Raw genomic sequence first — 57671 nt, 5'->3', positions numbered from 1 at the left:
TCTTAAAATCTTCAACTGTGCGATCATCTGAAGTCAAAATAATGTAGTCTCCTGCATAATCTGCCAGCACCTCTTCGGAAATTTCAGCCCACTGCTTTTCCATCATTTCATCTGCTACTTTAGCAGGTGGTTTGCGACCAAGTGCCTGATAGACTGGTTGTCCACCACGTCCAAAATTATCACCATATGCATAATACGTTTTGCCTGCATCCTCTATAATAGAGAAGCTTGCATCCTCTGGAATAATCGCATCTACCTGTGCTTTGGCATCGGCAATCCTTTGATCATATTGCGCCAGCCAATCCTTAGCTTCTTGCTCTTTGCCAAGCAACTCACCGAAATATGTAAGTTCTTCGTGTGCATCCTTCAATTCACCATAGGGAATGACAACTGTGGGGGCAATTTTACTTAAAGCATCATAATTTTCCCCATTGCCAGTAATAATCAAGTCAGGTTTGAGCGCTATCATCTTCTCAATCGACGGTTTCCCATAATCACCGATTTCTTCTACATCCTTTAATGCATCCTTTAAATAATAGTTTTCAAGTGCCAACCCAGGAGCTCCCACAGGTTTCACATCTAATACAAGCAAACTTGCAATATACTCCTCTGCTACAATACGCTGAGGACTAGTCGGAATAACAACCTCACCATTTGTCGTCTGAACCGTTTTTGTCTCTGCTTCTTTTGTATCTTGCTCTGCAGTCGGACTAGAATTTTTCTCCTTTTCTCCACAAGCCATTAACAGAAGCAATATTAAAAGAAATAGTGGCGCTATGAATTTTCTATTTTGTTTCAGCAATTTTTTCCCTCCACACATACCAATTGATAATCATTCACATCAATTGTAGAAGAATGTAAAATAACTGTCTATGTATGAAAGTGATTTGTTCCCCTGTATATTTATGATGTTAATACTTCCATTAATTTTTGTAATTGAGTAGCTGTAGATAATGGGTCATATCCATAAAATAATTCATACTGATTCAAAAAATACACCTGTTTCTTTTGCACCGCTGTAAGTGACTGCCATTTTTCTGAATGTAATACCCTCAAGAGATGCTCTTTTCCAAAATCTTTTAGAGGAAGAGCAGTGACGAATATATAATCCGCTGAAAAATAAGCAATATCTTCAATATCTACTGATAAGTAACCTGTTTGTTCAATATTTCGTGTGACAATCGCAGCTGGTCGACTAAAGCCCAAATCATCGTACAGTATATGACTCCCTCTTCCATGACTACTATTTAAACAATATGCTTGATGACTACCTATTTCCCAAACAATAGCAGTCCCCCTTGCTCCAAGTTGTTGGTCAAGAATATCGTTACACTGAGCTATCTGTTCATCATATTGCTGGAGCCAGCTCTTACATACTTCTTGTCTATCAACGATATGGGCAATCAACCTAAATTGCTCTCGCCAGCTTAATTCTCTACATGGTAGCTCGAATATAGGAGCTACTGACAGTAATAATGGTTTTTCATCACCCCCACTGTAGTTAATAATGATATCTGGACATGCTGCTGTAATCGCCTGATAATTTGAAGCAATATCATACTCATAGCCTTTCAGTTTCTGCGTACTAGGGACAGGCTTGATACCCTCTAGAAAAGGAGAGTATACACCCAACACTGGCGTAATACCAAGAGCTAGTAAGCATGCTGTATGATTGGTATTGAGTGCAAGGACACGCTTCGATTTCTGATAATAGACTGTTGGTGTTACACCTACTTTTTCTTTAAATTTCTGACTTAAATAAGTTCCCTCATTGTAGCCAACTTCCTCGGCAAGCTCATCTAATTTAGGCATTGTAAACAATAGCCTTTTCTGTGATTCTCGTATTCTTAATAATGTTAAATATTCACTATATGTATAGCCTGTGTGCTTATGAAACGTACGAGAAAAATGTTCTGGACTTACTTGTGCTTTTTCAGCCATCTGCTCTCTTGTTAATTCTTCACGAAAATGTAGATTAATATAATGAAGTACTTTATCAATCCATAGTCCTTCTTTTTTTTGATTATTATCACCTAAATGGCTGTATAACACTTCTAGCATTTCACCAAATATTTTTTGTAAACGAAACGTATTATTGCTCTCAGTGTTCGCTTCTTTTTCTACTTCTTTAGCTAAATTCACCAGTCGATAGGAGCATTGCTCAATTACGATAGAATCTTGCAATAAACGATCAGTTTTGTAACCATATACACAATATTGAATGACGATTCCTCTGCTTTCGCATGTTTCAAGAAGATGAAAATCGTCAGTATTATCTATAAGCATAACAGAATTTGAACTAAGCCTAACGTGCCTACCTTGAAGCGTACACTCTATATATCCCTCATATACTATGACCATAAATGGGTAGGTGAATTGTGCTATGTCACTTAACATTTCATTTAATTTCACTATTTGTATAGGTTGATAAAAAAGATGGGACAGTAACTGATTGTCTTTGTACATTTAAACTCTATCTCCTAAACATCAAATTGATATTGATTATCATTTTCATTATAATGGAATAGAATGAGAGAAATCAATTGAATTAGGAGGCTTACAGCTTTGAAAAACTTTATAAAAAAGAATGCCTTTTTAACTGGCATTTTAATGATTTCCATCCTTTTGGCTGCATGCGGAACTTAATCCTCTTCCACAGCAGAGAAGTCAAAGGTTGCAAACTCCAATCAAGTCTTAACAGATTCAATAGCACATGAAGTGACCATTCCTAAAAATCCCTAACGCATCATAGAGAAGATCACCTTGTAGCATTAGGTCTAAAGCCCGTTGCACAATGGTCCGTAAAGGGTGGGACTTCTATCCAAGACTATCTTCAGGATTCATTAAAGGATATTCCAACAATTGAATTCGATACAACCACCTCCATATCTGTCCGAGGCATAAAACGGTGAATTGCCCCTTCCTTCAAGGAATAAGATAGACAAGCCCCACTAAGAAATAAATACCTGCTATGATATATAACTGCTTGTTACGCCATGTTGTTATTATTTTTTCATCTATGGTTTCCTTCTGTTTAGAACCTGGTTGCTTTTTGTACAAAACGCTAACAAAACGACGATTAGTAAGTACTCCAGAAATCCCTACTGTTAGTAAATAACCTAAAAACAGTATTGTTCCTAGGTAACCAGATTGGGCGGTTGTGAAATACATTCCCTCCTGCATAAACGGCAATATAACTCCATATGCCATGCGACCAAATCCCGTAGTTGTAACAATTAATAGCATTCCTGCTATGACAAACACCCAATAATTTTTCATTTTTTAACCCCCTTTCATTACACGAATCTTAGTCCAATGAAAGGTCCATTTTCCACCAATGGAAGGATACTTATATGGTAAAACGGATTTTATTTTAAGGTTAAAGTTAGATTTTTGGATAAACCTTAATGGCCCTTTTTCATTTTATCCATTGTTCTAGACCACTGACTAATTTATGCTAGCCTATATCGATAATGATTATCATTTACGGAGGAAGAGACATGAAAAAATTAAAGCGACATATGCTCATTTATAGCTTATTATTACTGGTTAGTATCATACTGGCTGCTTGTGGTTCTACCAATGGAGAAACGAAGAAGGAAGAGACAACAACATCAGCATCAACAACTCGCTTTTATAAGGATTATTTAGGTCATGAGGTTGAAATTCCTGTAGATCCTGAGAGAGTGGTTTATCATGGAGAAGGATACGGTGATTTACTTGCATTGAATATCAAAACAGTTGGTGCTGGCTTCTCTTGGATTACAAATTATGCTTGGGAAGATCGCGTAAAAGATGTGGAGGACGTTGGTTTTCCTATTAATGTGGAAAAAACATTGTCATTAAAGCCTGACCTTATTATTATTGGTACTTCTGATGATAAGACATATTCACAGCTTTCTAAAATCGCTCCAACTATCGTGTTTGATACTTTTGCGCCATTAAACCAACGTTTAACCGAGCTGGGCGATATACTAAATAAAAAAGAAGAAGCGACTCAATGGATGGATGCTTATACAGAAAAAGCGGATAAAATGTGGGAGTCGCTTGTAGCTGATGACATCATTAAACCAGATGAAACGGCATCGGTTTTAACATATTATCCAGGAGACCGATTATTTGTCATGGCACGTGCTGGACTTTCTCAAGTTTTATACGATTCAAATTTGCTTAAGCCTGGTGACAAAATACAAAAAATTCTTGATGATGGAACAGGCTTTGCTGAAATCTCCACAGAACTTCTTCCTGAATATGCTGGTGATCGAATATTCATCCTCACACCAGTCGATGATGAAGCAAAACAATCGACAAAAGAAATGATGGAAAGTCCAATTTGGAAGAACCTACCGGCTGTGAAGAACGGTCATGTCTACACGATTGATATTGAAAAAAGTGATAGCGATGCCTCAACAAGAGAATGGCTGTTATCACAACTACCTACTATGTTAAAAAAATAGCTAACAAGAGACATTTCATCTTTGTTGAAATGTCTCTTTACTTTTTATACAATACATTTAATTGATAATCATTTTCATTTATTAAGGAAGTGGACCGATGGAAGACAACAAATCAGCTTCTATTAACAAGGATTTACTATTTCATTTAGACAATATTGACTGTATTTCGCAGAGCTATCCGTTTATCTCGACTTCTCATCATACGATGATACTTTTTACAGATGGCTGTGGGACGTTGATGATTGATGATATACCTTATTTGGTGACGAAGGGAAAAATTTTTCTGGTACAGCCCCGTTCTATGATTGATTTATCGGATATAAATAATGGTTACTGTTTCTATAAAATTACTTTTTCAGCCTTTCAGCTAAAGCATAAGCACCTTTCCCCACATCTAGGATCTATTTTTTCTGTTGAAGTGGAATATACAATTTATCCTTATACACGCTTAATTCGTCTTACCGAAGATCTGGATAATTTAAATCCTAAATTGGATTTTCTTAAACAACAAGGACTGTTGTATGAACTATTAAATTTATTATTTGAATATCAGCTTCAAAAGAACTACCAGTTGTCAATGACAAAGGTAGTTGAAGAAACCATTGACTATATACATAACTATTTTCAACTTCCTTTAACGGTGAAAAAGCTAGCGGAACTCGCTCGTATAGCTCAATGGCAATATAGTGCGATCTTCCAAACCTTAACTGGGAAGAAACCGCTAGATTATATTACAGATTTACGTCTTACAAATGCCAAAGAATTATTGCTACAAACAAATGAGCCATTAAAAGATATTGCGCAGCAAGTGGGATTTGATGATGAATATTATTTTAATCGCCGCTTCCGACAGGTAATTGGAATTCCTCCAAAACAGTTTGCACGACAATATAAACAAAAAACTGTTGTAAAAGATTGGACAGGACATGAGGTAGCAATCCCTCGTTCACCACATCGTGTTATTTATCATGGAGAAACGTTTGGGGATATGTTGATTTTTGATGTGCAGCCAATAGGCGGAGACAAAACCTCTATTAGTAAATCCTTCTATAAAAACCATGTTCCTTATATTCAAGATGTTGCCTTTCCAATCAATCTTGAAAAATCTTCGCAGCTGAACCCTGATTTAATTATCTTTACAAATAATGACGAGCAGCAATATCAAGCACTATCTTCTATTGCACCAACGGTAACCCTAAATTCCTGGGATTCATTGGAGGAACGCGTCCTTTTATTAGGGCAGTGGCTTAGCCAACAACAGCGTGCAGTAGATTGGCTAGAATATTTTAAAATCCAAGAAAATACTATGTGGCAGCAGCTACAAACAGTGATAGAGCCTGGCGAAACAGCATCTGTTTTGACTTTTGATCATGGCAAACGCCTTTTTATTATGGGCTGTACAGGTCTATCCCCTGCCCTTTTCCATCCAGATGGATTTCAGCCGCACCCTCAAGTCAAAAAACTACTTCAAGCAGGCGAGGGGTATAAAGAAATACCAATAGATCACTTACCTCAGTATGCTGGTGACCGCATCTTTATGTTGTTATCTGATAAACCCGAATCGCAAATGGCTACGATGGAATTGATCAATAGCGATATTTGGAAAGGACTCACTGCTGTACAAACTAACCATGCTTATTTAGTGGATGGAACAAAGTGGAATTACGGAGATGCCTTTACAAGAGAGAAGTTACTCGGTGCATTACCAAAGCTATTGGTTACAGCCAAGTAATTCTCATACTTATAATAAGGGGGGACATTAAGATATGAAAACGGAAAGTATAACAGATACGACAACTCAAATATCATTAAAGGATATTCGAGATTATATTGCTAAAAACCATCATCAACCTCTCACGATTAAGCATCTAGCACTCATTTCGGGTCTGAGTTCCAGCTACTTTGGAGAGGCATTTAAAAAGGCATTCGGTCAAAGTGCCACAGATTATTTAACGGCGCTACGTATCGGACATGCCAAGCAATTACTGCGTGATACCGATTTATTACTTCGTGAGATTGCTAGGAAAGTAGGCTACAGTGACGAATTTTATTTTAGCCGAAAATTTAAAAAGGAAGTTGGGATTTCACCTTCTGCTTATAGTAAGATGGCTCGCCAGCGTATTTCTACTTTTTCGGTCTCCGCTACTGGAAATTTATTAGCGCTTGGTATCATACCAGTTGCAGCTCCGCTGAATGCTAAATGGAGTCCTTATTATTACCATCATTATCAAGAGAAAATTCCCGTGCATGTTAATATATTTGATACAGAATCAGAGGACAACTTCAAAAATTTAGCCTCTGTTAAGCCAGATATTCATATTTTCCAAGAGGAACCCTCCCTCTCCATGCTTGATTGGCTTCAAACAATTGGCATCCAAAATGTCTTTATACAAACGAAGGATTGGCGAACACAGCTGAGAGAAATAGCTGTAGCTGTTAAAAAGCAAAGCGTAGGTGAGCGCTTCATTCAAACATATGAACAAAAGGTATTACAGGCGAGATTAGAAATTAATCAAGTTGCTGGAAATGATACGTTTGCCGTTCTTCGTTTATGCGGTGATCAATTATTTATGTATTGTAATAAAGGGATTCAGGATGTACTGTTTACAGATTTACAGCTTCGTTCTGTCGATGCTCGCCAACAAACATATAATGAGCATATTACATTTGATCAGCTAGTAAATATAGACCCTGACCGCTTGCTATTAATCATTTGTCCAGATTCACCAACCCGAAATTATTGGCTTACTCTACAATACCTTGATCGTTGGAAAGAGCTCCGTGCTGTAAAAAATGGACATGTCTATGTTTTACCTTCGAATCCTTGGTTCGAATACTCAGCTATTGCTATAAGCCGAATGCTAGATGAAATGTTACTTATGCTAACCGGAAAAAATCCAAATCCTTTTCCTGTCCCCGTCCATGGTAACGTATCAGACAGTGATTTATAATTCCATTTGAGAATGATTATCATTGGAAGGAGACTTTGATGAACAATGAAACAAAATTGTCGTAATCAATGTCATACAATTATAAAATCTGCCTATTTATTAGCGATGTTTTTGCTAACTATCGGCATACTTTCCGCCTGCAATACCCAATCAAGCAATAAAGAGGAACAGGTAGAAACGCAGGCATCCTCAGAAAGTACAAAGGAGCAAAGTGTTTACCCGCTAACACTAAAAGATGAGGTTGGGAATGAAGTAACACTACCGGCTAAGCCTACTAAAATTTTTGCACCTGTCATGGAGGATTCATTACTAGCTCTTGGTATCAAGCCTACTATGCAATGGTCTAACGGTGTTAAGCCACAGCTTTATTTACAAGATCAGCTACAGGGTATACCAGAAATTAGCTTTGCAAGCGGTCCCCCATCAGCCGAAGCCATTATGGCAGATAAACCAGACTTAATTATTTTGCATAATTCATTTTATGTGGAAAATGGCACCTATGAAAAATATGCAAAAATCGCACCAACCTATGTTTTTAATAATGCTGTAAGTAATTTAGAAGGCTCTATTAAAGTTTTAGGGCAACTACTTGATGAAACAGACAAGGCTGAGCAAGCTTTACAGGATTATCAAGAAAAAGTAGATGTAGCAAAAACAAAGCTATCCTCTATAACAAAAGGTAAAAAAATTGCTTTAATTCGCTTTAATGCAAAAGGTATGTTTTTCATGACTGATGAGTATTTTAGTGGATATGTCCTGACACATGAATTAGGATTTGAACAAAGCAGCTACGTGAAAAATGGTGCCTTCGAAGTATCATTGGAGATTCTACCTGAACTGGATGCCGATTATATTTTCCTAATCAATGATGGTAATCTTGGGGATGAATTTTTAAATGAGTTGAAGAACAGTAAAATTTGGCAAAGTACGGCAGCCTTCAAAAACGATCAAGTATTTGAGACATCCGAGGATTACTGGCTAAATGGCGGTATTCATGCTCAAGGAAAAGTGATAGAAGATGTATTGGAGTTTTTAGCGCCATGACAACAATGACAAAGAAACCTTATACATTAGAAAACTACTTAGAAGTTACTATGACATCTCGTCAACAGCTAGATTATCGCATTTTAACTGCAAGCCCAACAGATGAACCATCAGCAGATGGTTATACTGTCATCTACGCCTTAGATGGGGACGCCCTTTTTCCAACACTTGCAGAGGCAGTGAAATTACAAACCCGTAAACCAAAAGGCTATGATCCTATTCTTGTTATTGGCATCGGTTATCCCTCAAAGGAACCTTTTGATATGGAGCGACGCTGTCTCGATTTTACACTACCTGTTAGCAAAGAACATCTGCCACCACGTCCAGATGGAACGCCTTGGCCTCCAAACGGCAAAGCCAATGAGTTCTTAAATTTTATTGAACATGAGCTCATACCTGCTATAGCAAAGGAATGGCCTATCAATAAAAAGAAGCAAGCGATTGTTGGTCATTCCTTAGGCGGCCTTTTCACACTATATGCTTTATGTGCAAGACCTCACTTATTCAGTCATATTGTAGCTAGCAGTCCCTCTATTTGGTGGGCTGACAATGCGGTACTACAAGTAATAGACAGATTTTTTGAAGATTGGAACGGTCAGCATGCTATTAATCTCTTACTCACAATCGGTGCTAACGAGTTGCCTGATATGTTAGAGGGAGCTGATCTAGCGGCTGAACGAATGAAGCGTTTAAGCGACCAAAACATTTATACTAATTATGTGAAGTTTGACGAGGAGGACCATGTGAGCGTCCTACCTTGTATGCTTGCCCGCCTTCCTCGGTTTTTGGATACGTAGTAGAAAAGCCCAAGTGGTAATCATTCCACTTGGGCATTTTTATAACATTTACTTCTCTTTCTTCAAATGATCCTTAAGCATGCTAGCGATTTCCTCAACTTTTTATTCTATAGCAATGGATCATAAGGACAGAAACTCTCTGGGTTTAAGTTTAATACGCTATTATTTTTAACTGCTTCAATTGTCAATAGTAACGTGCATTTATATAAAAAATTATGTGGAGCCAGTCATTTAAAAATGAAAGTTAGTTCTAAGATCATTTAACCAAGAATAATACTTTTATAAACTAAATGGCTTATTAATTTTGCGAATTCTTTATTTTCTTTTTACGGATAACCTTAAATAAAATGGTTACGATGATTATGATCATTATAAAACTTAAATACGGGATCCACCATTTAATAGTTTCAACTATTCCCTCCGATAATCCAAAACCCATTAGAAATTCAGTCATATTATCTACTCCTTTTATTTAAGTCTATTGTCTAAAATTACCTGTTTTGCACTCTGATAAGTTGCAATGAAATATATTACATATAGCAACAAAATAATACCAAAGCTTAAAAACATATTCTGTTTGATAGAAACTTCAAAAAATGGTTCTAATTTTTCTAATACAACCTTAGTAGTAAAGATTGATATGAAACTAGCTAAAATTAAAGGTGAAATAAAATAAAATCCAATTTGTCTAAATAACAACCTATTAATCATTTTTTTATTTGCACCAATTTTCGATAATGTCAGGTATCTTTCTTTGTTATCCTGGGTTTCTGTTAATTGCTGTAATGCTAGTACCGATAACGTGACAATCATTAAAATTATTCCTAAGTAACTGCTAGTAAAAGCTATTACTCCAAATATGCCAAAGTAAGTGTCTTGTATCACACTCTTAGTTACATAATAAATCTCTCCTTCAAGAGATTTTTCAATCCATTTATTATTCATTATTTTATAGACCGTCCCCTCAATTTCTTGAGAGAGAAAAACACCATTCAATAAGAAACTATCAGGATTCATATAATTTTTCATATTGTCTGGAACAACCACTGTTCCTACATCATTTGCCCTTGTTGAATTTGTTAAGTAAGTAATGTTACCAAATATTTTTTTGTTTGCAGGAGTGAGCTCCTTATCACCAATTCTTATTTTCCCTTCATTATTTAAGAAATATTGAATATGTTTATTAAAAGGTTCATAGTTTGCATTAATAATGAATTTATTTTCTCCTAACTGAATTCCCTCTTCTCCAGATAGTTCCAATATTTTATTGTAATCTGTTTCAGTTATTAAAGTAACTTTTGACATAAGTATCTCTTGTTCTAAATCAGATAGTTTTACTTGTTGCTCTTTAAACAATTCTCCATAAGTTAAATCGGCATTAAACAACATTATCTCTACATAACTTTTAAGATTTTCTTTAAGTGGAATGCCATCTTGTTTTGCTGTTTCTAAAAGATTTTTGTTATCCTCATATGGTTTTACAATTGTTAAGTCAAATGGGGTTGCCGTGGTAACTTGTTTATTCATAGAACTTGTAACACTAAATCCTGTACCTAGAACAACTAGTGAAGCTATCAGTAATGCACTTAAGATACTTATTACTAGAAAATTGATTTGCATTTTACTTCCGAATTGTCGAAACAAAAATGAATTTAGTTCTTTAAAATACAGCTTTTTGTTTCTTTTAGCCAAGAACACCATCACACTGGAAATGGTATAATAAAACAAAATAATACCAACACCAAGAAGCGAGACTATCACAGTTAAATAATTCTTATCAAGTCCTAATTTCATTAACAATAGTATTCCAGTAGTTATTAAAGTAATTGCTACTAAAAAAAGGCTACTTGTCGCCCATTTGTTATAGACCTTTAACTCTTGATTTTTACGATTCGCAGTTAATAAATCGATAAGTTTAATGTTCATAATATTACGAGTATTAAAAAGTGCTACTATAATATAAATAATTGAAAAACTTATAATAGTTTCTTTTATAGCTTCTTTTGATAACAACAATTTATATCCTACTGCATCACCTACAAACATTTTTAAAGCTAATATCGAAATAACTTGTGACATTAAAAATCCTAGCCCAAGGCCTATAATTAAAGCAAATAACCCTACCAAAAAGGTCTCACCTACAAAAATAAAGGATATCCGCCATTTACTCATCCCTAATGTCATATAAATACCCATTTCTTTTTTTCTTCGCTTCATTATGAATTGATTGGCATATATGATGAGAAAAGCAAAAACAATTGCAATAAACCTTGTTAAAAGTCCAATATACGTAACTAATGCATCCCCAAAAATCTCCATAGAATAATTTAAATCATTTAAAGCTGGTTGTGATGATACTGAATTAAATGCATAAAATAGGCTGACACCTAAAACAAGAGTTAGAAAATAAATAGCATAATCTTTAATACTTCTGCCTACATTTTTATATATCAATTTAAAACTCATCATTGATATTTCCTCCTAGTAGTGCAACAACCTCCATTATTCGATTAAAGAAAGTTTTACGATCATCTTTTCCTCGTATTAGTTCATTAAAAATTTCTCCATCCTTTAGAAAAATAATCCTTCTGCAATAACTAGCATTATAAGGATCATGAGTAACCATCAAAGTTGTGGCATCTTGTTGCTGATTTAATATTTCTAAATTTTTCAGCAACATTTTAGCAGATTTACTATCAAGAGCCCCTGTTGGCTCATCGGCTAATAATAATGTAGGCCTTGTAACAATGGCTCTCGCTGCCGCAATTCTTTGCTGTTGTCCTCCTGACATTTGATATGGGTATTTGTACAATACTTCCTTTATATCCAAAGCGGCTGCAACTCTATCGACTTCATGTTCAATTTCATTCACCGGATAATTAATTATAGATAATGCCAAAGAAACATTTTCAAAAGCAGTTAGTGTATCTAGTAAATTATATTCTTGAAATATAAAACCTAACTTCTCACTTCTAAATTTTGATAATTTATGGCCCTTTAATTTTGTGACATTTTCGCCATCTATAAATACATGACCAGCCGTAGCAGTATCAATGGTTGAAATACAATTAAGTAAAGTCGATTTACCACTTCCACTTGGTCCCATAATTGCTATAAAATCGCCTTTTTGCACTTCAAATGAAATGTTTTTTAATGCATGGGTTACATTACCCTTATTACCATACACCTTTTCAATATTTTCAACTTTTAATATTGTATTCACTTCCCAATTTCACTCCTTTTATGGATGACTTATCCTTTTGCTACCATAATATTACCATTCAATGAATTAACAAAAAATCGATTATTGTATCATAATATTACCGTTTTGTAAGTTTACTTACTATGCACTATAATATTATAAAAAGGTATAAATTATGGAAATAAAACCATTCATTGGTTAAATTGAAGGGAGATTAAAAATGAAAATATTCATTATCGAAGATGATCCAATTATCAGAAAGGAACTTTTTGATTTTCTAGAGAGATATGGGTATGAATGCATAAGTGGCGACGATTTCACAAAAATTGTAGAAGATGCTCTACAAAGCATGCCGCATTTAATTATTTTAGATCTTAACCTTCCTTTTCAAGACGGTTTTCAAGTGTGTCGTGAAATTCGGAAATTGTCTTCTGTGCCCATTATTATAGTAACTAGCCGTGACACTTCCTTTGACGAACTATTAAGTCTTCAAATAGGAGCTGATGACTTTATTACAAAACCATATGATTTACAAATCCTTTTAGCTCATATTCAATCCGTTTTAAAGAGAACTTACGAAATTTCCAAAAGTGCTATGCTTTCTTATAAAGATTTAACACTGGAAATATTAAAGAGCAAAGCTATTTATAATAATATAGAAATAGAACTTACAAAGAATGAATTATGTATTCTTAGATTATTGATGATGAATAAAGGAAACGTGGTTTCTAGAGATGAAATAATGAATGAGCTATGGCAAAACGGAGATTTTGTTGATGAAAATACCTTAAATGTTAATATATCGAGGTTAAGGCGCAAATTGGAATCGATCGGTTTAAAAAAATATTTATTAACGAAGAGAGGACAGGGTTATCAGTTATGAGTTTAATTGAATTTTTTAAGGAAAAACAGTTAGCAATACTTTTTCATTTACTATCATTGCTAATTATCTCTAGTGTCCTCTACTTGTATAATGAAAATGGAAGTTTAGTAATAGTAATAGATTTAATTCTTCTATTTTTCTTTTTCACACCGATTATAGTTAAATACTATCAATTAAGTAAATATTATAATGAAATAAAAAATATTTCACAACAAATCAAAGAAAAAACATATATCGCAGATATTGTAGAGGAACCCCCTTTTTTTTCAGGGAAATTCTTCTACAACATCTTAAATGAAGCAACAAAATACATGAATGATTGTATGTTCTCTTTGAAAAACGCTCAACGTGATTATACAGACTACATTGAACTTTGGGTACATGAAATAAAAACACCAATCACTGCACTAAAGTTAATTTTAAGTAACCATAAGACACCTGAAAACATCCTTATTCAAGAAGAACTATTAAAAATAGAAGGTTATGTTGAACAAGCTCTATACTATGCAAGAAGTAGTACTTTAACTCAAGATTATAGAATAGAAACATTTACACTTGATAAAGCTGTAAATTTAGCTATTAAATCATTATCTCTAAGTATTATTCGTGCCAATGGTAGTATATATAAGGATAACCTTGATTTGAAAGTCACATCTGATTCAAAATGGATTATTTTTATTTTAAAGCAATTAATAGATAATGCTATCAAATATCATCATAATCCACTTCAATTATCCTTTATTGCTAAAAAAGTAGAAAACGGTACTTTATTGTTAATATCAGACAATGGTATAGGTATAGCTTCATCTGATATTGAGAGAATTTTTAAACGTGGGTTCACGGGAACCAATGGTAGAAACTATGTTAAATCTACTGGTATGGGTTTATACCTTTGTGAAACCTTGTGCAAAAAATTAGGGTTACGCATAAGTGTGGATTCTCAAGAAGATACTGGCACTACATTTAAAATATATTTCCCTGATAAACTACGATTATTCCAAGAATCTAAACAAAATATATAGAGTTTATTTATTTCAAATCTCTTTTTTTGATAATATAGAGACCTATTATATAAATTACTACTGAAAAGAAGCTTAAGTAAATAATATCATTAATATTGTAGTATAGAGTAGAAAAACCATCAGAAGCAATGTAAAATGGTGTATTCTCCATAATCGTCTTCATCCAACTTTCATCTCTTTCTACAATTTGTATACCAATGTTATATAAAAAAATATATAGAACATATCCAGCTATTAATGAGTAAACGCGATTAAACGTAATAGAAATTGTAAATATACCTACTGATAAGATAGAAGCGAAATAAACTATATATACAATCCAAACTGAGAATAGCGTACTTAGGATCTCCATACTAGAGAAATGTTTACCTATGATAAGTTGAACAGTTAATCCAACTAATATATTAAATATGCCATATAAAGAAGTATAAAATAAAAATGAAACACTTTTAATATGAATTATTTGACTTCTACTGAACATACTACTAAATACCATTTTCGAAGTTCCAAAACTAAACTCGGATCCCATCATATTACTGCCTAAGTAAATAAAGTAAATTTGTATAATAAATAAGGAAATACCAATATTTCCGCTTAACTCTACGCTTTTACTTAAGTTCAGCTGATAATAAAGAACATTATCAATAATTGTAGCAATAAATAATATTATTAAAAAAACGCATGTTGATGTATCAAATATTTTCTTTATTTCCATTCGGCTTATAGAAAACATACCAGTCATATTATCAATCTCCTAAATTTCTCTTTTATTAATAATTATTAAAGATATTAAAAATAATACTAAGCCTGTTAATGCTAAACAAATATTATTTGATATTGATAAATTATTATATTGCATTCCCTTATAAACCAAAGCCAGTGGATTCTCTTTAATCCAAAGAGCTAATTTTGTTGTAGAGTCTAATTTTATTAGAATAATACCTCTAATCATACTCTCAAATGAAAACATAGAAATAATGGAAACTATTGTTGCAATTTGACTGAACGTAATAAACCCAATGATGAAAGATAAACTTGAAACAAAAAAGGAAATAAGGAAATAATTTGTTAGATTAGTAAAAATATCGTGTGAAAGATTATTCAGAGTAAATTTATTATGTTCCAATACCCACAATAAATTGGCTAGTAATCGGTGAATAGTTCCAACAATACATCCAATTAAAATCAATGAAAGTAATTTTGATAGGACTATATTTATACGTGATAAAGATCCTGTGAATATAATTCTAGAAGTTTTTAATGAAAACTCTCTGGACATAATAAAAGAAGGCATAATGAGAATAATATAGTACGAAATATCACCAAAGTAATTGTAATATGTATCCAAATCCGAAGAGGATGGGTACATGGGCCTTTTTAGATAAATTGTAATAGTGTATAAAACTGCAATAAATAAACTTGACCAAATGCCGTATCTTTTGAATAATTGTTTAACCTCTAATATTGATATTCTTAAAGTGCTATTCAATCTTATTTCCTCCCATTAACTCAAAAAATCTCTTTTCTAAATCTTTGCGAAGTGGATAAATAGCATTTATACTAATTTTATTTTTAACTAAATCTACTATAAGAGAATCAGAATCTTTATAAAGATATTGGAATTTCACTTTATCTTGATCTATTTCTATAAAAGGTATGTTTTGTATATCATTTAAATAGTTTTTTACCATTTCTATTTTTTTAGTTTCTATGATAAATTCATGTAGCTCTCTATCAGTCTGTTTTTCTGTTTTTAAATCAATATAATCTACTACTGTTCCCTTCTTCAAAAACAAAACTTTATCACAAACAGCTTCAATTTCTGATAAAATATGGCTGGATACAAGAATTGATATCCCTCTTTCTTTTGAAATTTTCCCCAATATTTCTCTTATTTCAGCAACTCCTTCTGGATCTAATCCATTTGTGGGTTCATCTAAAATCAATAGTTTAGGATTATTAACTAATGCCTGTGCAATTCCTAACCTCTGTTTCATTCCTAAAGAATATCTTTTTACCTTCTTATGAACAAAACCTTCAATCCCCAATAAATGGATTACAGATGAAACATTATCTCTATCATATCCCCCTGAAATCTCTGCAAAATAAATAAGGTTATCCATTCCACTCATATGGGGATAAAAACTAGGGTATTCAATCAGTCCTCCAATACGTTTTATATGTTGTAAAGGCTGCTTTTCAATATCAAACCGAACCTCCCCCTCAAACTTCGTTATTAATCCCATAATTATTCGCATAAGGGTTGTTTTCCCTGCACCATTTGGTCCAACTAAACCTATTACTTCACCTTTTGGAACTGAGAAAGAAACATTATTAATTACTTTATTATTTCGATAACTCTTTGTGATATTCGACAATGTTAAAATATTACTCATTTCTTTTCCCTCCTTGTAATGCATCTTATCAATTACACGCAACAATTTTACTGAACTCTCATAAAAATGGTTTATAATTATATTTTATTAAAATAAGTATTTATTGTAAAATAATAACATTTATAAGAGATTGCTCTTCATTAAAAAAGATATAGCAAATTGTAATTTAGTAGTCTTTCTCGATTTTAAATTCCTAGCTAAGAAGAGGTTGGGACAAAAATGTTTCAGCCAACAAAAATACCGAACTACCCACTGAAACGCTTACGAAGTGTTTCCAAATAGTTCGGTTTTTCTAGTTATCATGTTTTGTTAATTTAGAGATTATACGGCTTTATGAAGGTCCCAGTTAGTTATGTCCCAGCCTCTTTGTTGTAACTTTACTGCTTGCAGGAAAAACTAAAGTCTAATCTTGCCTTTCCTTCACAGTAGGTAAGGAGTTCCACAATTTCGTGTAAATTGGTATATAACTATATTGCAACTGAAAGAGATTACATCATGAGTTTTGTTATTTCTTGATGTGTAGGATAGGCACGGTAGCAGAAAGATCCCACAGGTAAATATGGACATCAACATTCATAATGCCCTAACTTCTCCTATCTACCTTCTTTACTACTATTATTATAATTAAAAATTATTCTCAAATAAAAGCCAAACTACGATAGATTGTAGTTTGGCTTATGAATTATTCATGTTATTTATTTTTTTATATTACTAAAGGCTTCTACTATTAAATTAAGGTGCTTCTTTAATGAAACAGGGTCATTAAAGTAGGAGGTAGTACTACCTAAAGTAGTAACCTTATTATTTTACACTGCAGGCAACTCATTACATAATGTACTTTCTTTAGGGAAATCAAGCGCCGTATCTTCTATAAAGAATAAAATCTCCTGCACAGTCTGGCAATCGTTCAAAAAAATGAAACTCCCCATTCTTTTAAATCCAGGGCCTCTTTTTGAACCAAGGCTGGCACATTTAATTGGAATTCCCTATAAATAATTCCTCCACCTCTAGAATAATGATCACCATATATGTATACCTCTTTGTCAGTACTGCCAATTAATTGATAATCATTATCATCCGAATCGTAAATATACTCTGAGCGAGTGTCTGTATCTCTTACATGCGGATTCAGAACAGGTAATGATACAAACAGTTGAAGAATATATTTACTTTTCGCTTCCTAAAACAATTCAGCCATCTGCCATCGATAAATATCGACGCCAGATGGCTGCTTAGTTCTTTTAAAAGCTGTTTTAGTTGACAAGGGTAAGTCTACCCTACTCGGTTTATGGTGTATTAAGGACAGGATTTCGATATCCAACCTTTGCATAGAATTTATGGAAATTACCATATTTATCTTCTAAGACAATGGTTACATAGTCACCTGTAAAGAATTTAGCAGGGTGTGTAAATTCTACATTAATACGTGCCACATTGGTTGCAACTGTCCCTTTTCCTTTTGCCAATGAACTATTTGAACCGTCATTAACTGTCTGAACTACTTGCGCCGCTGTTCGATTCTGTATAACAGATTCTGGTGTTATTGCTGTATCAGATAGATAGTAGTATTTCAATAATTCTCCGTTCTCATAAAGTTGTTTCACTTCTCCTACTAAGTCAAATGTCGCCTGAACTTTTTTATGGTCATTAGTTGTATTCAAATCACTAAGCTGTATTTCCATAAACATTGCATCTAGTGTACGATAAAGATATTGAGCAGTATTTACAAACTTATGTCCCTCATAGCCTTGAATAACAAAGTCCCTTACATCCGTAGTATCATCCTTCATTGTCACCGTAATTGTTTGATTTCCAGTATTCGGTGCTAGCGGCTGAATAATTAATTGACTGTCCATTGTTGTATTCGCGCCTACTGTATAACGTACAGGCTCATATTGGCTCGTTACATCCACATCATTGCCATTTGCATCTTTTCTAGTAATTGTAAGAATATCTGCTAAATCTAGATCGACAGTATCTCCTGTAGATACCAATTTAGACTTACCATCTACCTCACGTATAATTGTTTCGCTAAATGTAATCGTAAAGGTATTATCACTATTACGATAAATTAGTCCCGGATAATCCTTGTTATCCATCGGTGACTTCATACCGATTCTTGGTGGCGTCCCATCTGAATAGAAATCTTGTTTCATTAAGCCTGATGCAGTTTTGTTATGGTCATTATAGTCATTATTTGCCCGATAAATCGTAAAGTTACCATATGTGTCCTCTGCCCCAATGTAAACAACATATTCTGAATGAGGCTTTAATGTTACACCTCTTGCTTCTACTATTCCAGAAAGACCACTTCCTATTTTTTCAACAGATGGGCTACGTTTTAATTCAGTTGCTAAACGTTGTTCATTCGCTGGCACACTTAAGTTTGCATCAGGATTGTCAATCCACTTACCATCCTCATCTTGAATTTTCTTTTCAACAAACCAGTAATGTACCTTTGCTGTTTCATTTGTTTCAAAGCTAATTGTTGCTTTTGTATCTTTATTTTCCATCGGCTTAATTTCCAAGCCTCGGATAAGTGGTGCTTTCACATCGTTAAATACTTCTCTTGGACCTGCAATTCGAGAAATTTCACCACCGCGATCTCTTAATACCATATAAACAGAATAATTATTAAATGGATTTAAGGCATTTTGTGCTACAGATACAGGAAATTTTTGTGTAGCTGTTTCTAAATCGGCTGTACCTGTACCACTTATCACATAAATGTTATTTCCATTAATTTGAAATTTGTTCGATCTATCTGCACTACTAAACTCATTAATAAAATCACGCTCTGTAATTTCATGATCTGTTAAATATTGCTGCAATGTTTTTGTTTCACCATTATCTACTACTACATTTGGTAAAATCATGTAATAGTATGTTCCAGCTTTATTTGGTCTGAATTCAACTTCCGCTCGTCTAAATCCATCCAATTCATCAGCCCTATTAATAACATTTTCAATTGTTATAACAGGCACTACTGTATCTGTATGTTTATATTCTGCATAGTTACGAACAGGGTCACCTGGCTTCACTGTGCCCGTATTTTCAAACGCATTATCCGCTAAATCTTTAACACCTGGTAATACTGTTACACGCAACGTATCACCATTAACAAACCCCGTATCAGATGGTATTGTTAATAAAACTTTTTTATCTCCTGCTTTATACTCTACAGCTGATGGTTTGATTCCTTTTTCTCCAGTTACGTTAACAATAACTGTACCCGTTAATAAATAATTGTTAATATCGTTAGCACTTTCTGGATCTAAAGCTTCACTAACAGTAAGTTCAAACTGATTATTACTTTTCCTTACTAATTTTCCTTGTTCTACATATGGATGAACACTATCAAGCGCACCAGTTTTAAAATCTTTTACCGCAGGAGGGTCTATTGAGAAGTTACCCGAATTATCTTTCATCACAACGTAAAGCTGATATTCTGTTTCTGCATCTAATCCCGTTAGAATGTCTTTTATGCCAAGTTCACCAGCTTTTGCTTCGCCTTTTCCTGTTGGGTTAGCAACGATGTCAGCCGTTGTTGGATCAGTTGCTGTTGTTTTCTTACGTACATAGTAGTAATAATCTCCTGGTTCACTGGCTGTAAAAGTAAATTCAGCACGTGTTCCTCCATGTAATGGCGTAACTTGTAGGGATTTCACTACTGGTGGTGATGCATCTTTCATTTGGAACTCTTGAGAAACTATATCTGAAGCATTTTTCGAGCCATCTACAACCATGATGTAGATAACATATTCTTTTTTCTCACCTAAATTGGAAACCTTAATTGAGTTGGTTCCTTTAATGGCTGCCGCAGTTCCATGTGCTACGTTCTTATTTGAGAGACGGTTGACCATTTCACTTTTATTTGGTGTCTCTGCGCCCTTTTCACGCACAATATAATAGTACGTACCGACTTCATCTGAAGTGAAATCTGCTTGAATTTCGCTACCATTTAGGACTTTGACATTTGTAATACTAATGATTGGTTTTGTTTTATCATCAGGATTTTGATTCTCGTTTTCCTCTTTATCAATTGGTTTGCCATCTGGATCTGTAATTTTGCCTATATTATCTTTATCATCGAGGAAATCGTCGAAGATATTATTCGGTGATCCGTCCTTAGGTAAGATAACCTTTTCAATATACGTATAATCTCCAATATCAATTTTGCCATATGAATTATCAACAAATAATGTGCCAATTCGTCCATCAATATATAGCTCTAGATCTGTGTAGCTATTGTAATTGATCCAATCGATATTTCCTGAACCATAAATTGTAAGCTTTGTTTCTGTATTTAAATTTAACGTACCAATATCGCCTTGAATTTCAAACTCACGCACATTTCCAATGATGTCTACACGTGGTAGTTTTGTATTTGTTTCAATTTTTGTACCTGTTTGAGATACTACTAGTCGAGCAACACTGCTGTTATAAAATTCTAGGTATTTCTCAACATTTTTCATTTCCTCTTTTTCTTTAGACCAGTTAACAAATGGCTTATCATTTTCAGTATTTGGTTTTGTCCAATTTTGAAGATCGTTCGAATTGTTATTTGACGAATCATCGCCTTTATTATTATCTGGGTTTGACCAATTGATAAATGAAATATTGTTACTTGCCACACGACCAAGAGCTAATGGTTGATTATAAGTAGCCCCTAAATGCAATGGTGGGCGAACGGTTTCGTTGACAAACATTGTCCCTGTCAGCGTCATATTCGAGAATTCGATATAATTACCATTTACTACAATCGTTGCGCCAAAAGAACCGTAATTTCCATCAAAATCTAAAGAACGTGTGCTTGTTCCACTTGCATTAAGGGTTAATTTTGAAATGGAGCGAATTCCCTTACTCGATAAATCACCCTCAATGACAGCACCTTTTAACACAGGAGCATTGTATTCGTTAAAAATATGAGCAAGGCTTTCTGGAATTGTATAAGATTGACCATTTATATAAACAGCATCATCATCCAAATTTGTGATTTTGTAAGATGTTTCATTATTTTTCTTCTCTTGTGAACCCACTACAAACGAAGCAAACTGTCCGCGAGTAACAGGATCAAATGGAGAAAATGTAACAGGAGTTGTGCCCTTTGTAATATTCAAATCGATTAAAGTTTGAATATAGATGGCATTGTTTGTTTTGCTATTCACATCTTTGAAAATATTATTGTACGTAGGGGATACCTCTAAATGGAATCCAACTACAACCATTTTGGCTAGTTCCCCTCTAGTCAACACTTCATTCGGCATAAACATGCCATTTGAATAGCCCGACATAATACCTGCATTTTGCAAGGCCGCTACGTATTTATAATATTGATTGCCCTTTGGAACATCCTTATAGTAAGGATCTTGGATATTTTTTGTATCCAATTTTAACGCCGTTGCCAGCATTTTCGCTGCCTCTCCACGAGTTACACTGACATCAGGACGGAAAGTATTATCCGCAAAACCGCTCATTACACCCTGAGAATATAGTTTTAATATTTCATTATAATTGTCCGAGTATTGGTTAATATCCGTAAAGGGAGAAGTAGCCGCTGCTGCATTTGGTGGAGGTACTACAACAGCAATCCCGCTTGAAGCAAATACGGTTGCAATCAAGGCTTTATTTACTTTTTGGATTTTAGATTTATCCATTCCACTCTTCCTTTCGCTTATGTATTTTGATACGTACAAATATCATTTTGCTCATATCCTTTATATCGACCAAAGGCTAGTGAACCTTCATAGATAAATCTAAAATTGTAGAGTAAATTTCTTCTAGAGTTCGAGACTAAAATACGATTTCTTTACTATGCGAGTTCATAAGCTTTCCATCACTCAATATTTAAAAATTCATAGTTTGCAATACATAAAAAAGAAGCCATTTAAAAATAGATTCGTAATTGGCTTCTCTCTATTAACTATTAATTTTGAACTTTTAAAAGTTTGGTTAGTTTAAAAACACTAAATTATTTCATTCTTATAAATTACCTTGTTTACATTATGCCTAACAGTCTTATGACCTGCTTTTATACCTTTACCAATAGCAATCAGCATAACATCTAGATACCTATCAGAAATATTTAAGATCTCTTTCAATTTCTTAGAATCGTAGCCTGACATCGTAATTGTGTCAAAACCAGCTTCATTCGCTAACAAAACTAAGGACATTGAGGCAAGACTTACATCTCTAGTTAATTCTAACTTGAGATCTTCTTTTGTCTTACTTTCATAATAATTTATTGCAGCATTCGCAAGATAGTCTCTTAATGATTCATCAAAGTAACCTGCCTGGTACCCCTCCTCATGAATTTTAATAATATTACCTTTGTTAAATGCCTGATAGTCGCCCAACATGACAATTAACGATGAAGCTTCTACTATTTGTTGTTGATTAAAAGCTATAGGTAGTAATAAATTTCTTAAGTTCGCATCCTCGATTATTAAGTATCGCGTTGCTTGAATATTATTTCCGTTAGGCGACTTACTTGCACTTTCAACTAAGGCAGTCAATGTTTCTGAACTAATTTTATAGTTTGAATCATAATGTCTAACTGAACGTCTTTTTTCTAAAATATCTTTTACACTCATTATTAACAACTCCTAAGTTTTAATGTATTGCGCCTCTAATTATAGTAAGCAATAATAAATAAGAAAATAACGCACAAAAAAGTGGTATAGCCACTTTTTTGTGCCTATTTAGGAGAGAAAGCACATGGTGAACTATAATACAGGAATCAATATTTTTATGGATATTGCAGGTGGCAAATGGAAATGTTTAATACTATTTTTCTTGAGTCAACAATCAGTAAGGACGAAAGAGTTTTATGAATTAATACCCGGAATTACGCAAAAAGTTCTAACTGATCAATTGAAGCAGTTAGAAAGAGACGGACTTGTTCGGAGAGAAATATTTAAAGAAGTACCACCAAAAGTAGAATATAGTTTAACAGATTTAGGAGAGTCATTTATCCCCGTTTTAAATACGATGTGTACATGGGGAAATGATTATGCACGTTTAAAGGGAATTGCCAAGGAGCAACAAATTTGTTGTCATCAAAAAGAAAGCTAAGTTTTCCTTAAAGGCTCCTTGTACTAATCACTATTAAAACCACAGCTTGTTACTCTGTTAGAATATTCCACAAAATGCTAAAAAGCCAAGGAGCATCGGTGCTCGCTTGGCTTTTGACGATATATAGGCATACATCTAGTCGTACTTGGGGTGTCATAAGGGAAAGGGGGATAACCTTACGTCTTGTCAAGTCGATCAAGAGATGTGGCCCGAGTTACATATCATTTGAACATAATTTAAAAGTCATGTGGTTGATGACTTATATACAGCTTGCCCAAATGATGTTTGCATTAATCATTACCCCAAAAATTTGGGTTGTAAGCTCTTTTGTTGTATTTTTTTATTCCTTTTTTGAGACTCCGACTTTTACCTGATTTCGCCCTTCTTGTTTCGCAAGGTAAAGTGCGTCATCAGCCGCTTCAATTAGCGCTTCAGTTGTATTTGCCATTGCAGGATAGGATGCTATTCCTGCAGATAATGTTATTGGTTTACCACAAGGACTGACCGTATCAGCCAAAGTTTTTCGTAGTTGTTCTGCGACTAGTTTGGCTCCCTCTACCGTCGTGTTCGGTAGAAGCATGACAAATTCCTCGCCACCGTACCGGCAACATACATCGCCTTCCCGAGCTACTGATTCCATTTGTCTAGCCAAAAATTGTAAAACTTTATCACCTACTGCATGTCCATATGTATCATTCACACTTTTAAAGTGGTCTAAATCTAGCAAAATAATGACATGTGGTACCTTACTTGCTAACCATTCAGCAAGCATTGAATCCATTGTACGTCGGTTCGTAATTCCCGTCAGTGGATCAACAGTAGATTGATCCTTGAAAAAGGAGACCTGTCCATGTAGAAACGATAAACTTCGAACCAATGCATTCTTCAATGAATAGGCTTCAAAGTACCATCCACTAACAGATTTTAAACCTTCTACATTTTTCTTATCTAAACTCTCTTCTGTTAATGATGCTAGTTGTTGTAAGGGATTCGCAATACGTGCTGCAGCCCAAAGTACAATGATAATCGAAACAAACATAAGAGGGACAGATTTTATAATGACCTCCTGTACACGATCAAATGAAGGGGCTAATGCTACCTCTAAAGGTTTCTGCGCAACAACTCCCCACCCTGTCGATGCCACTGCACTATAGCCTGCTAGCATTTTCACTCCTTTTGTATTCTCAACTAGTTGGGCACCATCCTTGCCAGATGTAACAGCTTGAACGACTTTATTTTTCGTTACAATGTCATTAATACGACTTGGATCTTGATGATAGATAACTCGTCCATCTGAATCAACTACATATACGTAAGAACCATCCTTACTATAATGTTCTCCCAACAAGGTTTTAAAGGCATTAGGTTCCTTTAAATAGATAGTGCCAGCAATCATTCCTAGATATTCATTGGACTCCGAGAAAATAGGATGCGATATAAAAATGATGAGCCGCCCTGTCATCGCCTCATATGGCTTAGAAATAATGGGTGTCTTTTTGGCTAATGCCTCTTTAGCGCCCATTGATGTTAAAATCTCTCCTTTAATTTCTATAGAGGGCGGAGAGACAGATAAAACAAGTCCCTTTGCATTTGTTATAACCACCGAATTGAACATTTGATTTTGCAATCTCAAACGCTCTGTTTCCTGATTCAATACTTGTTCATCATCCATTTTCGTCCTGACCTGCTCCGCACTATATCCTAAGATTTGAAAAGCTTCATGTAGATAGGAATCAGCAGTTGAGGCTAATTTTTGAGCATAGACTCTATTCGTTTCTAGCGCATTTTCCTTAATGGAATCAATGTTCATCCTATAGCCGCCCCAAACACTACCTATGCTTGTTAAAAAGAATGCTGCCATTGCTACGCCCATTATAAGATGCTTTAACTTTAATCGGTGCGATTTCATTTTTCCCCTCCTATTTATGATTTTTTATATGTATATTTTGAGAGATACTTTAAACAATTAGTGCCTATTATAAGCAATGGCTCCTATAGGTAAAAGTAACATGTATTAATTGTGTAAGAAGAATCCAACACACCTCTAGGATTGTATCAATAAACGAGATCGTATCATATAGAATCTAGCAAACAAAATTGCAACATTTTAGTTACTTAGATTAAAAATTCCAACAACTGACGCTAATTATCTGAAATTTGATAGAAAATCTAAATTCTAAATTTTTTTACTTTTATTGTTATTCTGACATATAAAAGTTGAAGCGTTTATTTTATAATAAAAATTAGCATAGGCAAGTTAAGATTCAATCTGTTATAATACTCATTAAAATACAATAAACTGTAATAATACAGTATATAGAATACGCTTTTCACACAATGGGGATTATGAGAAAAGCGCTACTCGCCATCATCATACAGATGGTTGTGTAGCCTACACAAAAAGGGGTTGGAAGATTTGGGTATTTTAAAGGGGTTAAAAATTCTCGATTTTTCTGCATTACTACCAGGACCAATGGCGACAATGATATTTGCTGATTTAGGAGCAGATGTCATCCATGTCGAATCTTCAAAGCGGGTTGACTTAACGCGAATCATGCCTCCCTATGACGAGGATCATGAGGCATTTATCCATCAACATTTAAATCGATCAAAAAAGTCTATAACGCTAAATTTAAAATCACCAGAAGCTATCGACATTGTTAAATCACTTGTACAGGAATATGACGTTATTATCGAAGGGTTTCGACCTGGTGTAATGCATCGACTTGGCATCGGCTATGAAGCGCTTAAAGAAATAAATCCTAAGGTTATTTATTGTGCGATAACTGGCTACGGACAAACAGGGCCATATAGTAATCGTCCAGGACATGATAATAACTATCTATCCTTAGCAGGCTTACTCGACTATTCACGCCATAAGGATAAAAAACCTGTTTCCATGGGCGTCCAACTAGCTGACATAGCTGGAGGGACAATGCATGCAGCAATAGGCGTACTGGCTGCTGCCCTCCATCGTGAAAAAACAGGAGAAGGACAGTTCATCGATATTAGTATGACAGATGCTGTCTTTTCACTTAATGCTATGTATGGTGCAGCATTTATTGGAGGTGGACGTGTCCCACAGCCAGAGCAAGAAATTTTAAATGGAGGCAGCTACTATGATTTTTACAAAACAAAGGATGGACGATTTTTTTCTGTCGGTAGTTTAGAGCCTCAATTTCGCAAATTGCTCTGTGAAGCACTCGATATTCCCGAATTGATCGATAATACCTTCAATGACTCCTACTATACACAAATTCGTTTTAAAGAGGCTGTTCACGACGCCTTCTTGTCCAAGACATATGAGGAATGGCTTGAGGTGTTTAACGAGGATTTCGAAGGTTGTGTAGAGCCAGTTCTAACATTTCCTGAAGCATGTGAGCATCCACAGCTAAAGGCACGAGAAATGATTGTGACTATTCCCAAAAGCGATGGCACTATGCAAAAACAAATTGCCTCTCCGTTTAAATTTGATGGTACGCAGCCTGAATACAAGCATGTTGGTGCTAAATTAGGCGAGCATAATGAGGAAGTTTTACTATCTCTAGGCTTTGATGCTGAACAAATTGAGGCTTTGAAGGAAAAAGGCGTTTTAGAGTAAAAAAAGGTGTCTAATACTGTGATGTATTAGACACATTTTTTATACATATGCACTAATAAACATACGTAGGTTTTCAAAATGATCATCTATTAGTAGATATTTTTTGTAAATCTCCATTAACTTTTCAAAAAGCTCGTACTGCTCGGTTACAAACAAAACTCTTAAAATATTTAACATATGCAGGGATGCACTTTGTGCGACAACATAGTATGGTGCATTTGGTTGACGATAATTGCGTCGCCACTCTTCCACAGACAAACCAATATGTTGTAGAGAGTTATTCACATGAAGTGCTATATCCTGTTGAACATATGCCTCAATTGCAATAAGTTGTTCACTACTAAAGTTTTTGTGTACTAATGAAGAATTGATTTTTTTATTCGATGCTAAAACATGCTCTTTTAATAAAAGTAAGCCATCCTCATAACGTGCCATTTTTACATAGTGCTCCAGTAGAATGGCATATAAATTTTCTAAATAATTTAGCTGATAATTTTTAATAATGGCAGGTGGTGTTGGTTTACGATTTGGTAATAGCTCTTTATACTCTAGTAATATTTCAATGGCATAATTATTTATTCGCTCATCCTCTAATAAATATTCACCATATTGGATAACCATTTCACTCTGCTGTTCTCTATTTGCTATATGAAATAAAATATAGGCAATTAACACTTTTTCCTTCTCTGATAGTGCATACATTGAGTAGCGCCATTCAGCTTCAAATGAGGTAATAAGCGCTTTGACACTTTTAAAATCACCTTCTGATAAGCGATAATGAGTAACAATTTGATAAAGACGTAACTGTTTCTTTGCCAAACAGCTAGCATTATGCTTATCCACATGAGTTATACACTTATCCAGTATCGCTTTATAGTTATTCACAAAGTTATCCACATGTTCACAATTTTCTCTCACAGAATGCTCGAAATGTCCCATTATTTCATAAAGAAATGTGAATTGCTCTAAAGGTTTGTGGATAAGCAGTGAATAAACTTTTTTTGTGAAAAGCCAATGCCAAAAAGATACATGCTCTTTATACATCATATGCACTAAATATTCATCTTGAAATTTATATAAGATAATTGATTGTAGCTCATTAACTGGCATAGCTATTTGCATTCGTTTCCCAAAGACTAACCAAATTAATCGTTCTAAGTCTATTGTATGTTGTGCAAAAAGCTGCTCAAAAAAAGTATCTTTACCCTTTTGGGTATAGAAAAAAGCACTGAGACGCTCATTCACAAATTTTGAATCTAAACCATATTTGTCAAAATATATTTGCATTTCTGTTGATACATGACCCCAATATTTACGTGCTGTGGAAAAGGCAATATTCTTAGCCGTTTCTTCGTTTACTAAAAATAGATTGGGTGAAAGCGAAGTACCAAGTATTTTTGGATCTTCTTGCAGGTTTGACTCTGCCTCCAGCCAAGTTGCTAGTATATTTTCAGCACCCTTTTTACTTCTTTGTTTATAAGCCATGAATAATTGCTCATCACAGTCCAACAGCATAAAAATGGATCCTCCCATCAATTTCTACCAACAAAGATCTTCTCCTATCATTCAAATACATGATTTTTACACTCTTTCTTCAATATAACAAATCTTAACTAACATATGCTAAAAAAATATGGGTATGTATAGCAAAAACGTTAACAAATATAAAAAAACCATCTATATAAGTGGACACACTTCATAGATGGATATCATCTTTACCAAAACAACGGATATTTTCTTTTTTCTCGTAAATTATTGATCAACAAACCGAAAAATACAATTATGACTGCTCCAATTAATACAGGGGTTAGTAAATAACTCCAACCATAACCTCCTAAAATAATAATTATAGGATTGGCGCCTGCTGGTGGATGGATGACACCTAAAAAGGCCATAAAAAATATAGTTAATCCAACACCAAGACTAATAGACAATATATTGGAGCCTAGTAATGAATACATGGCCAACCCGATAAATGCCGAAATGAAATGACCTCCAATTATATTTCGAGGCTGGGACAAAGGTGCATTCCAAACGACAAATATAAGAACGCAGCTACCACCTAATGATGCCATTAACCAAGGTGAATCGGTAATGTTAGTTAACCATAGCAACACAAAAATGCATATTAATCCTCCCATTGCTCCAGTAAAGGCATCAGCGAAATTTGTTCGAGAAGGAGCATGACCTCCCCCTCTCATTTTTAATATAAAAGGTTTTATACTACTCTTTTTCTCTATTTTGTTTTCCACACCTATAATTTCTGTCATTAGACACCAACTTTTCTCTTCTATACTCATCTATTTTATATAAGGTCCTGTTCATCATTGTTAAACTTTAACTATTATATCAACACAACAATAGATTTCAATCCAAACTTCAAATTTCAGACAAACAATTACTTATCTGACTTATAGCTCATACAAAAAAGCAAACTTTTAAAAGTTTGCTTTTTTAAGAAATCATTTATTAGTCATATTGTTTTTTAATAGTTTTATATATTCTTACCTTTTTCAATACAGTTTTAGGTACTTGGAAAGTGGCTGTGACAACCCCTGGATGGCGTCCTATTTCAATGGAGCCTGTGATTGTTGCTCTATTTAAAACCTCTGGTTCACTCATCTCAAATAGCTTCGCAGCTCGACTAATCGCGTTATCAGTCGCCTCATTTAACGTTTTACCAGAACCAACCACCGACACTGGGTATGCATCCTCTACCTGCTTAACACCAAACTCCTCCGCTAGCTCACGTGCGCGACGTTTTTCTTCCTTTGTAAAGGGCTTTGCTGTATAAGGTAAATCTTCTACATTTGGTAGTAAAATTGGGCCTTCCAAAGCTACTTTCTTCAAGACCTTAACTTCAAGCTGTACAATACCCGCTACATCAGTTGTATGTCCTGCAATCTCGCCGTCCCCTTGCATAGCATGCATGTCTCCAATATATACACCACCGCCTGGTACCTTGACTGGACAAATAATAGTCGCACCTTCTCGTACTCGGCTGATATCCATATGTCCATCGGTACGATGTAAATCCAATTCTTCTTGAGTAAAAGCATATTCATGTGGTGCTCCAATTAAAAATGAACCAAAGTCACCTGCATTATGTGAATCAGGCATCGCTTTAGAAGGGGTTGTACCAAGCTGACCTAAAAATGGTCGCATTCTCGCCAATACACCTACTAAATCGCTTGGAGCCAATGCTACAACAGGATTTTGTACAGAATTTTCAGGTGTTCTCATGTAGGTTCTAGCATCAAGTGCAATTCGTCTAGCACCCTCTCGTCCAACCGTTACACCCATTTGCCCTTTATGATCTAGTACCATCGTATAACCGTTTGTCATTTTAAAGGGTGCCGTTTCTGTATCACATGTAGAACATCGAATTGCATGTGGGCCTATTCCTTTTACAACTGTGCTTGGATGAAGCTTGCCACAGCCTGGACATTTTACAGAAACAAACGGATCACCAATGAATCGATCTACAATTGCCTCATCATGGCCAGACGAAGTTGCAAGAGATGTGACCTGAATAGATTTAATTTTTATAACAATAGCATCACCCACCTCTGCCCCTTCTACAAACACGGGCTTCGTTACTTCATGTCCTCCGCGAATAGTAGGTGTAAGCATGGGGCCCCAACATCCAGGTGTTGTATTGGCAATAATCGTTCCACCATCCTTAAGCGGTCCTAACATCTTCTGTGATGGATCTAAAATACCATCAATAAACTCATTTACGAACAATGTTTCAGCGGCTTGAGGTTGCTGTATAAAATCATCACTTTCTACCTCTTCTTTTTCTAGCACATGCATGTCGTTTGTCATTTTCTAATCACGCTCCTAGAATAATTTTTATGTATATCGTTATATGTTAAAAATGCTCTCTACACTTGCAGAGAGCTATTTTTATCAATTGTTCATATATAAATCAAAAATATGTGAGAAGTCTTCTTTTTTATACTTATCTTTATGATCGATCATCCAGGTATTCGCAAAGCTTGTAATTTCTTTGAATGACGACGCAGGAGATATATTGTCATTGCCAATTCGACCAAGTGATGATGATGCTATGTTTAAACTTTTTTCCGCTACTTCTAGCTTATAAGCATTGTTCTTTTGTTCATAGCTAATGGCATGTAGTGCTTTATATAAATCTTTAATGTCATCAATAAAGCGTTTATGAATGTCGATGGACAGTGGGGAATTGCCGATTGTAAACTTAATTTCGACATCAAGGTCGATTGTTCCTGCTGTTTCGAGAAAAACTTCTGTCACAGTATACATTGAATAGTCATAGCGTCGCAGTAATCGTTTCTTGCTCATAGCACTTTCGCCATCTACATGAATAATTGCACGATTTGTAAAGCAATACTCATCAGCCTTCGTTTTAATTAAAAAATAAATTTTTTCATCAATTTCATGTAAGATAAAATCATCTGCATCTGTCTTATCATAGTCCTCTCTTGGCACAACCACACCAATATCTGAAAGTCCAAGTGCATCTGCTGCTATTTTTTTAAACATCGCCATTCCTCCTAATTTGTAATACTCTTTTTACGCTTTAGAATCTGTAAAGGTTTCACCTTGTAGTGGTTTATATAAAAAATGTACTTCCTTTCTTGTAGAATACAACCCAACATTTCCTCTTTTCTATACATTTCATTTATAATAATTGTCAGTAAAGATTCTTCCAAATCGAAAGGTCGTGTGAACAAGTGCAAGAACCAACCATTTTAGTAGTGGATGATGAGGCAGATTTAGCGAATCTACTAAAAGTAAGCTTACAAAAAGAGGGCTACAAACAAATTTATACAGCTAGTACCATTCGCGATGCTTGGACAAGCTTTCAACAAACAACACCCGATATTATACTTCTAGATGTCATGCTTCCCGATGGTGAGGGTTACGATTTATGTAGACGTATCCGTGAAGTATCCCATGTCCCTGTGCTCTTCATGTCTGCTAAAAATGAGGAAATTGATAAAATTTTAGGACTAGCCATTGGCGGAGACGATTATATTACAAAACCTTTTAGCCCGAAAGAAGTAGCCTATCGTGTGAAGGCGCAATTACGTAGAGCTGGCTATCAAACACAAGATACCATAACGAATATTGTTGAAAAAACACTACAAATTGGACCATTTCAGTTGAATGCCGATGAAACTGAAGTGCATAAAAATGGCGTGTTATTGGAGTTAACAGCTAAGGAAATTGGGTTAATGGCGTGCTTTATGCACAATCCCAATCGAATCTTAAGTAAAGAAACATTGTTTGAACGTGTATGGGGAGAGGATTTCTTCGGTTCTGATAACACTGTTATGGTGCATATTCGCCGGTTGCGTGAAAAAATTGAGCAGGATGCGTCTAATCCTCTATATATCACAACTGTAAAAGGACTTGGCTATAAGTTTGTCATGCCCAAAGAGGCACAAGAATGAAGTGGAAATTAACCGCTCGCTTTCTCCTTTCCGTACTTTCTATCGTCATCATTGTTATTTTTGTCAATACAGCTATCTTCATGGGACTCCTTACTTATCGGCTAACAACTGACTCTGAAGGTGTTTCTGCCACCGAAGAGGAAAACTTTGTGCGAGAATTTCAAAAACATATCGAGATAAAAAATGGAGCAACCTCCATACGTGAAGATGGACTCGAACAATTGCATCAAAGAAATGCTTGGATACAATTGCTTGATGAAAATGGTCAAGTTATTGATTCTCATTTTGCACCAGATAAAGCACCATTGCACTATGCACCTATCGACTTAATTCAAGTATATAAATATAAAGAATTCGATTCTGATACTACGGTGTATATTGGCAGTAAGGATCCCTTTAGTTATTTAATTGGTATTAAAGGTAGCGGTGTTACAAGGCTTGTTACGCATGTTTCTGGTACATCACTCTTACAGTTTATAGGGAAATTTGGCCTGTTCATCGTGATTGCGGACTTGTTAGTAGCTACATTAGTAGGATGGCTTTTTGGTCGTACATTAACGAAACCTCTTTATGCGATGATAGATCGCATTCACCATTTAAAGAATCATGATCATACGTCTATTAAGACTCCTGGTGGTGTCTACAAGCCGGTTTTTGAAAACTTAAATGAAGTATCACGAGAATTGGCAGCCCATGAACAGGAGCGAAAGAGACTAGAAATTATGCGTGAAGAATGGATTAGTAATGTCTCCCACGATATGAAAACGCCACTTGCCTCTATTCGAGGTTATGCAGAACTATTGAATGATGCACAAATAACAAATACTGAGCAAATCGAGTACGCAAAAGTTATAGAAAAACAATCATTGCATATGCAAAATCTACTGGATGACTTAAATTTAACGATGCGTTTAAGACATCAACAGCTTCCACTTACACTAAATGAAGTGAACATGGTGCCTTTTATTCGAGAGATAGTGATTGAAACATTAAATACACCACAATATGAACAAGCTAATCTAACGTTTGAGGCGACAACTGCGAACAGTCTTCATCAAATAGATGAACATTTTATGCGCAGAGCTATCATGAACTTTTTACACAATGCATTGCTTCATAATGCTCCCGATGTATCTGTCCATGTGTCTGTTGATGAGCATAATCTTACAATTTCTGACAATGGCAAAGGGATAGACCCAGAGGATTTGGAACATATTTTTGAACGCTATTACCGAGGCACAAATACTGACAATACTGCTGGGACTGGTTTAGGTACAGCTATTGCTAGAGATATCATTGAGGCCCATGGAGGAACAGTGACCATCACCTCGGAAAAAGGAAAAGGTACATGCGTTATTATTGATCTACAAAAGGAATACTAAATAAATAAACTAAATTTAACCAGTTGAATTTAAACGCTAAATACTTTGCACTGAACTTTCGTGTGGAAAAGAAGGAGTCTCAAAATTTGAGACTCCCTCTTTGTGCTATTTCATTTGATCCTGCACTTTAGCAGGTAATTCATGGAATTTCACTTCATCAAATGAAGTAACTTCTGTTTCCTTTTTCACGTAAAGCTTTAAATAAGCATCCTGGCGTAAATTTTTATGAGCGGAAAACTTTAATGTTTTCTCTTCCCCATTTTTATCGTAAGTAGGTAGCTCGTACCAATACATTTTAAAGATTTCACCACTATCTGCTTTATACTCCTCTACCTCACCATCAGCCGTGATATGAACATAGTAGGTATCTTTATTTAATCGGTTAAAATCTACAGTCATCAATACAATTAACCCTGCTACGAATAAGATAAACAATGCACCTATTCCGAAAAATACTTTTTTCATATTAATTCCCCTGTCTCACTATTTTATAAAACGAACGAACGGTAAAGATATAATAAATAAAGTAAATAGCTGAATATGCAATCATCCACAAGATGACTGGTTTTGTAATATTCATGTTAAATAGCTGTGAAAATGCTAGTAATGCAAACACACTATGTGCAATCCCCACAATAAGTGGCGCACTAAAGATAACAGCGACCTGTCCTGCTACTGTCTTTAAGATTTGCTTACTATTTACACCAATTTTATTTAAAATAGCATATTTTGCCTGATCTTCTTCGGCTTCCGTTAAAATTTTGAAGTAGATAATACTGCCTGTTGCTGTTAGGAAAACCAATCCTAGGAAGCTTCCCACAAACAATAGAGCACCAACTGTTGCTAAACTATCCTCATAGCTTTGCGGTACACTAGAAAATGATTCTTGTTGTTCAGAAGACAACTGCTGGTAAATGTCTTTCGACACATCCTGTTGTTTCAAATCATTGTCCAATCCAACAACCTGCATCATAATTTCATCGGCATCAGTAGCTTTAAACTCTCGATCATTCACAACGAGAACTGTTCCAGCTGCTATAAAGTTTAACACGCTTTCCGTGTACATCTTCTCTACATGGAAGGAGTCTCCGTTCTGTAGCTTAAAGTCCTCACCTGTAAAATCATGTGAAAATCGTTCATCATAGGCTGCATCAAGTAAAACCGTAGAACCCTCTGGAATGTGTAGCTCTTTATCCTTGCCTTGTAATTTCGCTAAGCGATTATAGTCCGATTCCTTAAGTAATGTATATTCGAAAAATGAGAATTCATTATCTACACGTAAATTTTTCACAGCCAGTGCTTCATTATATAAGACATCCTGTTGTGAAAATTCTACTGTCTCGCCTTTCCACATAAATGTGTTTGGTAGCATCTGACGTACAGAAGCTTCTGCATTATAATACATACCGAAGACACCGCCACCTGCTGTAATCGTAGTGGCACTTAAAATTGCAATGATTGACAACGATTTTGCATTGGCTCGAATACGATACAATAATTGAGAAACACCGATTAAATTTAAACCCTTCCAGGACCATGATGTTGCTTTCTTTAATGCTGTTAACACAAAGACACTCACACTATGGAATAGAAGGTATGTCCCTGCAATTGTCACCCCTATAACCATTAATGGCGTACCTAACACCGTAAAGAATCGCCATATTTCACTCGTAAACATATCAGAGGCAGCTGTATAATAACCAAATACAATAAGTACAGTGCCGAGTAGAGCAGCTACTAATGAAGCACGTGGAATTTGCTCTCCCTGTTTGTCTGCGTGGAATAAATCTATTAGCTTAAATTGATAAATTACACGGTAACCTTGTAAAGATGTGAATAAAAACAGTAGTGTAAAAATGCCCGTTGTATTAATTAGTGCCTCCATTGAAAATGTCAGGCTACCAACCACTTCATAGCCCATTAAGCGTACTAGTATCATTAATAGCCCTTGGGACATAAAGAAACCTAGAAGGATACCAAACACAAGAGAGACAAGCCCTATGACTAAATTTTCAAAAAAGAGCATTAAGCCAATTTTTTGCTTACGTACACCTAGTAACGAGTAAAGGGCTACTTCCTTTTTCCGCTTCTTCATAAAAAACGAGTTGGAATAGGCCATAAAGATGACAATGAAGAACAGAAGTACGACTGACGAGGCACTCATCAATCCTTTAATTTGTTGTGACGATTGCTTTAAGGCTGAAAGATCATCATTATATTTGAGTGTCACAAACGTAAAGTAAATAACGATACTAAAAACCATTGAGGCAATATATAAAAAGTAATTCGATAAATTGCGTTGAACATTTTTACGCGCTAAACTAAATAACGTCATTTACTCCACCCCCGATGCTAGATAGCACCTGTAAGATCTCTTGGAAAAATTGCTTCCTCGTTAGAGTCCCACGTTGAATTTCCTTAGATAGCTGTCCATCCTGAATAAATAGAATGCGCTGGCAGAAGCTAGCTGCAAAGGCATCATGAGTAACCATCATAATCGTTGCGGCTTGAGATTGGTTTAAATCACTTAAGCTTTCTAATAAATCGGTTGCAGATTTTGAATCTAGCGCACCTGTAGGCTCGTCGGCAAAAATTAGTTTCGGTTCTGTCACTAATGCTCGCGATGAAGCTGTACGCTGTTTTTGCCCACCTGAAATTTGATAAGGATATTTGTTTAATAAATCACTAATTCCAAACAATGCAGCAATGCGATCAACTCTCGCATTAATAGCCTTTGTCGGCATTTTTGCAATCGCTAGTGGTAAAACAATATTTTCGCGCACTGTTAAAGAATCAAGCAAGTTATAATCCTGGAAGATAAACCCTAAATTATCTCGACGAAAATCTGCTAATTCAGCATCCTTCATACGTGCCAAATTAGTATCTTCAATAATAATTTCACCAGTCGTTGGCGTATCAATCGTTGCTAATACATTAAGAAGCGTAGATTTCCCAGCCCCAGAAGGACCCATTACCCCAACAAACTCTCCCTTTGCTACTTCAAATGATATATTCGATAGCGCTGTAAAAGTATTTGCGCCTTTGCCGTAAGTTTTTCCAACGTTTTGTACCTTTAATAATGGCGTCATATACGCTCACCTCTTCTTTCTGACTTTAGTATACGACCCCAAACTTACAGCAAATTTGTCGCAAGCTTACAGCAACCTTAAATCCACTGCTTTTTGGAATTTATAAACAAAAAAAGATTCATACACAAGTTGTGCATGAACCTTTCTAATCTATTGAGCTAATACTTTTTGAATATCTTCCTCAAAGCTACTTGGCTTATCTGCTGAGGCGTAGCGTCCAACAACCTCTCCATTACGGTTTACAAGGAATTTTGTAAAGTTCCATTTAATACTATTGCCTAAAAATCCTTTGGAGTGGGAAGTAAGATAATCGAAAATAGGATGTGCTTCTTTACCATTCACCTTAACAATTTCATGCATGGGAAATGTCACACCATAGGTTAATCGACATTGGGAGGCCGCTTCTTCAGCTGTCGCTAGCTCTTGTTTAAATTGATTTGATGGAAAACCAAGTACAACCAGACCTTGCTCCTGATACTTTTCATAGAGACCTTCTAATTCTTCAAATTGTGGTGTAAAGCCACATTTAGAAGCTGTATTAACAATTAGCATCGGCTTTCCTTTATAACGTTCAAGGCTATAGATAGTACCATCTTCTAAAGTTACATTAATATCATAAATGCTCATCTCTCTACCTCCTATTATAAACGTCCATTCATTCTTGCCACCTGCTGCAAAGGGTCCCAAACACCGTTGAATGGTGGTGCATAGGCCAAATCTAAATCTAGCAAATCAGGTAAGGTCATTTTACTATATAATGCTGTCGCAAACACATCGATACGCTTATCGACTCCCGCTGGTCCCACGATTTGCGCACCCAATAACAATTGATCGCGCTTGCGAACGACCACTTTTATAAACATACGTTGTGCACCGGGATAATACCCAGCTATATGGCGTGCAGATAATTTAAATGCCTCATAGTCAAAACCAAGCTCTTTAGCATCACGCTCATTAATGCCTGTTGTAGCAATAGTTAAATTGAAGAACTTTAAAATAGATGTGCCCACAATTCCTCTAAACGGAGCAAATTTGCCTGACATGTTGAGACCTGCTAAACGACCTTGCTTATTGGCAGTCGTTCCTAACGGTATATAATCTAAACGTTCTTTCACAATATTAAAGTGAGTTGCACAATCGCCAGCTGCATAAATATTTTCAAGGGAAGTCTCTAAATGACGATTTACAATGATCGCCCCATTTTTTGCAAGTGCAATCCCAGTATCCTTTAAAAACTGTGTATTTGGTTTTATGCCTGAAGCGACAATGACTAAATCCGTCTCTAGAACGCCGTTATCTGTTATAACACGTTCCACTCGTTTATTTCCTTCAAAAGCCTCAACGCTCGTATTTAATAACAGCTCTACATTGTTCTTTTTCGCTTCCTCATGCACATGCTGAGCAAGTTCTTCATCTAAAATACGGGCCACATGACTTCCGCGCTGAACAAGTCTTACCTTTTTCCCACAGGCATGTATTGTTTCAGCCATTTCTAAACCAATATAGCCACCACCTATGATGGTTACCTGCTCAATCTCTGGTGTTAAATCTGCCATCAAATCTTCCAGTTGAGGAATTGTTTTTACCGTATGGATACCATCTAGCTCATTCCCCTTTTTCACAGGCATGACTGGACTAGCACCTGTTGCAATAAGAAGTTTATCGTAGGTAATCTCAAATTTGTCGCCACTTGCTTGTGTACCTGTAATAACCTTCTTCTCTATATCTACATTCTCTACCTCATAGCCAACTCTTGCATCAATGCCATACTTATCTCGAAAAGTTTCGACATCTCTTGCAATTAAACGTTTGGTTGATGAAATACGACCATCTACAACATAAGGCAATCCACATTGCCCATATGAATAAATAAAACCACGTTCTAAAGTAGTTATTTCTGCTCCTGGAACATTTCGATAGATTTCCATTGCTGCAGACATACCTGCAGCATCTCCCCCAATGATGACGTATTTCATTCTACAAGCCCCCTTATTTTTTCCTAGTTGCCATTAAATCAGCATATTGATCGATATACAAACGTCGTTTTCCACCACTTATGATGACCCTTACTACATGAACGGCTAATATCATTGTAAGTGTAAAACCTGCTATTGCGGCAAGTATAGAAATGACAATTTGTAGAACATAAAATGATGAATCCATATCTAATTGGATGTCACCTAATGTTGTAATGGCATCTGATAAACACAAGGTAGCGATAATAGCAATACAACGACGCCATGATTGCTTTACAATACTTTTGCCATTCTTGTTGACCATTGTAAAACGCATCACCTTCATACCAAGCGTTGCGCCATTCATCATACTTGGTATCAAACCAAAGAGTATAATGTACAGAGCCATTTTCACTAAAAATTCAAAAGTATCGCTATACCCTGTCAGAACACCAATAATCACCCAAACCAATTGGGCGATAAATAAATCAATGACCAATGCTAGTAAAATAGAAATCGGCTTAACAATATCATTTTTTTCCATTTCAGCAGCTTTAGTCTCAACCTCTTCATGAGAGGGGAATAATGCCCAAACAATTGGTGCTAGGAAGAAACCTAGGAGCGCACCTATACTGTTTAGTAATAAGTCATCGACATCAAAGATTCGGTATGCGCAATTAAAGATGCCATAAATGCCTGTTCTTTGTGTGACCTCATAAAACAATGTTAGCAAAAAGCTAATTAAAAATGCACGTTTCCAGTACCTTCTTTCTTTAAGAAAATATCGCAAGTAAACGCCGAATGGCATTAATAGTAAGAAATTAAAGAAGGCTTGAAAAAATGCCTGCTGTTTTGTGATAGCAAGCCATGTAGATGGATTTGTGACAACAACGCCACTATCCTTTAAAACATCATCAACAAATTGAAAAAGTCGCAAATTAGTATGAACGGTATCTGCGGATTGAAGTGAGCAAGTATCTCTTGTAGACGGAAATGGTAGTAATACTAAGCAAAGCGCAGATAAAAAGTAAAAAATAAATGAGAACATGATAATGGTTTTGGACATCGATAAGTATCCATACTTGCGATACGTATAAATTAGCCATGGTATAAATAGTACAAAGGATAAAATAATGGTTATGAAAAATGCTATAAAAATGGATTGCGTGTACGTTGACATAGAAACACCTCTCTCTTTAAATTGCCCTATTTTCTGAACACTAAAACTAAGTTTAGTCCTTCAATACTACATGTATATTTCATCAAGCTTACATAATCCTTAATTCAATAAAAAAACAGGTAAAGAATATATACTCTCTACCTGTTACTTACTATGCTTTCGCTATTTCTTCTTTACAGAATGTCAAAATTTCTTCTAGTTCATCATCCTCTAATGCAAAGTCTAAATATTCACCTTCAGTCTTTTCCATGATGAAGTAATTTAATATAAATGGTTCTTCGTTTTTTTCACCTATAAGGACACGAATTACAATACCAGCTTCGTGGTAAAGTTCATCCTCTTCATCAATGTCTACATCCAGAATAAATTCATAACGCTTACCTTCAATAATATTTGTTGGGTCTAAAATTTCTTCCATTGAGAATTGTGTAATTTCCATTATATTTGCTCCTTTTTCTTTAGCTGTTCTTTTCTATATTAAATCAATTTCAGCATGGGTCAACTAGAAAACCCGTATACACCTGTAGTTAATTATGCCACAATGAAATGGAATTAATTTAGAACTAAATTTCCCTACATACGAGGAGGCTTTTTCATGAAAGAGCTATTATATTATCAAGACGTTATGTTACAAGAGTTTGATGCAACTATTATTAGTAAAGGAACTGATGAATCCGACCGTCAGTATGTTGTACTATCGAACACCGCTTTCTATCCCACTGGTGGTGGTCAACCTCACGATACAGGTACATTGAATGCGTTGGAGGTCATAGATGTTGAAAAAGTGGATGATGAAATTCGTCACTATATTGAAGGTGATCTATCGACTTTAGATGGTGTCGTACATGGCAAATTAAATTGGCCAAGACGATTTGATCATATGCAGCAGCATGCTGGCCAACATATTTTAACAGCTGCTTTTGTAGAGCTTTTTAATGCGCAGACTGTAAGCTTTCATCTAGGCAGTGAGCAAGTAACAATTGATCTTGCTATAGAAACGATTTCTGAGCAGCAGCTTGCAGCGGCAGAAGCAAGAGCCAATGACATAATTTTAGAGAACCGCCCTATTCAAACTACCTGGGTTACAGAGCAAGAGCTGGGCAACTATAATCTTCGTAAAGAAGTCGCAGTGACGGGAGACATCCGACTTGTGATTATCCCTAATTTTGATTACAACGGTTGTGGTGGCACTCACCCTACATCCACAGGGCAAGTTAGTACCATCAAAATATTAGGTACGGAGAAAATGAAGGGCAATGTGCGCGTTTCTTTTGTGTGTGGTCAACGCGTTTTGACTGAGCTTGGCATGCGTAAAAAAGTATTAGCGGACGTTGCTCGTCAATTAAGTGTCCCTGAGATTGAAGCTGCCACAGCGCTTACAAAAGTTTTATCTACTCAAAAAACTACAGAAAAGGCTCTCGCTGCTGCGAAAGAGGAATTACTCACGTATGAAGCAAGGGCACTTGTTAATAGCGAAGGTGTCGTAACAGCTGCTTTTAATCAGCGAACAATGCAAGAGCTACAAAAAATAGCACGTTTGATTGTTACGGAACAAAAAGATGTAATAGCTCTACTTGTATCTGAAAATGAAGGCAAACTACAATTCGTCGCAGCAAGAGGGAATAATGTTTCAAAAAGCATGAAGGATGTTGCCCAAAAGGCACTGCCTCTTATTAATGGTAAGGGTGGCGGAGGTGACCAAATGGTACAAGGTGGTGGCGATTGCACCGTTTCGAAAGAAGAATTACTAGCAGCGATGCAAGACGCTTAATTGCATTATAATAGAGGAGCTGTTATTAAAAGACGGCTCCTCCTATATTGTTGAAAAAAGACAATGTTACTAGCAGAAAAAGAATTTTTGACAAGGTGAGGGGTTGATTTTCGTTCCGCTAGCGTCCTTTCCAGGGGGTGACTGACAACCCGTGGGATAGCGAGACAGACGAGCCCCTGCATGGAGCGGTAATCCATCTTCACCTTTAACAAAAATTGTATGAATGGTTTTGTTTTTAACACTCTGAAGGAGCTATCATTAATAGACAGCTCCTCTCTAATTTAATATTTAAATTTTTGAATGGCTTCATATAAACGTTTTGCCATTTCTGATAGTTTTTCAGTTTGATTGTTCATTACTGCTACCGTCTTCAACTGTTCCGCTGTTGCATCTGTTACCTCATGCACATAATCACTGGCCGCATGTGCAGTAGCTGCCATTTCTTCCATAGACGCGGAGACTTCCTCCGTGTTGGCAGACATTTGTTCAGCTGAAGCATTCATTTCTTCAATTTGACCTGCTATTTCTCCTACTGCTTGAACCATTTCCTCGAAGCGTTCTCCTACTGCCTCAATGGAAGCTAAACCACGCTCAACATTATCTTCACCAGATTCCGCTGCTTTTACTACTTCTAATGTATAAGATTGAACTCTTTCGATGAGCACATTAATTTTAGTAGCTGATTCTGCTGTTTGCTCCGATAGCTTGCGAACTTCTTCTGCTACAACGGCAAAGCCTTTACCAGCATCTCCAGCCCGTGCTGCTTCAATAGAGGCATTCAATGCCAATAAATTTGTTTGATCGGAAATATCGGTAATCATTTTTGAAATTAAGCTAATTTCTTCTGACTCTTTTTCTAGTTTGTGAATAATTGATAGTTCATCTGTTGTGCCTTGCTGAATCTCATTCATACATAGAACGGATTGTTGAACTGCATGATTGCTTTCACTAATTTTCTGGGAAATAAAATCTGTATTACAAGCAATTGAGGAGGCAACTTCAGCTACATTTTGTATCCCTATTGCCATTTGTTCCATTGCTGAGGCACTTTCCTCTGCCATCACAGTTTGGCTTTGTGCCCCTCGATCTACTTCATTTATTGCACCAGCAATTTGCTTTGAACGCTTTGTTACTCCATTTACATCTCCCATTAAATCACACGCAGCTTCATTCACTGCCGTTGCTTCTTGACTCACTTTGGCTATCATTTCCCGCATATTATTAGTCATGCGATCTAATGCACGTGCCATCGTTCCCATTTCATCAATACGTTTCAAATATTTTTCTGGAATCTCCTGTGTAAAGTCTCCATTCGATAAGCCCTCACTAATGCGAAGTACATGTCGAAGTGGTCTACTAACAGAGCGAGAAATGGCAAATGAGATGCATAGCCCAAGTATCGAAACAATGATCGTAGTGACAATGAAGTTGGTCTTAAGCTTAGAAAGCCCTGAAAGCATCTCATCTTCTAGTGCGATGACCCCCATTTTCCAACCATTATCAAGGGTATGATAGCCCATTAGACTAGTTCCTGTATCTTCCATTTTAAAAGAAAAATAACCGTTATCATTAGTAATCATTTCTTTAGCAGCCATTGCTCTTCCTGTCTTAATACCTGTTTCGTCTGCTTCCTTAATTGGATTGTATTGCTCCTTCACATACGAGTGATTATTATGTCCAATAATTGTTCCGTTAGCGTCTAACATAAATGCATAGCCACTGTCTCCAACCTTAATGTCTTCTACAATTTTAGATAGGTAATAGCCGTCAATACGTGCTAATAATAAAGCTTTTTCACCTGTCACTGTATCAATTGGAGAAACAATTAAAATGACTGGTTCACCTGTTACACGACTAATCGTAATTTCTGACATGACAGATTTACCAGTAAAACCTTCTTTTACGTAATCACGATCCCCTAGTTCAGCTGTTGTATCATCCAAATAATGGGCAACTCCATTAGCATCGATAATGCCAAAACCTAAATAATTCTCATTACTGGCAAGACGTTTCGATAGATACTGCTTTTGCTTTTCAAAGTCCATGCTCCGAACTGCCTCTTGCTCTGCAATTGCCTCCACCTCCACTAGTGTTAATTGGAAGTGTTCTTCTATGTATTGAGAAACATCCACTGCTCTAGATACCAAATTAGATTCCACTTGCTCATTCACGGCTTTTGTACTATTTATCCAAGTAGATAGCCCAAGCGTGCCACATGTTACAAATACAAGAGCTATAATTGCAACAATTAATTTACCGCCAATACCTTTTAACCACATTTCTCTTTTTCTCACTTCTTCCATTTTTAGCTATACAATCCGCATATTTTCACATAACTTCAGAGTAAAGTCACTAAAAGTAGAAGTCAACAAAAGTTTTCCAATATGATTAATAAATGTATAATAATACCATTTACACTACCTTTATAGTGCTAACAATTTTCTACAAAATTTTCAATTCATAGATCCCTCTTGTCATTTAAAAGGAGAGTACATCAAGCTAATGGAGGAAATTAAAACATTTTCCAACAAAAATTGATTATAATTCACATTTTTTGCTGATTATTAAAGATAGGATCCGTTTAACACATTTTGAGGGGAGGATTTCCATGAGTTCAGACAAAAATAATGTTTCTCGTCGAGACTTTTTAAAAACTACAGGTATTGCTGCTGGTACATTAGTCGGTGGTGGTTTAATTGGAGGATTAGTTGGTTACAACATCAATGGTAAAGGTACTTCTACCCTAGAGCATGGTGGTCATGAAACAACGAATGAGGCTACAGGCTCCCCAAAAGCTAAGATGTTTTTCAGAAATGAAAAAGATTTTAGTATCTTATCAAATGCCACGGAACGTATCTTTCCAGAGGACGATTTGGGACCAGGGGCTATTGGTTTAGACGTTCCCTATTTTATCGATCATCAACTTGCAGGAAATTATGGGAGTAACTCTAAAGAATATATGCAAGGTCCATTTGATGTAGGTGCCCCAACTCAAGGCTACCAGAGCCGTTTAACGCGAGCGGAAATTTTTAGACAGGGTATTCAAAAAATGGAGGATGAAGCACAAAAGCGTTATAAGAAAAGCTTTAACGATTTAGATGGCAAACAAATGGATGAAATATTAACTGCCTTCCAAAAAGGTGACATAGAAATGGTTGGGGTTACTTCCGCGTTCTTCTTTACATTATTACGAGCAGCAACATTAGAGGGAGCTTATTCTGACCCTATGTATGGAGGAAATCGCAATATGGATGGCTGGCGTATGAAGGGCTTCCCTGGTCACCAGATGGCTTATATTACACAAATAGAAGATGCCAAGTTCCAAAAAATTGAGCCTAATCCATTAGGCAACCATTAAGGGGGGATAAAAAATGGCTAAAACATTACCGAGTGTAGACGTAGTAACAGTTGGTGTAGGTTGGACTGGCGGTATCGTTGCTGCTGAATGTGCTAAAGCCGGCTTAAAGGTAGTCGGTTTAGAGCGAGGTCAAAAGCGTGGTACCGAGGATTATTTAAATGTTCATGACGAATACCGTTATGCCATCCGATATGATTTAATGCAAAATCTTTCTAAAGAGACCGTAAGCTTTCGTAATGATCGCAATATGAAGGCATTACCAATGCGTCAGCTTGGCTCTTTCCTACTTGGAGAGGGTCTGGGTGGATCAGGAACACACTGGAATGGCATGACTTATCGATTTTTACCCTATGATTTCCAAATCAAAACATTAACAGATAAACGTTATGGACCTAATAAGCTGGGACCGGATTATCTGATTCAGGATTGGGGCTTAACATATGATCAGCTAGAGCCCTATTTCGATAAGTTCGAGAAAACAGCTGGTATTTCGGGTGATGATAAAAATAAATTTAGTGGAAAGCGTTCGAATCCCTATCCAACACCGCCTATGAAAAAAACGCCTATGCTTGCACAATTCGAAAAAGCTGCAACAAACCTGAAGCTAACACCTTATATGGTTCCATCAGCTAACGTATCAGAGGTTTATAAAAACCCAGATGGCGAAACGATCAACGCTTGCCAATATTGTGGTTTTTGTGAACGCTTTGGATGCGAATATGGTGCAAAGTCATCCGCAGAAATTACAGTTGTCCCTACAGCCCTGAAGACAGGAAATTTTGATTTACGCTTCAATTCCAATGTTGTTGAAATTTTAAAGCAAGGTAACAAGGCTACAGGTGTAAGATATATCGATACTGTTTCGGGAGAAGAATTCATTCAGCCAGCTAACGCTGTTGTATTAACTAGTTATGTCTTTAATAATGCCAAGCTATTAATGGTTTCTGACATTGGTGAAAGATATGACCCTACTACTGGCAAAGGAACACTTGGCAGAAACTATTGTTATCAAATCTTGCCTGGTGCCGCTGGGTTCTTCGAGGAACAATACAATACATTTATGGGTGCAGGTTCGTTAGGCATGTGTATAGACGATTACAATGGGGATAATTTTGACCATAGTGATTTAGAATTTATTCACGGAGGTAATATTGCGCTTACACAGACAGGTACACGACCAATCGGCTCAAATCCAACCCCGCCTGATACGCCTACTTGGGGACCAGAATTTAAAAAGCAATCTATTTATTACTATACACGTTCATTTGGGATTGGTGCGCAAGGAGCATCTATGCCACATAAGGAAAACTATATATCGCTGGACCCTACCTATAAGGATGCTTACGGGCTACCATTAACTCAGTTAACATACAATTTTACTGATCAAGATCGAGCTCTTCATAAATACATCTCTGCACGTGCAGCTGACATTATGAAGGAAATGGGTGCAAAAACAATTGTCCCTAACGCGGAAATTACCGATTACAATATCGTACCTTACCAAACGACGCATAATACTGGTGGTACGGTGATGAGCTTAACACCAGAACAAGGGGTTGTGAATAATTACTTACAGCACTGGGATGTTGATAACCTTTTCGCAGTAAGTGCAGGCAACTTTGCACACAATAGTGGTTATAATCCAACAGGCACATTAGGGGCACTTGCCTACCGTTGTGCTGAGGGAGTCATCAAATACAGTCAATCAGGTGGTTCATTAGTATAAAAAAGCATTCTAAAGGAGGCAAGACTTATGGGAGGTCTAGGAGCAATTGGAGTACCTGGATTAATCATTATTTTAGTGATTGTATTAATTGTATTTGGCCCAAAAAAATTACCAGAAATCGGTGGAGCGGTTGGTAAAACGTTTGCAGAATTTAAAAAGTCTACTAAGGGACTTATGGATGATGAAGATGATACCGTGAAAAAGGTCGAAAAAAAATCTGATGCTTCGTAGGAGGGTTTCCTATGGATCCATATGAAGACGGAAAAAGAAAATATTTAAGCCCTTTAGATAAACCACAAGCCGAGCCTCCAAAACCAGTGGAGGCTTTAGTTGAAATACCTAATGTAGCAATTGAAGAGGATCATGTGTCAGATGAACCCCTGATACCTGTTACCTCATTATTGGAGCATCTTAGTGATTTACGTAAGCAAATTATCAAAGGGTTAACTGTTTTTATTTTATTTTTCATTGTTGTCTTTTCTACTATTAATATTTGGTTTCCATTCATAACGCGAGGTCACTCACTCGTTATTTTAGGACCGCTAGAAGTAGTTAAATTTTACATGACAATTTCAACTACTTTAGCTTTTGGTCTTGCAATGCCTTTCCTCGTCCACTTTCTATGGAGCTTTATTAAACCAGGCTTAAAAGAAGAGGAAAGTCGATTTTTAGGCCTCTATGCTCCAATCATGTTAGTTCTATTTTTAGTAGGAGTAGCTTTTGGTTATTTCGTCGTAAACCCACTTAGCTATACATTCTTAGTAAGCATTGGGGCTACCAATTTCGATGTCATGGTATCAGCAAATGAATATATGCACTTTTTAATCATGACTACAGTACCGCTTGGTCTATTATTTGAGTTACCGATTGTTGCCCTATTCTTATCAGCCATTGGTGTACTGACTGCTGAATCCATGAAAAAAATACGAGGCTGGTCTTATATCACAATGGGCGTAGGCTCCGCTGTTATCACGCCCCCAGACTTTATAAGTCAGTTACTCGTATTAATACCGATGATTATTTTGTATGAAATAAGCATTTACCTCGTTAAACGTATAGAACGCAAACAAATTGAAAGCACTGCGTAAATTTTACGCAGTGCTTATTTTTTCTTTAGATCCATCACAATAATTTCTGGTAGATTAAAAATGCGATATGGTACTGAGCTATTACCTAACCCTCTACTAACTACCATTCTCGTCGCGCCTGCTTCGTAGACACCAGCTGTATATTTTGGAAACAGCCCCTGTCCTGGTGCAACAAGTCCTCCAAGCCCAGGAATACGAACTTGCCCACCATGCGCATGCCCCGAAAATACTAAATTTATGTGGTAATTTACATACGTATTAAATATTTCTGGTCTATGTGCTAGTAACAACTTAAACATATCGTCTGGCAAATAGGCCGTTGCAATGTCCAGCATATCTTCTGTTGTTCTACCCATTAACGGATCCTCAATACCAACAATCGCCAAGCGCTCCCCGTCGCGCTCTAACACGGTCGATTCGTTGGCCATAATATGTACCCCTAACGATGACAGCGCCTCATAAATTTCTTTCACCTTATTTGACGCTACCTCATGGTTTCCTAGTACATAATAAACATCCGCTATTTTAACTAGTCCTTCCACTGCTTGTAGACTTTGTTTTAAATTATAGCGATTACTATCGATCACGTCACCTGTGATAAAAATATAATCAGGCTTTGTATCCTTTACCTTAGCAATCAATTTTTGTTGCTTGTCACCAAAGACAGCGTCATGTAAATCCGAAACTTGTACAATGCGTAGCCCATCAAAGCTGTCAGGCACACTTTCTGATTCAAACACATGTTTACTTACGACTAGCCAGTGATTGTTTACGTACAAAAAAATGACTATAAAAACAACAAAGAAGATACCATATAATAATTTTTTCAATCGCAATCGCTCACTTTGTGGCTACTTTTTTCAGAAATAATTCTGACTTTCTTATTATAAGCAAAAAACAGAGTGATTGTAAGTATATGCACTTTAAATACACAAAATGCACAAATACACTTAACTTAAAATTTTTAGCAGTAGATTATGATACACGGTTTAATCTATTTTTCGTTAACTATTGGCATGTTATACTATGGGTAGAAAGGCATGTTTTATTATCCACTCATAATACATCACGATTTGGGAAATGCATCTCATTTACTAAAGTGCGAAAATACTAATAAACTTAAATCAGTTAAAGGAGAAAAAATTGCTGTACTGTAGGTAATGATCCAATTAGATTGGACGGTAAACGGTGTTTTACTACCTAATAGATTACATAATTTTCAGAATTGAATAACTTTAGAGTCCAGCTTCCATTGCTAAGTATAAAATTGATGACGAGAAATTTATTAAGTACAGTTGCGCTACATAATATTCTAAATTTAGATGTTAAGAGGTGAAAAAATGTTAAAAGCCATCATAGTTGATGATGAAATTTTAGCAATCAATTTATTAGAAGCTACGTTACATGATAATAGCGCTGTTACTATTATCGGAAAATTCGTAAATCCACTAGAAGCTATAGCAAAGATCCCTATACTCAAACCTGATATTCTTTTTTTAGATATAGATATGGCGGAAATGAATGGTATTGAATTTGCTAGTAAGATTGCAGACTTTCCTTTTTTAATGGATATTGTATTTGTCACTGCCTTTGAGCGTTTTGCAATAGAAGCTTTTAATGTACAGGCTGTTGACTATATTTTAAAGCCTATTGAGAAAGAACGTTTAATGAAGACAATCAAGAGAATATCCATGCGTAGAAAGCAATTTCCAGTAAAAGCTGCTGTACACCATATAGAGGAAGATGCTCATATAATAGAGGATTTTCACTTTCATGTTCATTCCGGAAGAGTATATATCGGTAACACAGCATTGGCCTTATCTACAAAGGAATTTCAAATTTTTTTCTTTCTAGCTCAACGACCAGGACAAATTTTCCCCCCATCAGAGCTGTATAAGCTTATTTGGGCAGAGGAAAGTATTGGGCATACACAGGCATTGAAGGTTCATATTAGTAATTTACGAAAAAAGCTAGAATCCGTTGCTGGCCATAGAGCAAAGATTATAACAGTGAGGGGTTCGGGATATAAATTCCTTTTCGAGCCATGAAAAAGAAGGGCACTGCGATTACATTCGAATCACGTACCCTCTTTTTGGTTATTTTTTTGCGGCTTCTTGAATTTCATAAAATGCCCAATGGTGTTTTGGAACATCTTTAAATAATGGTATTTGATCTTCACTGAAGACTTGGCGTTCAAACAGTCGATTTAATACCTTCACTGCTTGTGCACGTGTTAAAAATCCATCTGGATTGAATGTATCGGCTGTTATTCCTGTCATAATTTCTGCTGCATTGACAGTATCAATTGCTTTCACTGCCCAATGATGGACGCTCACATCTTTGAATGCTGGACTTTGTGAGGTTGATGGACAGAAATCGGCATCAGGACGTTCTACACATTGCTGTTCTATCCAGCGGGCAGCCACTGTAGCCATCTGTGCACGCGTAATCAAGCCGTTTGGATTAAAGTTAGTTGCTGTAACCCCTTTAAACAGACCCTTCTCCTTCGCAAATTCGATTGCATCTTTAGCATCATGTTGGAATGTGTCTGTATAGGTTGCCTTTGCTTGCGGTATGGCATTACCTGTTAATTGACGAGCAAACATACTTGCCATCTGTGCCCTTGTAACAGGAGCATTCGGACGGAAGGTACCATCTGGATAGCCTTGAATGTAAGGTAGATGTGTAACACCCTCTGTAGTTGGCTCCTTCACTTCTTCCTTCTCTGGTAAGTAGAGAATGGAGAAGGTGGAGAATTTATTCACCTCAAACTGTAAACCTGTTATTCCCTTTTGATATTCTACAACCTTCCCTCGTACAACTTCTTTTGTGCCATCACTATGCTCGATATAAATAGCCAGATGATTGAGCTGTTCCTGTGTAATATCTGTAGGTAATGGAAGAGTTAATAATACAGGTCTATTCTGCATATTAGTCTCAATTTTCATGGGTTGCCCTAATACTTTACTAAATGAACTATTAGCTATTTCTTGCACAATTGACTCTTTTTTTGCACGTTCTTCAACCTGTGATTGTTCAGCTTGTCCCTTTAAAGGAATTAATCTAAAGTATAAATTATCACTAAACGTTGCCAATGATTCATTGGAGACATTGACACTTACATCATAAGCTGATATTTCTAAATTTAAACGACTTTCTTTTAGTAGAGTAACAATATTATTAGGTATAGATATGTCCACTTGCTTTACATTATCCTGCGAATTAGGAATAACAATACGAGCTTGATCCGATTTTTCTTCTTTTAATTTATTGATAGTTTCTAATACACTTGCTTCTGTAAGAATTACTTCATCTTTCACCAATCCATCTACATCTACTAATCGCTTAATAGTTGTTTTAGAAACGGCTTTTCCATTACTCGACTCCACATTTACAGTAAAACTCTCTGTAGAAGAAGGTGGAGAAGATTCTGATGTAGAGGTATTTTCACTATTAGTAGAAGTATTCTCCTTTGTCACTACAATTGTATAAAGTTTTTGACTGCCATCTTCAGCCGTTACCAAAATTTTTATTGTATTGACACCTGTTACAAGCTTTATCGGCTCTTCAACTGATCTCCCATTTATTGTGATTTCAGCTTTTTTATCCTCAGCTAATGGATTAACAAATATACTATCTACTCTAGAAGTAACAATAGCGGTATATGACATTGTATTTTTATTAAATGCCATATTTAATGCTCCCTGTGAAATTGTCAAATCCTTTAAAAAGGCATTATGGCTTTTAGATAATGCAATTACATCAATGGTGAAGCTTTTAGTATCCACAAAATTACCGATGAAAATTTGTGCTGTCAACGTAACCTTTTGATTTCCTGTGGAGATAGTAGGGCGAACAACGCTTCCATTATTTTGAACTACCTCAGGTTTGTCAGATATCCAATTAATCGTTGTTCCATTATCCCCGATAATTGGTAAAGTAAGGTTTTTAGTGACATTTGCTGAGGTATCACCCTGAGCATATTGAATATTAAGTGTCTCTTTATCCAGTTGTACCTTTTGAACAAGTATACTGGATACTTTGCTATCTAACACAGACTGTAAAGTTTCTATAGACTCATATCCTTGATTAGGACGGGCAAGTAGAATTTGCTTACAAACTTCATCTTGATCTTCAATAGTGAGAAGATTGTAGTTATTATAATTTAAATGATCATCATCAATGAACACTGTCCATAGTGTTAATGAGTCTGTCGTACTGTTAACATTAATAAGATAAGAACGATTATTGACTGCATTTAAGTATGTTTGTCTTAATGTACTTGTAGATGTATATCCACTTTGTGGTCTTTCATCTATTAGCTTATTAGCTAAATAGTTTTGGTCTGCTAATTTAAAGCTTTGAAATAATTCATTAGCTTTAGCAGTATAATGTAATACACTCCAGTCAGTAGTCATTGCCAACTTCATTTCTTCCGTATTAGTGGCAGTATTAAATGAAGTTAGACCACTTTTTGCTGCTACAGATGATAAAGGTAGCAAGCAAGCAACTAAGGTAAATATCATAATTAAGTTTTGTATTTTTCTTTTAGAATGTTGAATAAAAATCACCCTTTCCTCGTTAGAATATAGTTTAGTAATGTCCGATAGTAGAAAAGTCGTCTTTAGGTAATATTGTCCACTCTAAAATATTGAAATTTGTAGAACCTGATTGCAGTCTTTTATCTCTAATATAACCTCCATTACTTTCCAATATAGCGGTTGTCGAATCTTTTGTTCCTAACATATCAACAATATTCCCATTACTGTCTTTTAAAGTAATTGACACCGTTATTTTAGAAGCATCTCTAAAAATAAATTCTTCGTTGTAATAATATGATAAGGTAATATCCATAAAATCATAAAAATAGGGATGAATCACTACAAAATTCATATTTGGATTTACTAAAGATATATCTAATTCTTGAACACTATGCTGCATTGAAATTAAATTATATTGCTGTATCTCTAATTGATAACCATATAGAGGAGATGTAGTAGGATTATATATTTCTAGGACATCATTATAGTTTCCACTTTGTACAAAATCAGATATAAAAATACTTGGAGCATCTACAGTGAATATAAAACTTGTAGATTCTAGCCCTCCTTTGCCATCATCTGCTGTAATAGTAATAATACTTGTCCCTATTGCTTTTTGTGTCATGTTAAGGGTTGTACCATTTAAACTAGCCGTAGCTACCCCACTATTACTAGAACTTACAGCTAATGTTAACGAATCGTTATCAGCATCTGAAAATACATTACCTACATCAATACTCCAAGGTATACCACCAATAGTTGCTCGTTGATTTCTAACCGTCTGAGCTACAACTGGCGAGTTATTCACTGTAGGATTGTCTATGGTAACTGTAAAGCTAGTTGATACTTTTCCTCCTTTGCCATCATCCGCTTGCACTGTAATTGTATTAAGCCCTACTGCTAACGGCAAAATAGTTATTATTTGCCCACTTATTTGAGCTGTAGCAACAGTTTCATTGCTTGAGTTTACTTCTATTGTAAGAACATCATTATCTGGATCCGAAAAAATATTACTAACATCTATTGTTAGTACATCTCCCACAGTACCTGTTTTGTTATTAATTGTTTGTTCGACCACAGGAGGCTGGTTAGGTGGGATTGTAACTGTTAATTTAAAGGTTGTAGAGACAATTCCTCCATTACCATCATCCGCTTGTACAGTGATTATACTTTGCCCCACAGCCAGCGGTACAATAGTTATCATTTGTGAAGTCAATTGTGCTGTAGCTACAGTTTCGTAACTTGAATCTACATCTAATGTCAAGTTATCGTTATCTATATCAGTAAAAACATTGCTTGTATCAATTAATATTGGAGCTCCCCCTACGTGTCCTATTTGGTCATTTATTATTTGAACAAGGGTAGGTAAGTTATTCCACTTGGGTAATACCTCTACCTCAAAACTACTACTAGCTCTCCCTAATTTTCCATCATCAGCACTAACTTTTATTCTTGTTTTTCCTGGGGATAGGGCCTCTAGTGTTAATAGATTTGAGTTAATTTCGGCTGTTACTACCCCCACAGAATCAGGAATAGCTTTAAATATTAATAAATCATTATCAGCATCATAAAATAGCTTACTTAGATCAATCACGATATTTGCTTGATCAAGTGTCATTGTTTGCTTCTGAATTCTTTCTGAAGCTACCACAACAGGTGGATGATTAAAAGAAGTTGCATAAGTTAATTGTGCTTGAAAACAAAAACTAAAGATTAAAGTTAGCAAAATGATTATCTTAGTACAATTTTTACTACGTGTATTTTGACGCAAAATCGTTCCCTCCCATATATGTAAAATAATTAACATTACTCTCCCTTTTGCTATGACTTTCAACTCACATAAAATTATATAATAGAACTAAAATCCTAACTACAAAATTCATTAATGATAAAAGTTAATTTTTCTTAACCTTTATTTATCAAAAAAAGGCTATTCAATATTGCTAGCAATATTGAATAACCTTATATTATTTTTTTATCTATTCTTCACGAATATGCTTTACTGCGGCTTCTTGAATCTCATAAAATGCCCAATGGTGTTTTGGAACATCTTTAAATAATGGTGTTTGATCTTCAATGAGGACTTGGCGTTCAAACAGTCGATTTAATACCTTCACTGCTTGTGCACGTGTTAAAAATCCATCTGGATTGAATGTATCGGCTGTTATTCCTGTCATAATTTCTGCTGCATTGACAGTATCAATAGCTTTCACTGCCCAATGATGGACGCTCACATCTTTGAATGCTGCACTTTGTAAGGCTGGTGGACAGAAATCGGCATCAGGGCGTTCCACACATTGCTGTTCTATCCAGCGGGCAGCCACCGTAGCCATCTGTGCACGCGTAATCAAGCCGTTTGGATTAAAGTTAGTTGCTGTAACCCCTTTAAACAGACCCTTTCCCTTCGCAAATTCGATTGCATCTTTAGCATCATGTTGGAATGTATCTGTATAGGTTGCCTTTGCTTGCGGTATGGCATTACCTGTTAATTGACGAGCAAACATACTTGCCATCTGTGCTCTTGTAACAGGAGCATTTGGACGGAAGGTACCATCTGGATAGCCTTGAATGTAAGGTAGATGTGTAACACCCTCAGTAGCTGGCTCCTTCACTTCTTCCTTCTCTGGTAAGTAGAGAATAGAGAAGGTGGAGAATTTATTCACTTCAAACTGTAAACCTGTTATTCCCTTTTGATATTCTACAACCTTACCTCGTACAACTTCTTTTGTGCCATCACTATGCTCGATAAAGATCGCCAAATTGGCAAGTTGTTCATCTGTTAAATCTGTAGGCAACGGCAATGTTAATTTAACAGGACGGCTTTGCATATTGGTTTCGATGGTCATCGGACGACCAAGCAACTCAATAACCGCACCTTCTACCAATTGCTGGACAACGGTTTCCCTTTTGGCTTGTTCTTCAATCTCTAGCTGTTTATCATGCCCTTTTATCGGAACGAGTCGGAAGTATAGATTCTCATTAAACATTTCCAATGAAGTTTGTGGCACTTCAATTCTAACGTTATCGGTAACAATTTCGAGATGGACTGCTCCATTTTGCAAAAGTGACAGCACATTTTTCGGAATGGACACTTGGACTTGATTTACTTGATCCTTCTCGTCTGGGATAATAATCCTTGCTTTATCATTCCCTTGTTCCTTTAATTTCCTAATTGTCTCTGTTGCGCTCTGTGCCGTTAATGTCACTTCATCGTTTATAGTGTTATCTACATTTTTTGTTCGTTTTATTGTTGTTTTAGAAACTAGCTCGCCATCACCAGACTCAACATCTACCACAACTTCCTCTACATTGGTTGAAGGTGTTGATGAACCAGAATCAGGATTTGGTAAAGGATCAGTATTGCCCCCACCCGTATTATTAATAATCCATTTTGCGTAGATCACTGTGTTCGCTGTAATAAGAGTATTAAAATTATATGGTGTTGTGTAGGCATTACTTGTATACCAGCCACCAAATGTATAGCCCACTTTCGTTGGTGTTGGTGCTGGCTGACTTGCTTTTCCTTCATGTACTACCGTCTGATTAGAGACAGCACTTCCTCCGTCTACATCAAAGGTTACCGTATGTGACACAGTCACTGGATTCCATTTTGCATATAATATTATACTTCCACTACCCATTATGAAAGTTGAATCTGGTGCATAATCTATTCCTTTTCCATCTGCTTGCGTGTTCCAGCCCTCAAACTTGTAACCCACTTTTACTAGATTTCCTATATTACCTAGAACTGTTACAGTTTCTCCTTGCTCATACGTTTCACTATCTGTTGGAACTGTGCCCCCTGTGTTTGTATTGCCGTTGTAGATGATCGTAATAGTTTGTGCTGAATTTACTATTACAGGAACTACATTACTTGTCGCTGTAGCAATTTGATTGCCACTTACTCCACTATTCGTATTTGTCACTATTACATAGTAATACATCGTGCCTACTGTAGAGGTGGGGGCTGCATAGCTCGCATTTGTTGCTCCGCTAATTGGAGTCCCTCCACTCGGGCTATTCGTCGTGTTGCTGTACCATTGGTAGCTTAATATGCCTCCATCATTTACACTTGCCCCTACACTTAATGTTGGACTGGTAGCTCCTTGGTTCACAGCCGTTCCTACTGGCTGCGTCCCGATTGCTGGCGTCTCAGCATTTACTAACGCATTCACTGTTACCCCTACTACATTACTTGTAACTGGTGCAGTTTGATTGCCACTTACTCCACTATTTGTGTTCGTCACTATTACGTAGTAATACACCGTGCCTACTGTAGAGGTGGGGGCTGCATAGCTCGCATTTGTTGCTCCGCTAATTGGAGCTCCTCCACTCGTGCTATTCGTCATGTTACTGTACCATTGATAGCTCAGGGTTCCTCCATCACTCACACTTGCCCCTACACTTAACGTCGGATTTGTGGCTCCTTGGTTCACTGTCGCTCCCGTTGGCTGCGTCCCGATTGCTGGCGTCTTGGCATTTACTAACGTATTTACTGTTACCCCTACTACATTACTTGTCGCTGTAGCAGTTTGATTGCCACTTACTCCACTATTTGTGTTTGTTACTACTACATAGTAATACATCGTGCCTACTGTAGAGGTGGGGGCTGCATAGCTCGCATTTGTTGCTCCGCTAATTGGAGCTCCTCCACTCGTGCTATTCGTCATGTTACTGTACCATTGATAGCTCAGGGTTCCTCCATCACTCACA

General features: G+C 36.0%; 43 protein-coding genes and 1 pseudogene (1 of these 44 running past the window's edge). 17 read left to right on the top strand and 27 right to left on the bottom strand.

Annotated features, from left to right (window positions below; all coding sequences use genetic code 11):
• The 3 genes and pseudogenes from RCJ95_RS20210 to RCJ95_RS20200 all read right to left on the bottom strand — a co-directional run.
• A protein-coding gene (locus RCJ95_RS20210; protein WP_446722678.1) for an ABC transporter substrate-binding protein crosses the window boundary here: on the bottom strand, positions 1-802 show its 5' portion. It extends 143 nt beyond the left edge of the window; only the first 802 of its 945 coding nucleotides appear in the window; its start codon is at positions 800-802; its stop codon lies off the left edge, out of view.
• Between the two features lie 101 nt (positions 803-903).
• Positions 904-2466, bottom strand: a complete 1563-nt coding sequence (locus RCJ95_RS20205; protein WP_446722677.1) for an ABC transporter substrate-binding protein — start codon at positions 2464-2466, stop codon at positions 904-906.
• Between the two features lie 609 nt (positions 2467-3075).
• Positions 3076-3279, bottom strand: a pseudogene (locus RCJ95_RS20200) (MFS transporter); the annotation flags it as partial.
• 221 nt (positions 3280-3500) lie between these two features.
• Between RCJ95_RS20200 and RCJ95_RS20195 the strand changes: the two are divergent.
• The 5 genes from RCJ95_RS20195 (at position 3501) to RCJ95_RS20175 (ending at position 9249) form a co-directional block, all read left to right on the top strand.
• A complete protein-coding gene (locus tag RCJ95_RS20195) occupies positions 3501-4457 on the top strand; it encodes an ABC transporter substrate-binding protein (protein WP_446722676.1) in 957 nt (318 codons plus the stop codon).
• A gap of 97 nt (positions 4458-4554) precedes the next feature.
• Positions 4555-6189: a helix-turn-helix domain-containing protein gene (locus RCJ95_RS20190; protein ID WP_446722675.1), complete on the top strand. Its 1635-nt coding sequence runs from the start codon at positions 4555-4557 to the stop codon at positions 6187-6189.
• A 34-nt stretch (positions 6190-6223) separates the two neighbouring features.
• A complete protein-coding gene (locus tag RCJ95_RS20185; RefSeq protein ID WP_446722674.1) occupies positions 6224-7408 on the top strand; it encodes a helix-turn-helix domain-containing protein in 1185 nt (394 codons plus the stop codon).
• A gap of 45 nt (positions 7409-7453) precedes the next feature.
• Entirely contained in the window at positions 7454-8452 is a 999-nt protein-coding gene (locus RCJ95_RS20180) for an ABC transporter substrate-binding protein (protein WP_446722673.1), read from the top strand.
• A complete protein-coding gene (locus tag RCJ95_RS20175; RefSeq protein WP_446722672.1) occupies positions 8449-9249 on the top strand; it encodes an alpha/beta hydrolase in 801 nt (266 codons plus the stop codon). The genes RCJ95_RS20180 and RCJ95_RS20175 overlap by 4 nt, the downstream gene beginning before the upstream one ends.
• Positions 9250-9717: 468 nt before the next feature.
• On the opposite strand, the gene RCJ95_RS20170 is transcribed toward RCJ95_RS20175, so the two are convergent.
• Both RCJ95_RS20170 and RCJ95_RS20165 read right to left on the bottom strand, forming a co-directional pair.
• Positions 9718-11718 (bottom strand): FtsX-like permease family protein, encoded by a 2001-nt coding sequence (locus RCJ95_RS20170; protein WP_257520963.1) that lies wholly within the window; start codon positions 11716-11718, stop codon positions 9718-9720.
• On the bottom strand, positions 11705-12472 hold the full coding sequence (locus tag RCJ95_RS20165; protein WP_237899088.1) for an ABC transporter ATP-binding protein: 768 nt from the start codon (positions 12470-12472) through the stop codon (positions 11705-11707). Before RCJ95_RS20165 ends, RCJ95_RS20170 begins: the two co-directional genes overlap by 14 nt.
• A 199-nt stretch (positions 12473-12671) precedes the next feature.
• Between RCJ95_RS20165 and RCJ95_RS20160 the strand changes: the two genes are divergently transcribed.
• A complete protein-coding gene (locus tag RCJ95_RS20160; protein ID WP_257520962.1) occupies positions 12672-13334 on the top strand; it encodes a response regulator transcription factor in 663 nt (220 codons plus the stop codon).
• Positions 13331-14356: a sensor histidine kinase gene (locus RCJ95_RS20155; protein WP_221681371.1), complete on the top strand. Its 1026-nt coding sequence runs from the start codon at positions 13331-13333 to the stop codon at positions 14354-14356. The genes RCJ95_RS20160 and RCJ95_RS20155 overlap by 4 nt, the downstream gene beginning before the upstream one ends.
• A 7-nt stretch (positions 14357-14363) precedes the next feature.
• Here the strand turns inward: RCJ95_RS20155 and RCJ95_RS20150 are convergent, their stop codons facing one another.
• The 5 genes from RCJ95_RS20150 to RCJ95_RS20130 form a co-directional block, all read right to left on the bottom strand.
• On the bottom strand, positions 14364-15098 hold the full coding sequence (locus tag RCJ95_RS20150; RefSeq protein ID WP_446722671.1) for a hypothetical protein: 735 nt from the start codon (positions 15096-15098) through the stop codon (positions 14364-14366).
• A gap of 12 nt (positions 15099-15110) precedes the next feature.
• On the bottom strand, positions 15111-15845 hold the full coding sequence (locus tag RCJ95_RS20145; RefSeq protein ID WP_446722670.1) for a hypothetical protein: 735 nt from the start codon (positions 15843-15845) through the stop codon (positions 15111-15113).
• Positions 15838-16752, bottom strand: a complete 915-nt coding sequence (locus RCJ95_RS20140; protein ID WP_337976432.1) for an ABC transporter ATP-binding protein — start codon at positions 16750-16752, stop codon at positions 15838-15840. Before RCJ95_RS20140 ends, RCJ95_RS20145 begins: the two co-directional genes overlap by 8 nt.
• Before the next feature lie 1286 nt (positions 16753-18038).
• Positions 18039-22409: an S-layer homology domain-containing protein gene (locus RCJ95_RS20135; protein ID WP_446722669.1), complete on the bottom strand. Its 4371-nt coding sequence runs from the start codon at positions 22407-22409 to the stop codon at positions 18039-18041.
• Positions 22410-22718: 309 nt separating this feature from the next.
• Positions 22719-23345: a nitroreductase family protein gene (locus RCJ95_RS20130; protein WP_257520958.1), complete on the bottom strand. Its 627-nt coding sequence runs from the start codon at positions 23343-23345 to the stop codon at positions 22719-22721.
• 124 nt (positions 23346-23469) lie between these two features.
• Here RCJ95_RS20130 and RCJ95_RS20125 point away from each other — a divergent pair, with 124 nt between their 5' ends.
• The gene (locus RCJ95_RS20125; RefSeq protein WP_004233871.1) at positions 23470-23826 is read left to right on the top strand and encodes a winged helix-turn-helix transcriptional regulator; all 357 of its coding nucleotides are present in this window, start codon (positions 23470-23472) and stop codon (positions 23824-23826) included.
• Positions 23827-24166: 340 nt separating this feature from the next.
• Here the strand turns inward: RCJ95_RS20125 and RCJ95_RS20120 are convergent, their stop codons facing one another.
• On the bottom strand, positions 24167-25735 hold the full coding sequence (locus RCJ95_RS20120; RefSeq protein ID WP_446722668.1) for a sensor domain-containing diguanylate cyclase: 1569 nt from the start codon (positions 25733-25735) through the stop codon (positions 24167-24169).
• Between the two features lie 507 nt (positions 25736-26242).
• On the opposite strand from RCJ95_RS20120, the gene RCJ95_RS20115 reads away from it, so the two are divergent.
• Positions 26243-27427, top strand: coding sequence for a CaiB/BaiF CoA transferase family protein (locus tag RCJ95_RS20115; RefSeq protein ID WP_446722667.1), 1185 nt, complete (start codon positions 26243-26245; stop codon positions 27425-27427).
• 39 nt (positions 27428-27466) lie between these two features.
• Here RCJ95_RS20115 and RCJ95_RS20110 read toward each other — a convergent pair whose 3' ends face one another.
• The 4 genes from RCJ95_RS20110 to RCJ95_RS20095 all read right to left on the bottom strand — a co-directional run bounded on the left by RCJ95_RS20110 (position 27467) and on the right by RCJ95_RS20095 (position 31954).
• Complete coding sequence (locus RCJ95_RS20110; protein ID WP_221681365.1) at positions 27467-28942, bottom strand: hypothetical protein; 1476 nt, start codon at positions 28940-28942, stop codon at positions 27467-27469.
• 200 nt (positions 28943-29142) lie between these two features.
• Complete coding sequence (locus RCJ95_RS20105; protein ID WP_221681364.1) at positions 29143-29697, bottom strand: HPP family protein; 555 nt, start codon at positions 29695-29697, stop codon at positions 29143-29145.
• A 199-nt stretch (positions 29698-29896) separates the two neighbouring features.
• Positions 29897-31255 (bottom strand): acetamidase/formamidase family protein, encoded by a 1359-nt coding sequence (locus RCJ95_RS20100; RefSeq protein WP_446722666.1) that lies wholly within the window; start codon positions 31253-31255, stop codon positions 29897-29899.
• Positions 31256-31339: 84 nt separating this feature from the next.
• Complete coding sequence (locus RCJ95_RS20095) at positions 31340-31954, bottom strand: PH domain-containing protein (protein WP_048390761.1); 615 nt, start codon at positions 31952-31954, stop codon at positions 31340-31342.
• A gap of 191 nt (positions 31955-32145) precedes the next feature.
• Here RCJ95_RS20095 and RCJ95_RS20090 point away from each other — a divergent pair, with 191 nt between their 5' ends.
• Together RCJ95_RS20090 and RCJ95_RS20085 are read left to right on the top strand one after the other, a co-directional pair.
• On the top strand, positions 32146-32868 hold the full coding sequence (locus tag RCJ95_RS20090; protein ID WP_221681362.1) for a response regulator transcription factor: 723 nt from the start codon (positions 32146-32148) through the stop codon (positions 32866-32868).
• Positions 32865-34250 carry a sensor histidine kinase gene (locus RCJ95_RS20085; protein WP_446722665.1) on the top strand — a complete coding sequence of 462 codons (1386 nt, stop codon included), beginning with the start codon at positions 32865-32867 and terminating at the stop codon, positions 34248-34250. The genes RCJ95_RS20090 and RCJ95_RS20085 overlap by 4 nt, the downstream gene beginning before the upstream one ends.
• Positions 34251-34355: 105 nt before the next feature.
• Here the strand turns inward: RCJ95_RS20085 and RCJ95_RS20080 are convergent, their stop codons facing one another.
• From RCJ95_RS20080 to RCJ95_RS20050, 7 genes are all read right to left on the bottom strand, one after another.
• Positions 34356-34715, bottom strand: coding sequence for a YxeA family protein (locus RCJ95_RS20080; protein WP_004233888.1), 360 nt, complete (start codon positions 34713-34715; stop codon positions 34356-34358).
• Position 34716: 1 nt separating this feature from the next.
• Positions 34717-36585 (bottom strand): FtsX-like permease family protein, encoded by a 1869-nt coding sequence (locus RCJ95_RS20075; RefSeq protein ID WP_446722664.1) that lies wholly within the window; start codon positions 36583-36585, stop codon positions 34717-34719.
• Positions 36572-37339 (bottom strand): ABC transporter ATP-binding protein, encoded by a 768-nt coding sequence (locus RCJ95_RS20070; RefSeq protein WP_004233892.1) that lies wholly within the window; start codon positions 37337-37339, stop codon positions 36572-36574. The genes RCJ95_RS20075 and RCJ95_RS20070 overlap by 14 nt, the downstream gene beginning before the upstream one ends.
• Before the next feature lie 150 nt (positions 37340-37489).
• Positions 37490-37966 carry a glutathione peroxidase gene (locus tag RCJ95_RS20065; protein ID WP_446722663.1) on the bottom strand — a complete coding sequence of 159 codons (477 nt, stop codon included), beginning with the start codon at positions 37964-37966 and terminating at the stop codon, positions 37490-37492.
• A 14-nt stretch (positions 37967-37980) separates the two neighbouring features.
• Positions 37981-39315 carry an FAD-dependent oxidoreductase gene (locus RCJ95_RS20060; RefSeq protein ID WP_446722662.1) on the bottom strand — a complete coding sequence of 445 codons (1335 nt, stop codon included), beginning with the start codon at positions 39313-39315 and terminating at the stop codon, positions 37981-37983.
• Between the two features lie 13 nt (positions 39316-39328).
• The gene (locus RCJ95_RS20055) at positions 39329-40474 is read right to left on the bottom strand and encodes a VanZ family protein (RefSeq protein ID WP_446722661.1); all 1146 of its coding nucleotides are present in this window, start codon (positions 40472-40474) and stop codon (positions 39329-39331) included.
• A 151-nt stretch (positions 40475-40625) separates the two neighbouring features.
• Positions 40626-40913, bottom strand: coding sequence for a DUF6509 family protein (locus RCJ95_RS20050; RefSeq protein WP_446722660.1), 288 nt, complete (start codon positions 40911-40913; stop codon positions 40626-40628).
• A 156-nt stretch (positions 40914-41069) separates the two neighbouring features.
• Here RCJ95_RS20050 and RCJ95_RS20045 point away from each other — a divergent pair, with 156 nt between their 5' ends.
• Positions 41070-42245, top strand: coding sequence for an alanyl-tRNA editing protein (locus RCJ95_RS20045; protein WP_446722659.1), 1176 nt, complete (start codon positions 41070-41072; stop codon positions 42243-42245).
• Positions 42246-42526: 281 nt separating this feature from the next.
• Here the strand turns inward: RCJ95_RS20045 and RCJ95_RS20040 are convergent, their stop codons facing one another.
• Positions 42527-44524, bottom strand: coding sequence for a methyl-accepting chemotaxis protein (locus tag RCJ95_RS20040; protein ID WP_337976443.1), 1998 nt, complete (start codon positions 44522-44524; stop codon positions 42527-42529).
• A 329-nt stretch (positions 44525-44853) separates the two neighbouring features.
• On the opposite strand from RCJ95_RS20040, the gene RCJ95_RS20035 reads away from it, so the two are divergent.
• The 4 genes from RCJ95_RS20035 to tatC are packed head-to-tail and all read left to right on the top strand — an operon-like array spanning position 44854 to position 48417.
• Positions 44854-45603, top strand: a complete 750-nt coding sequence (locus tag RCJ95_RS20035) for a gluconate 2-dehydrogenase subunit 3 family protein (RefSeq protein WP_312129231.1) — start codon at positions 44854-44856, stop codon at positions 45601-45603.
• 13 nt (positions 45604-45616) lie between these two features.
• The gene (locus RCJ95_RS20030; protein WP_202342715.1) at positions 45617-47329 is read left to right on the top strand and encodes a GMC family oxidoreductase; all 1713 of its coding nucleotides are present in this window, start codon (positions 45617-45619) and stop codon (positions 47327-47329) included.
• Between the two features lie 27 nt (positions 47330-47356).
• Entirely contained in the window at positions 47357-47560 is a 204-nt protein-coding gene (gene tatA, locus RCJ95_RS20025; protein ID WP_048390784.1) for a twin-arginine translocase TatA/TatE family subunit, read from the top strand.
• 11 nt (positions 47561-47571) lie between these two features.
• Positions 47572-48417: a twin-arginine translocase subunit TatC gene (tatC, locus tag RCJ95_RS20020; protein WP_446722658.1), complete on the top strand. Its 846-nt coding sequence runs from the start codon at positions 47572-47574 to the stop codon at positions 48415-48417.
• Positions 48418-48431: 14 nt separating this feature from the next.
• Here tatC and RCJ95_RS20015 read toward each other — a convergent pair whose 3' ends face one another.
• Complete coding sequence (locus RCJ95_RS20015) at positions 48432-49247, bottom strand: metallophosphoesterase (RefSeq protein WP_202342713.1); 816 nt, start codon at positions 49245-49247, stop codon at positions 48432-48434.
• Between the two features lie 510 nt (positions 49248-49757).
• Here RCJ95_RS20015 and RCJ95_RS20010 point away from each other — a divergent pair.
• Positions 49758-50465: a winged helix-turn-helix domain-containing protein gene (locus tag RCJ95_RS20010; RefSeq protein ID WP_446722657.1), complete on the top strand. Its 708-nt coding sequence runs from the start codon at positions 49758-49760 to the stop codon at positions 50463-50465.
• A gap of 48 nt (positions 50466-50513) precedes the next feature.
• Here the strand turns inward: RCJ95_RS20010 and RCJ95_RS20005 are convergent, their stop codons facing one another.
• The 3 genes from RCJ95_RS20005 to RCJ95_RS19995 form a co-directional block, all read right to left on the bottom strand.
• Positions 50514-52988: an S-layer homology domain-containing protein gene (locus RCJ95_RS20005; RefSeq protein WP_446722656.1), complete on the bottom strand. Its 2475-nt coding sequence runs from the start codon at positions 52986-52988 to the stop codon at positions 50514-50516.
• Positions 52989-53010: 22 nt separating this feature from the next.
• A complete protein-coding gene (locus RCJ95_RS20000; RefSeq protein ID WP_446722655.1) occupies positions 53011-54765 on the bottom strand; it encodes an Ig-like domain-containing protein in 1755 nt (584 codons plus the stop codon).
• A gap of 172 nt (positions 54766-54937) precedes the next feature.
• Positions 54938-57671 (bottom strand): S-layer homology domain-containing protein (locus RCJ95_RS19995; RefSeq protein ID WP_446722654.1); only part of this gene is annotated, 2734 nt, incomplete at its 5' end.

Source organism: Lysinibacillus sp. BSL11 (genome assembly GCF_052928325.1).
This window is presented reverse-complemented; position numbering and strand designations above follow the sequence as displayed.

Coding starts and splice junctions, on each gene's coding strand:
- tatA (WP_048390784.1), top strand. CDS start 47,357: ATGGGAGGTCTAGGAGCAATTGGAGTACCTGGATTAATCATTATTTTA.
- RCJ95_RS20180 (WP_446722673.1), top strand. CDS start 7,454: ATGAAACAAAATTGTCGTAATCAATGTCATACAATTATAAAATCTGCC.
- RCJ95_RS20155 (WP_221681371.1), top strand. CDS start 13,331: ATGAGTTTAATTGAATTTTTTAAGGAAAAACAGTTAGCAATACTTTTT.
- RCJ95_RS20070 (WP_004233892.1), bottom strand. CDS start 37,339: ATGACGCCATTATTAAAGGTACAAAACGTTGGAAAAACTTACGGCAAA.
- RCJ95_RS20035 (WP_312129231.1), top strand. CDS start 44,854: ATGAGTTCAGACAAAAATAATGTTTCTCGTCGAGACTTTTTAAAAACT.
- RCJ95_RS20125 (WP_004233871.1), top strand. CDS start 23,470: ATGGTGAACTATAATACAGGAATCAATATTTTTATGGATATTGCAGGT.
- RCJ95_RS20120 (WP_446722668.1), bottom strand. CDS start 25,735: ATGAAATCGCACCGATTAAAGTTAAAGCATCTTATAATGGGCGTAGCA.
- RCJ95_RS20010 (WP_446722657.1), top strand. CDS start 49,758: ATGTTAAAAGCCATCATAGTTGATGATGAAATTTTAGCAATCAATTTA.
- RCJ95_RS20150 (WP_446722671.1), bottom strand. CDS start 15,098: ATGACTGGTATGTTTTCTATAAGCCGAATGGAAATAAAGAAAATATTT.
- RCJ95_RS20190 (WP_446722675.1), top strand. CDS start 4,555: ATGGAAGACAACAAATCAGCTTCTATTAACAAGGATTTACTATTTCAT.
- RCJ95_RS20040 (WP_337976443.1), bottom strand. CDS start 44,524: ATGTGGTTAAAAGGTATTGGCGGTAAATTAATTGTTGCAATTATAGCT.
- RCJ95_RS20060 (WP_446722662.1), bottom strand. CDS start 39,315: ATGAAATACGTCATCATTGGGGGAGATGCTGCAGGTATGTCTGCAGCA.
- RCJ95_RS20140 (WP_337976432.1), bottom strand. CDS start 16,752: ATGAGTAATATTTTAACATTGTCGAATATCACAAAGAGTTATCGAAAT.
- RCJ95_RS20130 (WP_257520958.1), bottom strand. CDS start 23,345: ATGAGTGTAAAAGATATTTTAGAAAAAAGACGTTCAGTTAGACATTAT.
- RCJ95_RS20105 (WP_221681364.1), bottom strand. CDS start 29,697: ATGACAGAAATTATAGGTGTGGAAAACAAAATAGAGAAAAAGAGTAGT.
- RCJ95_RS20195 (WP_446722676.1), top strand. CDS start 3,501: ATGAAAAAATTAAAGCGACATATGCTCATTTATAGCTTATTATTACTG.
- RCJ95_RS20095 (WP_048390761.1), bottom strand. CDS start 31,954: ATGTTTAAAAAAATAGCAGCAGATGCACTTGGACTTTCAGATATTGGT.
- RCJ95_RS20175 (WP_446722672.1), top strand. CDS start 8,449: ATGACAACAATGACAAAGAAACCTTATACATTAGAAAACTACTTAGAA.
- RCJ95_RS20065 (WP_446722663.1), bottom strand. CDS start 37,966: ATGAGCATTTATGATATTAATGTAACTTTAGAAGATGGTACTATCTAT.
- RCJ95_RS20205 (WP_446722677.1), bottom strand. CDS start 2,466: ATGTACAAAGACAATCAGTTACTGTCCCATCTTTTTTATCAACCTATA.
- tatC (WP_446722658.1), top strand. CDS start 47,572: ATGGATCCATATGAAGACGGAAAAAGAAAATATTTAAGCCCTTTAGAT.
- RCJ95_RS20050 (WP_446722660.1), bottom strand. CDS start 40,913: ATGGAAATTACACAATTCTCAATGGAAGAAATTTTAGACCCAACAAAT.
- RCJ95_RS20045 (WP_446722659.1), top strand. CDS start 41,070: ATGAAAGAGCTATTATATTATCAAGACGTTATGTTACAAGAGTTTGAT.
- RCJ95_RS20135 (WP_446722669.1), bottom strand. CDS start 22,409: ATGGATAAATCTAAAATCCAAAAAGTAAATAAAGCCTTGATTGCAACC.
- RCJ95_RS20170 (WP_257520963.1), bottom strand. CDS start 11,718: ATGATGAGTTTTAAATTGATATATAAAAATGTAGGCAGAAGTATTAAA.
- RCJ95_RS20100 (WP_446722666.1), bottom strand. CDS start 31,255: ATGACAAACGACATGCATGTGCTAGAAAAAGAAGAGGTAGAAAGTGAT.
- RCJ95_RS20160 (WP_257520962.1), top strand. CDS start 12,672: ATGAAAATATTCATTATCGAAGATGATCCAATTATCAGAAAGGAACTT.
- RCJ95_RS20110 (WP_221681365.1), bottom strand. CDS start 28,942: ATGCTGTTGGACTGTGATGAGCAATTATTCATGGCTTATAAACAAAGA.
- RCJ95_RS20075 (WP_446722664.1), bottom strand. CDS start 36,585: ATGACGTTATTTAGTTTAGCGCGTAAAAATGTTCAACGCAATTTATCG.
- RCJ95_RS20000 (WP_446722655.1), bottom strand. CDS start 54,765: ATGTTAATTATTTTACATATATGGGAGGGAACGATTTTGCGTCAAAAT.
- RCJ95_RS20080 (WP_004233888.1), bottom strand. CDS start 34,715: ATGAAAAAAGTATTTTTCGGAATAGGTGCATTGTTTATCTTATTCGTA.
- RCJ95_RS20185 (WP_446722674.1), top strand. CDS start 6,224: ATGAAAACGGAAAGTATAACAGATACGACAACTCAAATATCATTAAAG.
- RCJ95_RS20030 (WP_202342715.1), top strand. CDS start 45,617: ATGGCTAAAACATTACCGAGTGTAGACGTAGTAACAGTTGGTGTAGGT.
- RCJ95_RS20055 (WP_446722661.1), bottom strand. CDS start 40,474: ATGTCAACGTACACGCAATCCATTTTTATAGCATTTTTCATAACCATT.
- RCJ95_RS20085 (WP_446722665.1), top strand. CDS start 32,865: ATGAAGTGGAAATTAACCGCTCGCTTTCTCCTTTCCGTACTTTCTATC.